The sequence below is a fragment of the Pseudomonas sp. IT-P258 genome (assembly GCF_949767825.1).
Lineage (GTDB): Bacteria > Pseudomonadota > Gammaproteobacteria > Pseudomonadales > Pseudomonadaceae > Aquipseudomonas > Aquipseudomonas monachiensis.
In genome coordinates, this window is record NZ_CATKPU010000098.1 from 1 (window position 1) to 55,784 (window position 55,784).

Sequence of the window (55,784 nt, forward strand, 5' to 3'; positions counted from 1 at the left end):
CAAAAAAAGCCACCTCTCGGTGGCTTTTGTGATTTCGCTGATCAGTCGTAGATCACTTTCTTCTTCCAGTCCGCATCAGCCTCGACGTCCTTGAGGCCTTCGGTCAATTGGTTGACCTCGCCTTCGACCGGTGCGATGCGATCCATGACCTGGTCGTTGGCGCGGGCCAGGAGTTTTTCCAGGTACCCCAGTTGCTCGGCGTAGACCTGTGGGTCCTGTTGTTTGCGCAGGTATTGCACGCCGCGCTCGAATGCCAGGCGAGCCTGTCCGGGCTGGTTCTGTTGCAGGGAGTGCTGGCCGAGGTTGTTAAAGAACTCGATGTGCAGCAGTACCAGGATGTGGCGCACTTCACGAATCCAGCGCTTGGCTTCGTTGGGGGGCAGGAAACCGTCCTGTGCCGCACGGGTAATCTGGCCGTGCAGGGCTTCGAGCAGGAAGCGTACATCCTTGGCCTTGGCTTCCGTCTGGATCGGTGCTGGCGGATTGTTGACCGGGATGGATTCACCCTGGCCGACAAGGGCCTCCAGTTCGGCGATCCGCGCCTTGAGGTTGGCGCTGGATTTTTCCAGGTTGAGCAGGCGCTGGCAGACGTTCAGTTCCAGACGGGCCAACAGTAGCTTGAGGGCCGGGGTCATCAGCTGGCCGGGGAATGTCTCGGTGATCTCGCCGCAGCGTCGCAGGCGATCGTTGAGCTCGATCTTGGTACGGGCCTTTTCCAGCTTGTTGTTTTCCACCACATGGTTCATGTAGCCAATGGCGATCAACAGTGCGATCCCGACTACAACTAGCAGGGTGATCATGAGTGGCGTCACCGGTAAGACCTCTTTATAGGTTACGCATGGGAGTCTGGTGGCTTGGCAATTGAGCGCCCAGGCCCGCACGACGGGTTGGATCGGACATGCTTGTACTTATATCGGCCGGAGCCCCGTTTCTATAAATGATGGCACTCGATATACAGATTGCCATCACCCCGTGGACTATAACGTCTTGGCGGGTGCCAGAATATAGGCGTCAAACGCCGGGCAGCGGAAAAACCGCAACGGCTCCCAAAAGCAGGTCGAAGTCATTGATTTAAATAAATTTATATCAGGGGGTTGACGACCTCTCAATCCATCCATAGAATGCGCGCCACTTGCAGCGTAAAGCACACAGCGAAACGAAGCAGGGAGTGAATGTTGTACGTGTGTCCCCTTCGTCTAGTGGCCTAGGACACCGCCCTTTCACGGCGGTAACAGGGGTTCGAGTCCCCTAGGGGACGCCAATGCGGGAATAGCTCAGTTGGTAGAGCACGACCTTGCCAAGGTCGGGGTCGCGAGTTCGAGTCTCGTTTCCCGCTCCAATTTTAAACAGCGTTGCTTTCGGGCAGGGCTGAGTGAAACCAGAACCAAGTCTTCGGATGCGGCTCTGGACACCGAAACACACACCATGTGTTCCGGGTAGCGTGTCCCCTTCGTCTAGTGGCCTAGGACACCGCCCTTTCACGGCGGTAACAGGGGTTCGAGTCCCCTAGGGGACGCCATTTGCGGGAATAGCTCAGTTGGTAGAGCACGACCTTGCCAAGGTCGGGGTCGCGAGTTCGAGTCTCGTTTCCCGCTCCATATTTAACGAAAACGCCGCTCATTGAGCGGCGTTTTTGTTTGCGCGTAAAAAACAGGATCAACCGCTGAGGGTTTGTACCAGGCTTTCGAGCGCTTCAGTGGTTTTCTCATCCTGCACCTGTTGCGCAGCTGCAGCCGCTTTGAGTTGGCGTGCCAGGCGGTATTCGCTGGGCGTACAGTTGGCGAACTGCTTGAAGGCACGGGCGAAGTAGGAAGGATCCTTGAAGCCGGCTTCATAGCCGATGCTGGTAATCGGCATCTGGCTGTTGTCGAGCAGGTCTTTGGCGAAGTTCATGCGCTTGTCCAGGATGTAATCCGTGAAGCCCTGCCCATTGGCTTCCTTGAACAGGCGGCTGAAGCGAAATGTCGTCATGCCGCAGCGCTGCGCCAGGTCCCTCTGATCGATGCTGTCACGAAAGTGCTGTTCGATGTACAGCATGACATTGCTCAACGCCTGGTGTTTTTGGTGTCCTGAGGTCAGCCGGATGCTGTCCGGCAGAGTCGGGGAGTGGTCGATCTGCGATGACTTGCCCTGGCCGTGGGCATTTCGGCGCAGCTCGCAGAGCTGCAGCACTGCCGTCAGGTAACGCTTCCTCTCGGTGGTCGAGAGCGGAAGCACCATGTATTCCCAGACGCTGGAGCGCATGGCCCATACAGCCAGTTCCTCTGAGTGCTGCACGGTGAACATGGTGATCGGGATGGTGGGGGTTGTGCGTTTGATCTCCAGCAATAGCTTCAAACCTGGAGTGTCGGGGCGATCGAAATGGACGCAGATCATGTCTGCGTGTTCCCTGATGGGCAACACGGAGTTTTTCGCCAGATTGCACTCGCAGGCGTCCTCGAACTGCGTGACGAGTTCTTTCGTGGACCGATCATGAGTCAGATCGAACCACAGGAGCGATGGCCTTTTGGTCAAATTGGACGTCATGTCTCTACTCGGTGGTTCTAGTGACTCTCTTCGCCAGTATTGCCAATGTGCTATCACTTTGCAGATTTAATCCCGATAGAAAAGACGGTTTTTAGTTCCATTCGCTCTATGGGTTGCCTGGAAGGCTGTCCAGGGCGAGTGTTTGCTCGTGAGTCTTCGAAAAAACCGGGTTGAACCGCCTGTCGCTTGTGAGTCAGTGGCAATTGCCTTTGCGTTTCAATGCCTTGTTTACCCCTCCTGTTACTGCTGCGAAGGCCAATGCTGCGTATTTGGCCACCCCGCAAAAAAGTCCTAGCGATGCGCAAAATCTTCCTAACGCCCAAGCCTTGCTCCTGACTAGTGTTGCACTCAGGCAGCGCAGAAAGTACTGCCTCAGAAAAAACAACATTCGAGTGAGGTGGGCAAAATGATCATGCAAACAATCAAGGCTTCGGTAGTGAAGTTCGTCAAAGACGAAGACGGCCTGACCATTGTGGAGTATGCGGTGGCAGGTGGGTTGGTTACGGCACTTGTTGCCTTCGCGTTCACCGATCTCGGAACGAACGTGCACACCCGAATCACTGCGATTTGCAATGCCGTTGGTGGTGCTACCTGCCGGTAACGGTAATTTCCGAGAGTGGGGGTGATGTGATGTCCATCGAGCAGCTGGTGGCTACTGGTTTGCTGATAGGGCTGCTGGGCGTAGCGGTGGTGAGTGATATTCGTCGCCACCGCATTCCCAACCTGTTGATCCTCGTAGGCCTGGCCTTGGGATTAGCCAGTCAGGCTTACTCAGGTGGGATAAGCGGGGTGGGTGACGGCCTGTTGGGCATCCTGGTCTGTTTTGCGCTGTTTCTGCCCATGTATGCCGTGGGTGGCATGGCCGCCGGCGACGTCAAGTTGATGGCCATGGTCGGCAGCTTCCTGCCGGTTCACTACGCAGTATGGGCCGCGATATACAGCCTGGTGTTCGGTTGCCTGTGCGGTTTTCTGATTGTGCTGGTGCACGGTCAGTTGTTGCATACCCTGGGGCGTTATTGGTTGATTCTGAGGGCTCGGGCCTACCTGGCGCCGAGTGCGGACGAGGCGGCCGGCAAGCCCTTCCCTTACGCTGTTGCAATTTTGCTCGGCACGCTGGGCAGCATCTACTGGCAACTCGTTGCCAGTGGGTTGGGAGATTAGTCATGCACGTCATGGTTGATACTGGTGCCTTCCCCAATGAGCGGGAAGCAGTGCAACGACTGGCTCCTCAGCCGTGCACAATCCGCGAAACCGGTCTGACCGACAGTTTTCTCGGCGAGTTGGTGTGCAAGCATCTGTTTGATGCCGGTGTGCTGGACATGTCGCGGCTGGTGGACCGCCTGGCGCTGACCGGCGCGGTGCTTGAAGAGGTCCTGGCGTTTCTGCGCAAGGATGGCCGTGTCGAAGTACTCGGCCAAGTAAGTCAAACGGGCGGGCAGATGTTGCGTTATGGCCTGACCGAGCGTGGTCGCAGTGTTGCCCGCGATGCCTTGTCGCGCAGTGGTTATATCGGCGCGGCACCCTTCCCGGTGAGTACCTACCGGTCCCTGATCAAACTGCAGACCATTCACCATGGTCGCATCAACGCCAACGATATGCGCAATGCCCTTGCTGGCGTAGTGCTCACGGAGGAGATGCTCGATCAGTTGGGTGTGGCGATGAACTCCGGGCGCGCGATCATGATTTATGGCCCCGCGGGTACTGGCAAGACGTATGTCAGCAGTCGGCTGATCCGTCTGTTCGCCGAGGCCATCTGGGTCCCCCATGCCATCGTCATCAACGAGTCGGTGATCGAGATCTATGACCCGCAGGTGCATCAGCGGCTCGATGATAACGCTCAACAGAACACTTTGATGCTCAACGAAGGCATCGACCGTCGACTGCTGTGCTGCAAACGCCCGATCGTCATCACTGGCGGCGAGTTGAGCATGGAACAGCTGGACGTTCGCTATGACCCTTTCACCCGTCAATACCAGGCTGCCTTGCAGCTCAAGGCCAGCAATGGCCTGTTCATCATTGACGACATGGGGCGCCAGCGCATGGCTCCCGCCGAGCTGCTCAATCGCTGGATCGTCCCGATGGAAGAGAAGCGCGACTTCCTCAACCTGGGCGGTGGTCGGCATTGTGAGTTGCCGTTCGATCTGATCCTGGTGTTTTCCACCAACCTCAATCCCCTGGAGCTGGCCGATGAGGCCTTCCTTCGCCGGATTGGCTACAAGCTGCAATTCGGTTACCTGAAGCCTGAGGAGTACGAAAAGATCTGGCGTCAGGAAAGCGAACGTCTGGGCATTTCCTATGACCCGCTGCTGCTGCGATATGTGCTGCAAAGGCTTTATGCAAGTGAAGGCATGCCCCTGGTGCCTTGCCATCCCCGAGATCTCCTGAACATGGCACTCGATCGCCAGCGCTACATGGGCGGTTCCGGACCACTGTCACCGAAAGAGTTGGAATGGGCCTGGCACAACTACTTCGTCCAGCTCAACTTTCTTTGATACGGAGATACTGACATGAGCTCTCGTACGCTTACCCTGATAGGCGCTTCCCTGGTCATGGGCCTTGGGGCTGCATGGATGGCCGACTCCTGGTTGAGCGCGCGGCTCAATGCCAGCCCGGATGACCACCTTCGAAACGTGGTGGTTGCCACGGTGGAGATTCCATTCGGGCAGATGGTCGAGGCCCAGCAGGTCACGACCGTACGCATGCCCATGGATACGATCCCGGACGATGCCTTCGATGCCAGTGAAAAAGCCGTGGGCAAGATCGCAACCTTCGACATTCTGCGGGGCGACATCGTGCGCGGTGCACGGCTGAGCGAACACCTGGGGGGCAGCACCCTGGCTTCCTTGATTGCGCCTGATAAACGCGCCATTTCGGTACGGGTTGACGATGTGGTCGGCGTCGGTGGATTCCTGTTGCCGGGTAACCGGGTCGATGTACTGGCGACCAAAACCACCAATGCCGGCAGTAACAGCGCCACGTCCAGGACCATCCTCGAGAACTTGCGGGTGCTGGCGGTGGATCAGACCGCGGGCACCGACAAGACCCAACCGGTAGTGGTGCGTGCAGTGACCCTAGAAATGTCGGCCGCTGAAGCGGAAACCCTGGTCACGGCGCAGACGGAAGGCAAGTTGCAACTGGCGCTGCGCAACCCGCTGAACCTCGAGAAGAAAGCCGCGGTCGTTGCGCCTGCCTCGCCTGCCTCGCCTGTTGCACCTGTTGCCCCGGCCATGGCTGTGGCCACCGCCGAGGCGCCAAAACGCGTGGTACAGCGCAGCAGTGGCGAGGGCGCGGGTATCACCGTTATCCGCGGGACCGAAGCCAAAGTAATCAACATTCGCTGACAGTGTGCAACAGGTACCTGGGCACCAGGGGCATGGCGGAGCCGATCCGGATCAGTATCGGCAATCGAGGGCTTGATGATGAATCTTCGTATTCAGCGGCCGTTCACTTCGACGCCAAGGCGCCAGGAAGGATCGGTGAGTGCATTGATGGTGATTGCGTTGGCAGCGATGGCCATGATGGCGGCGTTGGCTCTGGATGGCGGGCATATGATGCTGAACAAGACGCGCCTGCAGAATGCGGTGGACGCCGCTGCCCTGAGTGGCGCTAAAACCCTGAGCCAGGTTGAGGGGGGCATCAACAGTGCCAGCACGACGCGCACCGCTGCGCTCAATACGCTGGTACAGAATGCCAACGCTGCGGGCAACAACGAACTGGCCACGGCTGTGGGCGGTAACGCCGGTGCATTTGCAGTGGTGGAACTGGCAAGCAGCGTTTATGGACCGTTCTCCTATCCCGGGCCGACGGATGCCAAGTACGTTCGGGTCTCGGTACCGAGCTATAGCCTGACGGGTTTTTTCTGGAACTTCGCCCAGGTCTTCGGCCCTGGTGGCCTGGGAGCCAAAGCGGTGGCGGCGATCGCCACCGCCGGACCCAGCCCCACCAACCCATGTGATGTCGCACCGTTGATGATCTGTGGCGACTCGACTCAATACAACCCGGCCGCCGGCATGTTCTGGGGCTTCCAGTTTGGTGATTTGCAGGTGTTGAAGTCAGCTGCCAACAATTCCTCCGCCATTGGCCCTGGCAACTTCCAATTGCTCGATTTCGGTTCGGGCGGCAGTTCGGTCAGAGAAGACCTGGCCGGTGGCGGTTCGGTTTGCCGCAATGTGGGGGAGACTGTCCAGACCTCGCCCGGCAACACGGTCGGCCCTGCGTCTCAAGGCTTGAATACGCGCTTCGGCATCTACAACGGCCCGGTCAGTGCCTCGAACTATCCGCCAGACATGGTGACGTCGTCGAGCAATCCCGCGATCACTTACAACGACTCGGTTACCCCGGCGCAGACGCTGTACCAGGGGCAACCCGTCATCTCGAGTGGTGGCAATCTCACTGCGGGCAGCAACGCGATACTGGACTACAACGACTGGAAGGCAAGTGTTGCCGCCTGTGTAGCGGGGTCCGGCAGTGGTTGTCAGGGCGGTGGGGTATTCGAGCGCCGGATGCTGAAAATCGTCGTTGGTGACTGCACCGGCAAACAGGGCGGTTCAACCACGATCCCTGTCCTGGGCTTTGGCTGCTATTTCGTGGTGCAGCCCATGGATGGCGGCGGCACGCAAGCGCAGATCTTCGGCCAGTTTGTGCGCGAGTGCGAAGGCGACAATGTAGCCGGTCCCTCGCCGTCGACCGATTCCGGCCCGCAGATCATCCAACTCTACAAAACCTATATCAACGGCAGCGGTACTCCGAGCACTGACTCGTAGGAGGTGTCATGAGACTTCACGGATATAAGCATCCGCAGCGCCAGCAAGGCCTGGCCATAGTCGAGTTCACCCTCGTCCTGCCGGTATTACTGTTGCTGATGCTGGCCTTCGGTGAGTTCGGCCGCATGCTCTACCAGTACAACGTATTGCTGCAGGCCAGTCGCGACGCCGACCGATTTGTCGCCAGTCAGGCCTGGAACTCAACGCTTGGCATGGTTGCCCTGAGCAGTACGCTGCAGACCCAGACAAAAAATGTAGCGGTGTATGGCGTACCCAGCCAGACAGGCACGCCTGTGGTGTCTGGGTTAACGGCCGCAAACGTAGTGGTTGCAGCAGTGGGTACTGACCATGTGCGGGTCACCATCACTTACACGTTCTGCCCGGTAATTGGCGCTGGCAACTGCACCGGATCGCTTCCCGGTTTTTTTGGTAATCAGATTGCACTGAGCATTCCGCTGGTCGCCACTACCGTAATGAGGGCGCTGTGATGAACAGAAAACACATGCGCGGCACCTATACCGTGGAGTTCGCCTTCATTGGTCTGCTGATGTTCATGCTGTTGTTCGGTGTAGTGGAAATAGGCCGTCTGTACTTTACAGTCAATGCGCTGGATGAAGCCGTGCGTCGTGGTACGCGTCTGGCAGCGGTGTGCAATATCAGCGATCCGGTGGTGTTGCGGCGGGCGATCTTCAACGCGGCGAGCGATGCAGGTAATAGCCAGATGATCGGCGATCTGGCCACCACCAACCTGACATTGACCTATCTGGACACAAACGGTGCCTTGGTGGCCAACCCCGCTGACACAGTCAGCGCCAACGGCTTTCGTGCCATCCGCTATGTCCGGTTGAGTCTGCAAAACTTCGTTTTCAATCTGTTCATTCCCGGGATCGGCGTGCCCATTACCCTGCCTGTATTCAGGGCAACCTTGCCACGCGAAAGCCTCGGGCGTCATTCCGATTCCGGGGAGATCACGCCATGCTGAACACCAAAGACACTCCACTCTCTGCCTCGACCGGCAAAGCCGGGCTACGGTTGCTGATCAGCAGCCGTGATGCCACGTCGTTGCGCGACCTGCAAAGCGTCTGCCAACGCATGCCCAGCCTTGAGGTCAGCACTCGCCTGGTGAGCAATGGGCATGTCGACCCGCTCTATGGCCTGGACCGGATGCCCGATCTGTTGCTGTTGCGCGTCAGCCACCTGTGGCGTGATGAATTGGCAGCCTTGTTACAGCGCCCGGCCCATGAGCGTCCACCGATGCTGGTGTGCGGATTGCTAAGCGAACAGGAAGGCATGCGCCTGGCGATGCAGGCCGGCGCCCGTGACGTGCTGCCCGAGCCAGTAGCCGAGACAGAACTGGTCGCCGCCTTGAATCGTCTGGTCATGGAGGTTCGCAACGGCAGTGGGACTGAAGGCAAATTGATCGCCGTGACCAGCTCCAAGGGCGGATCCGGCGGCACCATGCTGGCCTGCAACCTGGCTCAGCAGCTCAGCATGAAGGGTGGCAGTGCCCTGTTGCTGGATATGGACCTGCAATTTGGCAGCGTGACGCATTACCTGGATGTGGCGCAAACCCACAGCCATCTTGAGGTGTTGCATCAGATCGACGGCATGGACAGTGTCGCGCTACGGGGTTTTTGCAGCCACTTCAGCCCGACCTTGCATGTGCTGGGTGGCCGGGCCGGTGAGCTGTGTCTGCCGCAGGATGCCCAACCCGAGCAACTTGACACCTTGTTGCAGTTGGCCCGCGCCAGCTATGACTGGGTAGTGATCGATCTGCCACGGCAGATCGACCACCTCACCGGCTCCGTTCTGGAACAGGCGGACCGGGTGTATGTGGTGGTGCAGCAGAGCGTCAGCCATCTGCGCGATGCCAGCTCCCTGGTGCGGATTCTTCGCGAAGACCTGGGCGTGCGTGGGGATCAATTGCAGATAGTGGTCAACCGCTATGACAAGTCGGCAGCGGTCAGTCTCAAGGATATCGGCGAGGCGCTGCGCTGCACGAACCTATCGAAATTACCCAATGACTTCAACCTAGTCAGCCAGAGCCAGAACACTGGCGTGCCGTTGGGGCTGCATGCGCCAAAGGCAGCGATCACTGCTGCACTGCGCGACATGACCGAGAACCTGATCGGTCAACAGGCTGCCGAGAACAAAAGCTTACTCAAACGCGCCTTCAACCGTTTTTTCGGGGGATGACCCATGATCAGCGACTTTCGTAACCGCTTGCGCAAACAGTCCGGTAAAACCGCCTCATCGTCGGTGACCCCGTTGGACGGTGACCAGCCGGATCCGGCAGATGAATTGATGGCTTGGGAGCACGCAATCCCGGATGTCATGTACGAAACCAGAACACAGGTCACCCCGGTGGAAGCCGAGTGGCGAGAAAAGATCTACCAGCAGTTGCTCAAGGTCATGGACCTGTCCCTGCTGGACTCCCTTGAACAGGCTGAGGCCACGCGGCAGATTCGCGATATTTGCCAGCGCCTGCTCGATGAGTATTCGGCGCCGGTGAGTACTTCCAGCCGCCAGTTGATCATCAAGCAGATCACCGACGAGGTGCTCGGCCTTGGCCCCCTGGAACCGTTGCTGGCTGATCACAGCGTGTCCGACATCCTGGTCAACGGCTTTTCCTCGGTCTATGTCGAGCGCTTCGGCAAACTGCAACGCACCGATGTGCGCTTTCGCGATGATCAGCATTTGCTGAACATCATTGACCGTATCGTTTCCAGCCTGGGGCGGCGTATCGACGAGTCTTCGCCCTTGGTGGACGCCCGGCTCAAGGATGGTTCGCGGGTCAACGCGATTATCCCGCCACTGGCCATCGACGGCCCGAGCATGTCGATTCGGCGCTTTGCGGTGGACCTGCTCAATACCGACAGCCTGATCCAGGTAGGGACGTTGACCCCGGCCATTGCCCTGCTGCTCAAGGCGATTGTCCGTGGGCGCTTGAACGTGCTGATTTCCGGCGGTACCGGCAGCGGCAAGACCACCATGCTCAATGTCCTGTCCAGTTTCATTCCGCACAACGAGCGGATCGTTACCATCGAGGACTCGGCCGAACTGCAACTGCAGCAGCCCCATGTGGTGCGCCTGGAAACCCGGCCTTCGAATATCGAAGGGCGCGGCGAGGTGAGCCAGCGGGAGTTGGTGCGCAACAGCCTGCGGATGCGCCCGGACCGCATCGTGATCGGCGAAGTGCGCGGCGTCGAGGCGCTGGACATGCTGACCGCGATGAACACCGGCCACGACGGCTCGTTGACCACGATCCATGCCAACACCGCGCGCGATGCGTTGGGGCGGGTCGAGAACATGGTGTCGATGACCGGGGCAACCTTCCCGATCAAGGCCATGCGTCAACAGATTGCTTCGGCCATCGATGTGGTCATCCAGTTGGAACGCCAGGAGGACGGTAAACGTCGCTTGGTCAGCGTGCAGGAAATCAACGGCATGGAGGGCGAGATCATCACCATGACCGAAATCTTCTCCTTCGCGCGCCATGGCTTGGGCGAAAACGGCGAAGTGCTGGGTGATTACCGGCCCAGCGGCATGATCCCCGCCTTCCGCGATGTGCTTGCCAAGCGCGGCATCGAGTTGCCGCTTACGATGTTCAGGCCTGAATGGATGGAGGGGCGGCAGTCATGAACCAGGTTCCCGGTGAATTCATTCTGATGTTCCTTGGCATGGTGTTTATCGCCGTCTTCCTCCTGTCCCAGGGCGTGGCGGTGCCGGTATTCGGCGAGGCCGGCAAGATGCGCAAGCGCATCCGCAGCCGCTTGCATGTAATGGAGAAAGCCAACCATCTACCCAACATGCAAACGGTATTGAGGCAGAAATACCTGACGCGCTTGTCGCCACTGGAGGCCAGGCTTGAGCAGTTGCCCTTCATGGAAACATTGACGCAGATGATTGAGCAGTCCGGGCACGAGTACCGAGCCTATCGGGTATTGTTGCTCGGGCTGGTACTGGGGGGCTGGGTGGGTATCCTGGTCTGGATGGTTTCGTCAGTCTGGTGGATGGCGCTGGTGGCGGGTTTCGCGGTTTTCTGGTTACCCATGCTGAAAATATCTCGTGACCGTAGCAAGCGTTTCGCTGAGTTCGAGGAAGGCCTGCCGGATGCGCTGGATGCCATGTGCCGCGCTCTGCGCGCCGGGCACCCCTTCAACGAAACCTTGCGCCTGGTGGCCGAGGAGCACAAAGGGCCAGTGGCTCATGAGTTCGGCCTGACCTTTTCCGATATCAACTATGGCAACGATGTGCGCCGGGCCATGCTCGGCCTGCTGGAGAGGATGCCAAGCATGACGGTGATGATGTTGGTGACCTCGATCCTCATCCATCGCGAGACCGGCGGTAATCTCACCGAGGTGCTGGAACGTCTGAGTAGCCTGATTCGCGGGCGTTTCCGTTTCCAACGCAAGATTAAAACCTTGTCGGCCGAAGGACGTATATCGGCTTGGGTGCTGGTGGCCATTCCCTTCGTGCTCGCTGCGGCGATTCTGGTTACAACCCCCAGCTACTTGCCTGTGCTGATCAATGATCCTACAGGTCAAAAGCTGATCATCGGGGCTTTCGGCGCCATGTTGCTCGGGATTCTCTGGATCCGCAAAATCATCCGGATACAGGTTTGAGTGGAATTCGTTTCGTGGAGGTGCAGGTCATGGACTATTTGCTCGGGTTGTTCAGTCAGGTGGTGGGCAATACGCAGCTGGCGCGTATGTTGTTCGTCGGTGCCATCGGATTGAGTACGGTACTCGCGGCCGTTACCGTGATGTTGCTGGTATTGGGGCTACAGGATCCGGTACAGCGTCGTCTGGCACTTATCAAACGCGGTTATTCAGGGAATGTCGCCGGGCAGGACTCGCCAGGTAATCTGCAGTTATTACTGGAACGGGTCGGTCAACGCTTTGGCTCGACTGAGGCGGCTCGGGCATCTGCCACCCAAATCCTGTTGATGCACGCCGGTTTCCGCTCGCGCTCGGCGGTACAGATGTACTGGGCGGTGCGCTTGCTGCTACCACTGATTTCGGTTGGCCTTGCGCTGTTGTTGCTGCCGATGTTCTCCGGGCTTTCTCTGAACATGGGGTTGTTGCTGGTGTCAATGATTGCTGCTGCCGGGTGGTTGTTGCCCGCGATGTATGTCGATAAGCGCAAGAAGACCAGGCAGGGCAGCCTGCGTGCCGCCTTTCCAGATGCCTTGGACCTGATGGTGGTGTGCGTGGAGTCGGGTCTGGCATTGCCGCAGACCATCGAGCGGGTGGCAGAGGAAATGTCGGTCAGTCAGGTTGAACTGGCTGAAGAGCTGGCACTGGTCAACGCGCAAATCCGTGCCGGCATTCCCAGTACCGAAGCGCTCAAGCAACTGGCTGTGCGCACCGGGCTGGATGATGTGCAAGGGTTGGTCAGCCTGTTGGCGCAAAGTATCCGCTTCGGCACCAGCGTGGCCGATACCCTGCGTATCTATGCCGATGAATTTCGTGACCGGCGTACGCAAGCCGCCGAAGAGATGGGAGCGAAAGTCGGTACGAAGCTGGTATTTCCGTTGATTTTCTGCCTGTGGCCGAGCTTCTTCCTGGTAGCCATAGGTCCTCCCCTGATCGGGGTAATCAGAGCATTCGGATAAGGTCCAACGGCGGGAGGCTGTCGAGTGCGATGGCCTTGCCACCCGAGCCTGATCTGCACTTTTCTGACAAGGATCTACACATCTGTTTCAGGCTAATCCGGCCAGAGTCGACTATGTGTAGATACTTCTGACTTCCTGCACACGACGTCAAGCCCGGCTTTGCAGCCAGGCCACTCTGGACTACGTCAGAGGCTGATCACCCATCGATATGCCTCAGTTGCCGCCGCTGACGCTTAAATCTCCCGCTGCATCCTGGTCATAAAATTCCGGAATCGGAAAGTTGAAACTGTTCAGCCAGCGCTGCATGGCCAGGTCACGTTCGGTGGCCGAGGCGGTTTGCAGGTGCGGGGAGGCAACCACACCGCGAATCTGCAGCTGCAACCACTGCTCGGTGCCTTGTTGATACGGCGAGGAGGGCCCCGGCCCAATGGCCCAGGCACTGGTGGACAGGCAAGCCATGCACACGATCAACAGCCTTTTGGTATTCATCTCGACTCCTCGTACGTTCTACTTGTTCGCACTGGAAGAGGCATCGGCTACCTCAGTCTTGCGATTCCCCTCGGAGGCCACCACTTTTTTGGCGGAGGTCTTGAGTTTTTCCGCGCGGGTTTGAGCCTCTACGACTTGCTTGGGGCTCAAGTCGGCGCGGGTCACGAGTTCGGCTGCCGCCTTCCAGTTATCCTGATAGATCAGCAACGTCACCATATTGAGTGCCGCCAGTGTGTTTGCCTGCTTGAGCTCCATGGCGGTCATGAACTCAATGCGTGCTTCGGGGATCCGTCGTTGATTGAGGTAGACGACCCCCAGGTCATTTCGCATCCTGTCGTCGGTGGGGGCCATCCACACCGCACGCTCAAGGTGAGTGGTAGCGGTGGCGTTATCATTTCTGGCGGCGGCCAACTGGCCCAGGCCATGTTCCCCTTCAGCCGCCAGACAGGTGCCGAGCAAGCTTTGATACAACGGCTCCGCCTCCGAGTTACGCCCCATCAAGCGCAGCACCCGAGCCTTGCGCAGGCGAACCTGGACCACGCTATCGGGCAAACCTTCCAGATTCGCCAGGCTGGCATACAAGCGGCCTTCGCTGGCCATGTTGTCGGCAAGGTTCAGGGTCAGTTCCTGGTCTGAAGCGGGCTTGGCACAGCTACCCGGTCGCGAAGACAGGCCATTGCTGGCACAACCTGCGAGCATCAATGTCGCCGCTATTGCAATGACTGCTTTCATTGAATGTCCCCTGGCTACAACACGTTGAACGCCTGGCCAATGGCAGCACAGCTGGCCCGGCAAGCGTTCAAAGTCACCGTTACGAGTGAGGGCGAGGTCAGTGCGGTTCAGGCTTCGTTTCATTGCGAGAGCCCGCTGAGACTGTCGAAGTCGCCATTTTCCAGGAAAAACATGCGATAGAAGTTCGGGTCGTAATTGCGCAGCTGCTCGCCAGGCAATGACGGTAGTGGTGCATCGGCAGCCAATGGCTGGACCAGATGCGGGGTGACGATCATCAGCAGTTCGCGCTCTTCACGGTTGATGGTGTTGTCGCGGAAAAACGCGCCCAGAATCGGGATATCGCCCAACCCCGGAAACTTGTTCACCTGGGAGTCGTTGTGGGTGCTGATCAGGCCGCTGATGACGAAGCTTTCGCCGTCGGCCAGGGAGATGCTGGTATCGGTACGGCGCACGGTCAGGGCCGGGACTATCGTGCCGGCGATGCTTACGGCGTTGGTGAAGTCCAGTTCACTGACTTCCGGCGCCACCTTCAGTGCGATACGGTTTTTCCCGACGATGGTCGGCGTCAGGGTCAGGCGTATACCGAATTCCTTGTACTCGATGGACACGTTATCGCTGCCTGAACTGGGCACTGGAATCGGTACTTCACCGCCGGCCAGAAAGCTCGCACTCTGCCCGCTGAGCGCAACCAGGCTTGGTCGCGCCAGGGTGTAGGCGAAACCGCTGCCTTCCAGCGCGTTGATCGCCACCAAGGTACTGCCGGTAGCAAACGTGAGGTTGAACTGGTCGTTTCTCACCGGTATCGCCGGCGTGACTATGCCGCCGATGGTGGGCAAGGTTCTCGGCGAGCCGAACAGCCAGTTGCCCCGGACGCCGAAAATCGAGGCGGAGGCTTCCTTGAGCTTGGTCCGGCTGACTTCAACGAAGCGGACATCAGTCTGCACCTGGCTCGGCAGCAGCGGGTCGTCGGAAGGCACCGACGGCACGCTGGTCAGCGCCGACGTGGCCTTGCCCTTGACGAACACCATGCTTTGGCGCGGCGTTTTCGAACAGGCGGTCCAGACCATCAGGCTGGTGGTTCCCGGTGCAATGCCCGTGAGAATGAACGCGTTGTTGCCGCTGGGTTGCACGTCGGCAATTTTCGGGTCACCCACCGCCAGTTGCGTTACCGGAACGGGGCTGCGCAGTTCATTCTGCAGTCCCTGACCGACCTCGTACGTTGTCGGCCAATTGTCCAGCTGCGGGCAATTGGCTGGCGCGGCCTGAGCCGCATCCACGCTGAGGCCCATCCAGAACAGGCCATGGATAATTCGCTTGAAAGCGGGCTCGGTACGAAAGCTCATCAAGTACATCCTCGCTGGATAGGCCATCTTTAGGCTGACAGAGTTGTCTCGGATCACTTCATGGGGATCGGACTATCCCCCCCAATGCGCCAGACCACTCATCCATGGCCCAGGCGTTATTCCTTGCGTGCTACACACGAGCGGGCGCCATTCGCTGATCTGGCTGGATAGCGAGCGACCTTTGCTGAAACGGTTTTCAGTGATTCGGTAACCTGGACTGCGCGCCAGAGCGATACCCGCGCCTGGGGATGGCACTGTCTGCTGTCCTGGTTTCCCCTGAAACAAATCGGCAATACAGGAACAGAGCCGGAAAACGCTTGCCAGGATCATGGTGAGGTAACTCCTTTTGCCAATCCGCTATCTGATCACTGAAGCTAACGTGGAAACTCGAGCCGTTATGACTTCTTGTAGTTTGAAGGTAGTTCAATCAAACCAAAGTGCCATGAATTTAAACAAAACCCTTGATGCAAAGGCTGGATTCAGGCAGGCGGGTGAGGGGGGCGGGCAAGGTCGCAGCACGGTGCGGTTGCCTGAAACTGGCGGGTTACGCTCAAGGCAATAAAAAAGGCCCGCATACTCAAGCATGCGGGCCTTTGGCATCAATGATCTTCAATCAGTGCTTGCTGTCCTGGTTCGACAGCGCCAGCAGTTGCTTTTCCTGGTTCCAGTCGAAAGGTTCGTCGTTCTGTTCAGCTTCGAAGCGGCGTTCTTCCAGTGCCTGATACAGGTCGATTTCTTCATCGGACAAGTAGTGCAGGCAGTCACCAGCGAAATACCACAGTAGATCCCGTGGAATCAGGTGGGCGATTTGCGGATAACGGGAAATGACTTGAGTCAGGATGTCCTGGCCCAGGTATTGGCTTTCGATCGGCTCGATCGGCAGTGACGCCAGCAGTTCGTCGAAGCGCTCAAGGAACAAGGCATGGCTTTCTTCGGGAACCTGCTCGGCCTCACCTACGGCGACCAGGATGCTGCGCAGGTGGTCGAGTAAAACGAGATGATCGGCAACGATGTTGGACACGAGATAAGTCCTCAAGAGCAAAACGGGCGCGGGAGTATAAAGCGCCCGCGCCCGTTTTTACATGCTTGACGGGATCAGCGGACTTTTCCCTCGGCCAGTGCCAAGGCCTCTTGGTCAAAGTCATCGACATCGATCACCTTGCGCCGGGCCGCCTCGGCTTCACGCAGGGTTTGGGCCTCCACCGACTGCAATACACCCGCCTCGAGGGCGGCATCGATCACCGATTCGCCGGCCACCGCTTTGACCTGGCCACTCTTGAGTGCCACATGCAACTTCTTCTGCAACGGCTGTGCGGCGCTCAACAGATTGCAGGCGTGTTGCAATGCACCGACCGGATCGTCGCTCGCTTGCGGGCGGTAGCAACCCAGGAGCACTTCCTCCAGTGCCGGGTCGCCCTTGGCGCGGCCAATTACCCCGGCAACTTCGGCACCGAGTTTGTCCGATGGCCCTTTGTGTCGGCGACCGAACGGGAACACGATCACTCGCAACAGGCAGCCTGCGACTTTGTTCGGGAAGTTGCTCAGCAGTTCATCCATGGCCCGTTCCGCCTGGCCCAGGCTTTCTTCCATGGCCCAGCTCAGCAGTGGTGTCATGTACTGCGGTGAGTCGAGATCGTTGTAGCGCTTGAGTGCGGCGGACGCCAGGTAAAGGTTGCTCAGTACGTCGCCTAGCCGTGCGGACAGGCGTTCGCGACGTTTCAGTGCGCCGCCCAGCAACATCATGCTGAGGTCGGCGAGCAGGGCGAATGCAGCGGCCTGACGGTTGAGGGCACGGAAATAACCCTGGCTGAGCTTGTCGCCCGGGGTGTGTTCCAGGTGCCCGAAACCGAGATTGAGCACCAGTGTACTGGCGGCGTTGCCCACTGCAAAACCGATGTGCTTGAGCAGCAGGTCGTCGAATTCCTTGAGTGCCTGATCCTTGTCTTCGCGGCCGGCGAGGGCCATTTCCTTGAGCACGAAGGGATGGCAGCGAATCGCTCCCTGGCCGAAGATCATCAGGTTGCGCGAAAGAATGTTCGCACCTTCGACGGTGATGAAAATCGGCGCGCCGTTCCATTTGCGACCGAGGTAATTGTTCGGCCCCATGATGATCGCCTTGCCGCCGTGCACATCCATGGCATCGCTGATGCAGTCGCGGCCGCGCTCGGTCAGGTGATACTTGAGAATCGCCGACAGCACCGACGGTTTCTCGCCCAGATCGACCGCATTGGCGGTCAGCATGCGGGCGGCGTCCATCATCCAGGCATTGCCACCAATGCGGGCCATGGCTTCCTGGATGCCTTCGAACGAAGCAATCGGCACATTGAACTGCTCGCGAACCTGGGCGTATTGGCCCGTGACCAGACTGGTGAACTTGGCCATGCCGGAGCCCACCGCCGGCAGGGAAATCGAACGCCCGACCGACAGGCAGTTCATCAGCATCATCCAGCCTTTGCCGAGCATCTCCTGGCCGCCGATGAGGAACTCCAGGGGGACGAACACGTCCTTGCCCGAGTTCGGGCCGTTCATGAAAGCCGCGCCCAACGGCAGATGCCGACGGCCGATGTCGACACCGGCGGTGTCGGTCGGAATCAGCGCCAGGCTGATGCCCAGGTCTTCCTTGTCGCCCAGCAGGTGATCCGGATCGTAGGCCTTGAAGGCCAGGCCGAGGAGGGTGGCCACCGGGCCGAGGGTGATGTAGCGCTTCTCCCAATTCAGGCGCAGGCCGAGGACTTCCTGGCCTTCCCATTGACCTTTGCAGATCACCCCGGAGTCCGGCATGCCGCCGGCGTCGGAGCCGGCCAGCGGACCGGTCAGGGCAAAACACGGGATGTCGTCGCCGCGCGCCAGGCGGGGCAGGTAATGATTGCGTTGTTCGTCGGTGCCGTAATGCAGCAACAGTTCGGCCGGGCCGAGGGAGTTGGGGACCATCACGGTGGAGGCGAGGTCGCCGCTGTGGCTCGCCAGTTTCATCGCCACTTGCGAGTGGGCATAGGCGGAGAAGCCTTTGCCGCCAAACTCCTTGGGGATGATCAGGGCGAAAAAGCCGTTGTCCTTGATGAAGGTCCAGGCTTGCGGCGGCAGGTCCATGGTTTGACCGAGCTGCCATTCACTGACCATGGCGCAGAGTGTTTCGGTCGGCCCGTCGATGAAGGCCTGTTCCTCTTCATTCAATTGCGCCTTGGGATAGGACAGCAGTTTGTTCCAGTCCGGACGACCACTGAACAGTTCGCCGTCCCACCAGACCGTACCGGCGTCGATGGCATCGCGTTCGGTTTGCGACATCGGCGGCAGGGTTTTCTGGAACCAGTTGAACATCGGCGCGCTGAACAATTTGCGGCGCAGGTCGGGCAGCAACAGGGGGGCTGCGACGGCGGCGATCAACACCCAGAAAACCAACAGCAACCAGCCCGGCGCGCGGCTGAAAGCGCCCATGGCCACGACATAGACGGCCACGATGATTAGGGCGGGCATCGGGGCGATGCGGCGGTGAGCCAAATAGGCAATTGCGACCAGCAGAACCAGTATCCACAACAACAGCATATTCATTCCTCCGTGAAACCAGGGCGAACCAGCCCACAGAGCTTAGACGGCATCCGCGAAACAGGCTGGTTGGAGCGATGTGATTGGAATCGTGGGAAAAGCGTTCATCGAGCAAGCGGCAAAGCGCCCATGTTTGGCCGAAACGTCGTTATCTCTGTGCTGAAGCCCTCGTTAGACTCAAGGCTTCCCCAGGAGATTATTCTGATGCACGAGTATCTGAGTCCCGGCCGCTTCATCGATAGTGACCATCCGTCCGTCGTGGAGTTCGCCGAACAACACCGTGGCGTCAGTCGCGATCCGCTGGAGCAGGCGATCAGTCTCTATTACGCCGTGCGCGAAGCGGTGCGCTACAACCCGTACACGTTCAGTCGCGATCCGCAGACCTTGCGCGGCAGTTATGCGCTGGCGACCGGTGAGAGTTACTGCGTGCCCAAGGCCACGCTGCTGGCAGGTGCGGCGCGGCATTGCGGGATTCCCGCACGGATCGGCCTGGCGGATGTGCGCAATCATCTGTCGACGCCACGGCTGCTCGAATTGCTCAAGAGCGACATGTTCGCCATGCATGGCTACACCGAATTCTATTTGCAGGATCGCTGGGTCAAGGCGACACCAGCGTTCAACCGCAAACTCTGCGACCTGTTCAATGTGGCGCCGCTGGAATTCGACGGGGTCAACGACAGCGTTTTCCATCCCTTCAACCGCGATGGCGCGAAGCTGATGGAGTACCTCGTCGATCACGGCCAGTTCGCCGACGTACCTGAAACGTTCTTTTTCGAACACCTGGAAAAGTGCTATCCGCACCTGTTCGGTGAGCAACAGCAACCGCTGCTGGGCGACATGCAGAGCGATTTGAGTCGCGCCTGATCCGGCGTATGCTGCCTGCCCACTTACCGAAAAAGAGGCGGTCATGCTGAAGATCTGGGGTCGGAAAAACTCGTCGAATGTCAGAAAGCCATTGTGGGCCGCCGAAGAACTGGGACTGGCCTACGAGGCTATCGATGCCGGTGGCGCCTTTGGTGTCGTCGATACGCCCGAGTACCGCGCCATGAATCCCAATGGTCGCGTGCCTGTCATTGAAGACGGCGGTTTTGTGTTGTGGGAATCCAACGCCATCGTGCGTTACCTGATGGCCTTGCATGCTGACGACACGGCCTGGTACCCGAAAAATCCAAAGGCCCGCGCCACTGCCGACAAGTGGATGGACTGGACCACCTCGAGCTTTGCCGGCCCGTTCCGTACTGTGTTCTGGGGTGTGCTGCGTACCCCGGCAGACCAGCAGGACTGGCCCGCCATCAAGGCGGCGATCAAGGAATGCGACACGTTGCTGGCGATGGCCGATCAGGCGCTGGCCGCCACACCCTACCTGTCCGGAGACGAGATCGGCATGGGTGACATTCCCCTGGGCAGTTTCATTTATGCCTGGTTCGAAATGCCGATCGAGCGTGCACCGCAACCTCATCTGGAGGCCTGGTACGCGCGGTTGAAACAGCGTCCGGCGTATCAAAAGGCGGTCATGACCGCGTTGACTTAATACTCACTATCGACACGCTTGACTGTACTTGTGTGGCGGCGACAAGCACCATTGTGCCAGTTCGCTGCGGTTGTATTGTTCGCCGCCGCCCATACTTATTCCTTTCTTCCCTTCTTGGTGCGTAAATCAGATATGAGTTCCGCTCTGTCCATCCGGCAGCTAACCAAAACCTACGGCAACGGTTTCCAGGCCCTGAGTGGTATCGATCTGGATGTCGCCGAAGGTGACTTCTTCGCCTTGCTCGGCCCCAACGGCGCCGGCAAATCCACGACCATCGGCATTCTCTCGACCCTGGTGAACAAGACCAGCGGCACGGTGAATATCTTCGGTCACGACCTGGACAGGAATCCCGCGCAGCTCAAGCGCTCCATCGGCGTGGTGCCTCAGGAATTCAACTTCAACCAGTTCGAAAAGACCTTCGACATCGTCGTGACCCAGGCCGGCTACTACGGCATCCCGGCGAAAATCGCCAAGGAACGCGCCGAACAGTACCTGACCCAGCTCGGCCTGTGGGACAAGAAGGACGTGCCGTCACGCTCGCTGTCCGGCGGCATGAAGCGTCGCCTGATGATCGCCCGCGCGCTGGTTCATGAACCGCGCCTGCTGATCCTCGACGAACCGACCGCCGGGGTGGACATCGAACTGCGTCGTTCGATGTGGAGCTTCCTCACCGAGCTGAACCAGAAAGGCATCACCATCATCCTCACCACCCACTACCTGGAAGAGGCTGAACAGCTGTGCCGCAACATCGGCATCATCGACCACGGCACCATCGTCGAGAACACCAGCATGAAGCAGTTGCTCAGCCAATTGCATGTAGAAACCTTCCTGCTGGATATGAAGAACACGTTGCAAGTGGCGCCGCAGTTGCTCGGCTACCCGTCCCGGTTGATCGACAGCCACACCCTGGAAGTCCAGGTGGACAAGTCCATGGGCATCACCGCGCTGTTCACCCAGTTGGCGCAGCAGAACATCGAAGTACAGAGCCTGCGTAACAAAACCAATCGCCTCGAGGAGTTGTTCGTGTCCCTGGTGGAGAAAAATCTGTCGAAGGTGGCAGTATGAGTTCCGAGCTGCGCCCCAACCTCGTTGCCCTCAACACCATCGTTTACCGTGAAGTCCGGCGTTTCACCCGGATCTGGCCGCAGACCCTGCTGCCACCCGCGATCACCATGGTTTTGTACTTCGTGATCTTCGGTAATCTGATCGGTCGGCAGATCGGCGACATGGGTGGCTTCACCTATATGGAGTACATCGTGCCGGGACTGATCATGATGTCGGTGATCACCAACTCCTACGGCAACGTGGTGTCGAGTTTCTTCGGCAGCAAGTTCCAGCGGTCCATTGAAGAACTGATGGTCTCACCGCTGTCGCCGCACACGATTCTGATCGGCTACACCCTGGGCGGTGTGCTGCGCGGGTTGATGGTGGGGATCATCGTGACTCTGCTGTCGCTATTTTTCACCCATTTGCAGGTGCATCACCTGGGCGTGACCATTCTGGTGGTAGTGCTGACCGCGACGATCTTCTCGCTGCTGGGCTTCATCAACGCCGTGTTTGCGCGCAACTTCGATGACATTTCTATCATTCCGACTTTCGTGCTGACGCCACTGACCTACCTGGGCGGGGTCTTCTACTCGATCACCTTGCTGCCGCCGTTCTGGCAGACCGTGTCCATGGCCAACCCGGTGCTGCACATGGTCAACGCGTTCCGTTACGGCATCCTTGGCGTTTCGGATATCCGCATCAGCGTGGCCATCGCCTTCATGCTGGTTGCGACCGTGGTGCTGTATCTCGGTAGTGCGCGGTTGCTGGTGAGTGGACGCGGGATGCGTACCTGACCCGCAGCAAACCCTTGTAGGAGCTGGCTTGCCAGCGATGGCGTCAGCCCAGCCACCGCAAAAAAACGGCCTCCCAAAGTGGAGGCCGTTTTGCATTCTCACATCCGGCTTTTCTTGCGCCGCTTCCACTGCCTGGCCACCCACCAGCGCCAATACATCATCACCAGGAAGTAGGCCAGTGCACCCAGTACCAGCCCCGTCACTACCGAGCCCAGCAGGAACGGTTGCCACAGGGTCGAGATTTCGCCCCTGATCCATTCCCAGGTCAGTGAGTCCGGCAACTGCCGGGCGGGAACGTCCATTAGCCAGGCGCCGGTCTGGTAGGTGCAGAAGAACACCGCGGGCATGGTGATCGGGTTGGTCAGCCAGACCAGACTCACGGCTATCGGCATGTTGCCGCGCACGATGATGGCGAGGATTGCCGCCAGCAGCATCTGCAGCGGGATCGGCAGGAACGCGGCGAACAGGCCCACCGCCATGGCGCGGGCAACGGAGTGGCGGTTGAGGTGCCACAGGTTCGGGTCATGCAGCAGCGTGCCGAGAAAGCGTAAGGATTTGTGTTCCCTGATACTCATCGGGTCTGGCATGTAACGTTTGAATAAACGCCGGGGCATAAGGCTTCTCGGTCGGTCAAGGCGGCAAGTATGTCTGGATTCCATGAACTACCCATTCAGACTTTGTGACAATTAATAACGGCGCTGGCGCGATGGGCGGGCTAAGCCTTGGAGGGGACTTTCAAGGACGGGCTTATGCGCACAGGGATGATGGCGCTGGCGCTGGGTCTGTTGACCTTGCGTTTTTTACCGGTATTACCGCCGGTCTGGTTGTGGCTGGCGATGCCGGTGGCGGGTCTGATGTTGCTGCCGTTCAGGACCTATCCGGTGGCGTTTTACCTGTTCGGCTTGAGTTGGGCCTGCGCGAATGCGCAGTGGGCGCTGGATGACCGGTTGCCGCCGGCGCTGGATGGAGAAACCCGCTGGGTCGAAGGCCGGGTCACGGGCTTGCCCCGGCATGACGACGGTGTCGTGCGATTCGAATTGACCGACATCCAGTCCCGACGGACCCGGCTGCCACGGCAAATGCGCCTGGCCTGGTATGGCGGACCGCCGGTGAGCGGTGGCGAGCGCTGGCGGCTGGCCGTCAAGTTGAAGCGCCCGGTCGGGCTCCTCAATCCGCAGGCCTTCGACTATCAGGCCTGGTTGTTGGCGCAACGCATCGGGGCCACCGGGACGATCAAGCAGGGCGAACGCCTTGCGCCAGCCCGATGGGCCTGGCGCGATGCCATCCGCCAGCGTTTGCTGGCGGTGGATGCCCAAGGGCGAAGCGGCGCGTTGACGGCATTGGTACTCGGGGACGGCGCCGGGCTGAGCCGCGAAGACTGGCAGGTATTGCAGGACACCGGCACGGTGCATCTGTTGGTGATTTCCGGGCAGCACATCGGATTGCTGGCGGGCGTGGTGTATCTGTTGATCGCCGGCCTGGCCCGCTTCGGGTTATGGCCGAACCGTCTGCCATGGTTGCCCTGGGCGTGTGGCCTGGCATTCGCCGCTGCGCTCGGTTACGGGATGCTGGCCGGTTTCGAGGTGCCGGTGCGGCGGGCCTGCCTGATGATTGCAATGGTGTTGTTGTGGCGTCTGCGGTTCCGTCATCTCGGTGCATGGTGGCCACTGTTGCTGGCACTCGACGGCATATTGCTGCTGGAACCGCTGTCGAGTCTCCAGCCTGGTTTCTGGCTGTCTTTCGCGGCCGTGGCAGTCTTGATATTGACCTTCGGCGGACGTTTGGGGCCTTGGCGCTGGTGGCAGACCTGGACCCGTGCCCAGTGGCTGATTGCAATCGGTCTGTGTCCGTTGTTACTGGCGCTGGGGTTGCCAATCAGTCTCAGCGGGCCGCTGGCCAATTTATTTGCGGTGCCCTGGATCAGTCTGGTGGTCCTGCCGCCGGCGTTGCTCGGGACACTGTTGCTGCCGGTGCCTTACGTGGGTGAGAAGTTGCTGTGGCTGGCCGGTGGCCTGATCGATGGCTGGTTCAGGGCGTTGGGGCTCGTCTCCGGCCAGGTTCCCGCGTGGGTGCCCGCGGCAGTCCCGCCATGGGCTTGGGTAATCGGTGCCATTGGCGCCTTTTTGCTATTGCTGCCGCGAGGCTTGCCGATGCGCCCGTTAGGTTGGCCCATGCTGTTGATGCTGGTTTTTTCGCCCAGGCCGATGTTGCAGGAGGGCATGGCCGAAGTCTGGCAACTGGATGTGGGGCAGGGCTTGTCAATCCTGGTGCGCACTCGGCATCACACGTTGCTGTACGACGCCGGCCCGCGTTTCGGTGAACTCGACCAAGGGGAGCGGGTGGTGCTGCCGGCATTGCGCAAACTGGGGGTGAAGGGGCTCGACATGATGCTGATCAGCCACGCCCATGCCGATCATGCCGGCGGTGCCCCGGCGATTGCCAGGGGCTTGCCGGTGAAACAGGTGGTCAGTGGTGAACCGTCAGACTTGCCTGCGCAATTGCAAGCGGGGAGCTGTGAGAGCGGTCGGCAATGGACCTGGGATGAAGTCGATTTCCAGCTCTGGCACTGGCCATTGGCCGGCGACAGCAACCAGAACTCCTGTGTCTTGTTGATCGAAGCCAATGGTGAACGGTTGCTGTTGAGTGGCGACATTGATGCCGCCGCCGAAAGAGCCCTGCTGGACAGCGCGTTGGCCCGGCCCACCGATTGGCTGCAGGCGCCACACCACGGCAGTCGCAGTTCGTCGTCCAATGTCCTGTTGGATGTCCTGCGACCCAAAGGGGGGCTGATCTCTCGCGGGCAAGGCAATTCGTTTGGCCATCCGCATCCTACGGTCATCGCGCGTTATCAAAAACGTGGAGTGGCGATCTACGACAGCGTCGAACAGGGTGCCATTCGTCTGCAACTGGGACGCTTCGAGTCGCCGTGGTCAATGCGCCAGGAACGGCGTTTCTGGCGCGATCCGCCGCCCTTGAATCCATAAACGAGCATTATAAAGGCACGACCGGATGCGACATCACGGTCTTCGGTGCTTGCACCCCCTATGTTAGAGTGGCGCACTTTTTCGAGGGGGCTGTCACTGTGTGGGAATTGGTCAAATCCGGCGGCTGGATGATGCTGCCGATCATTTTGAGTTCCATCGCGGCCATGGCGATCGTTGCCGAGCGTCTGTGGACCCTGCGGGCCAGCCGCGTGACCCCGGAGCACTTGCTCGGGCAGGTCTGGGTCTGGATCAAGGACAAGAAACTCAACAAAGACAGACTCAAGGAACTGCGCGCCAACTCGCCGCTGGGTGAGATCCTCGCCGCGGGCCTTGCCAACTCCAAGCATGGTCGCGAGATCATGAAAGAGTGCATCGAAGAGGCTGCTGCGCGGGTCATCCACGATCTGGAACGTTACATCAACGCCCTCGGCACTATTGCTGCCATGGCCCCGTTGCTGGGCTTGCTTGGTACCGTGCTGGGCATGATCGATATTTTCAGCGCGTTTACCGGCAGTGGCATGACCACCAACGCTTCGGTGCTGGCCGGTGGTATTTCCAAGGCCCTGATCACCACGGCCGCCGGTTTGATGGTCGGTATCCCGGCGGTATTCTTCCATCGATTCCTGCAACGCCGGATCGATGAGCTGGTGGTAGGGATGGAGCAGGAAGCGATCAAACTGGTCGAGGTAGTGCAGGGCGACCGCGACGTGGACCTGGCCGAGGGCAAAGCGTGAAATTCCGCCGCAAACCACGGGAAACGGTGGACATCAACCTCGCGTCGCTGATCGACGTGGTGTTCATCCTGCTGTTGTTTTTTGTCGTGACCACCACCTTCACCCGTGAAACCCAGCTACGCGTCGATCTGCCGGAAGCCGTCAGCGGCGCGCCGGCCGACGATCAGGACAAGTCATTGGACATCGCCATCAGCGCCGACGGCGTGTTCTCGGTGAACAACCGGATTTTGCCGAAAAGCGACCTGGCTTCGCTGATGGACGCGCTGCAAAAAGAAGCCAATGGCGACACCAGCCGACCGCTGTCCATCAGCGCTGACGGCAAGACTGCGCATCAGTCCGTGGTGACAGCCATGGATGCAGCCGGCAAGCTCGGCTTCAGTCATTTGCGCATGACCACCATCGAGGCGGCGCCCCCGGCGCCCTGATGGCCATGTCCGATCGATTGCTCGCCGCGTGGTACGCAGGTCATCCGGCCCTGAAACTGCTGCAGCCGCTGGAATGGTTGTACCGGCGCGTGGTCATGAACAAGCGCAAGCGCTTTCTGGCGGGTGAGGGCGAGATCTATCAGCCGCCGGTGCCGCTGATCGTGGTCGGCAACATCACCGTGGGTGGCACCGGCAAGACGCCGCTGATTCTGTGGATGATCGACCACTGCCAGCGCAGCGGCCTGCGGGTCGGCGTGGTCAGCCGGGGCTACGGCGCCAAACCGCCGCAATTGCCATGGCGGGTCGAGGCCGAGCACAGCGCCGACGTCGCCGGTGACGAGCCGTTGCTGATCGTCCAGCGCACAGGCGTGCCGCTGATGATCGACCCCAATCGCAGCAATGCCGTCAAAGCCTTGCTGGCCAGCGAACCGCTGGACCTGATCCTGTCCGACGACGGCATGCAGCACTACCGCCTGGCCCGTGACCTGGAACTGGTGCTGATCGATGCCGCCCGCGGCCTGGGCAACCGCCGTTGCCTGCCTGCCGGGCCATTGCGTGAGCCGGTCGAGCGTCTGCAAAGCGTCGACGCGGTGCTCTACAATGGTGCCGCATCTGACCGAGATGATGGATTTGCCTTCCAGTTGCAACCCACCGCGCTGGTCAACCTGCGCAGCGGCGAACGACGTCCCCTTGACTACTTCCCCAGCGGCCAGGCCCTGCACGCGGTGGCCGGCATCGGCAATCCGCAACGTTTCTTCAAGACCCTCGAAACGCTACACTGGCAGCCGGTTCCACATGCGTTTGCCGACCACGCCGAATACAGCGTGCAGGCGTTGAATTTCACGCCGTCATTGCCGTTGGTGATGACGGAAAAGGACGCGGTGAAATGCCGTGCCTTTGCCGCCGCCGACTGGTGGTACCTGGCGGTCGATGCCGTGCCGTCGCCGGCCTTCGTGGCCTGGTTCGACACACAGTTGATGCGCCTGCTGCCGGCTCGTTTGTTGCCTTAACTCCGTTTTTTCCAGGGAATGCTCATGGACACCAAATTGCTCGATATCCTCGCTTGCCCGGTCTGCAAAGGCCCGCTCAAGCTCAGCGCCGACAAGACCGAGCTGATCAGCAAGGGTGCAGGCCTGGCCTACCCGATTCGCGACGGCATCCCGGTGATGCTCGAATCCGAAGCGCGCACCCTGACCACCGACGAGCGCCTGGATAAATGACCACAGCCTTTACCGTCGTCATTCCATCGCGTTACGCCTCCACCCGCCTGCCGGGCAAGCCGCTGCTGCTGATCGCCGGCAAGCCGATGATCCAGCACGTCTGGGAACAGGCGAGTAAAAGCAGCGCCGGGCGTGTGGTGGTGGCCACCGACGACGCGCGCATCGTCGAGGCCTGCAAAGGCTTTGGTGCCGAAGTGGTACTGACCCGTGAAGACCACAACTCCGGCACTGATCGCCTGGCCGAAGTCGCGATGAAGCTGGGCCTGGCGCCCGACGCCATCGTGGTCAACGTCCAGGGCGACGAGCCGCTGATCCCGCCGAGCGTGATCGATCAGGTCGCCGCCAATCTGGCGGCCCACGCCGAAGCGCGCATGGCCACCCTGGCCGAGCCGATCGAAGACGCGGACACCCTGTTCAATCCCAACGTGGTCAAGGTCGTCAGCGACCTCAATGGCCTGGCGCTGACGTTCAGTCGTTCCACTTTGCCTTGGGCGCGGGATGCATTCGCCGTGAACCCTGAGCAGTTGCCCGAAGGTGTGCCGTATCGCCGTCATATCGGTATCTATGCCTACCGCGCCGGTTTCCTCCAGGATTTCGTCAACTGGGGCCCATGCTGGCTGGAAAACACCGAGTGCCTGGAACAGCTGCGTGCCTTGTGGCACGGCGTGCGGATCCACGTGGCCGACGCACTGATCGCACCGCCGGCCGGCGTCGATACCGTTGAAGACCTTGAGCGCGTTCGTCGCCTGCTGGAGGCGTGATGCGGGTTCTGTTTGTCTGCCTGGGCAACATCTGCCGTTCCCCCACGGCCGAAGGCGTGCTGCGGCATAAACTGCGCGAGGCCGGCCTGGCCGATCAAGTTGAAGTGGCCTCCGCCGGCACCGGTGACTGGCATGTCGGCAAGGCGCCGGACAAGCGCAGTCAGGCAGCGGCGAAGCTGCGCGGTTATGACTTGTCCGCCCAGCGCGCCCGGCAAGTCAGCCGTGCCGATTTCGCCACCTATGACCTGATCCTGGCGATGGACAATAGCAACCTGCGCAACCTCAAGGCCTTGCAGCCGGCCAAGGGCAAGGCCGAACTCGACCTGTTCCTGCGTCGCTACCAGTCGCCGGTCGATGAAGTGCCGGATCCGTACTATGACGGCGACCAGGGCTTCGAGCAGGTGCTGGACCTGATCGAACGCGCCAGTGATTTGCTGGTGATCGAATTGAAGGGACGGTTATGAGTTTGCAGGTTCAATCGCAGGTTTCGCTCAAGCCGTTCAACAGCTTTGGCGTGGATGTCCAGGCCCGGTTCTTTGCCGAGGCCCATAGCGACGCCGATGTGCGCGAAGCCTTGGCCTACGGGCTGGAGCGCAAGGTCCCGGTGCTGGTGATCGGCGGCGGCAGCAACCTGCTGCTGACGGCGGATATCGATTCACTGGTGCTGCGCATGGCCACCCGCGGGAGTCGCGTGCTGAGCGATGAGGGCGGTAAAGTGGTGGTCGAGGCCGAGGCGGGCGAGCCCTGGCATCCTTTTGTGCAACACACACTGTCCATGGGTTTGTCCGGTCTGGAAAACCTCAGCCTGATTCCCGGCACTGTCGGTGCGGCACCAATGCAGAACATTGGCGCTTATGGGGTCGAGATCAAGGACGTCTTCGCCGGCCTCACTGCCCTTGATCGGCTGAGCGGCGAACTGCGCGACTTCAGCCTGGCGGAGTGCAATTTCGCTTACCGCGACAGCCTGTTCAAACAGGAGCCGGGACGCTGGTTGATCCTGCGCGTACGTTTCGCCCTCGACCGCGCCGCGCATCTGCACCTGGAGTACGGCCCGGTGCGTCAGCGCCTGACCGAACAGGGCATCGAGCATCCGACCGCCAGCGATGTCAGCCAGGCCATTTGCAGCATCCGTAACGAAAAACTTCCGGACCCGGCCGTACTCGGCAATGCCGGCAGCTTCTTCAAGAACCCTTTGGTGTCGGCGGCGCTGGCTGCACGACTCAAGGGCGAATACCCCGACCTGGTGGCCTATGCGCAACCCGACGGGCAGATGAAGCTGGCCGCCGGTTGGCTGATCGAGCGGGCAGGGTGGAAGGGGTTCCGTGAGGCTGATGCTGGCGTGCATAAATTGCAGGCGCTGGTGCTGGTCAATTATGGCGGCGCGACGGGCCTGCAACTGCTGAACCTGGCGCAGCGCATCCAGAAAGACATTTCCGAGCGTTTCCATGTCGATCTGGAAATGGAGCCAAACCGCTATTGAGAACGCCCCCTAAGCTTCCAGGACAGATCAAAAAGCCCTGCACAATGTTTATTGTGCAGGGCTTTTTTGTTAATGCTCGGTTAACTTAGTCAGCTAACGATGCACACTCTTGCTCCACCAAAGGCCCGGTGCAGACCGTTTTCGTCTGTACAAGAGAGCCCATTAGCCTGAGTCGATCTGCGTGCGACCCACCGAGATCCAGCGGCAGATTGCTCGACCCCATCACTCAAGATCTATGCGGGCGTGCCCATGATTACCCTGAAACTCAATGGTCAAGACCATCAACTCGACGTCACCGAGGACATGCCGTTGCTCTGGGCGATCCGCGACGTGGCCGGTTACAACGGCACCAAATTCGGTTGCGGCATGGGCCTGTGCGGCGCCTGCACCATTCATATCGAAGGGGCTCCGGCACGCAGTTGCATCACCCCCATCGGTTCAGTCGCCGGGCAGAATGTCAGCACCATCGACAACCTGCACGCCGACCCGATCGGCAAAGTCGTGCAGCAAGCCTGGCTCGACACGGCAGTGGCCCAATGTGGCTTCTGCCAGGGCGGGCAAATCATGTCGGCGACAGCGCTGCTCAAGACCCATCCGAACCCGAGCGACGAGCAGATCGAGGAAGCCATGGTCGGCAACATCTGCCGCTGCGGCACCTACAATCGCATCAAGACCGCGATCCGCCAGGCCTCCACTCACCTGAAGGAGGCCAAGGCATGAGCCGGTTACCGAATGATTTCGCCCTGAGCAACCTTAGTCGCCGTGGTTTTCTGAAAGGCGTGGGCGCCACCAGCGCGCTGGTTTTGGCGGCGAGCTGGGGCTGGCAAGACGCTTTTGCCGAGGACAAAGAGAAAAAGTTCGGTGCCGACGGCATGCCTCACGGTTGGGTCGACGATCCGAAAGTCTATGTGAGCATCGCCGCCGATGGCACGGTGACCGTGATCTGCAATCGCTCGGAGATGGGCCAGGGCGTGCGCACCAGCCTGACCATGGTGGTGGCCGATGAACTGGAGGCCGATTGGGCAAGGGTCAAAGTACAGCAGGCCCCCGGCGATGAAGTACGTTTCGGCAACCAGGACACCGACGGCTCGCGCAGCATGCGTCACTGGTACGAGCCGATGCGTCGCTGCGGTGCTGCTGCGCGGGCCATGCTGGAACAGGCTGCCGCCGACCAGTGGAAAGTGTCCGTCGGCGAGTGCCATGCGCAACTTCATAAAGTCATCCATAAACCGTCGGGTCGTGAGCTGGGCTATGGAGCCCTGGCCGCCGCTGCTGGCGCTTTGGCCGTGCCGGCGCGCGACAGCCTGAGACTCAAGCAACCTTCGGAATTTCGATATATCGGCAAGGAAGGCACCAAGGCCATCGACGGTGAAGACATCGTCAACGGTCGTGCGGTGTACGGCGCCGACGTGCATGTCGACGGCATGCTGTACGCGACCATTGCGCGGCCGACGGTGTATGGCGGCAAGGTCAAAAGCTTCGATGGCAGCGCGGCGATGAAAGTCCCCGGCGTGGTCAAGGTGCTGCAGATCGAAAGCCGTCCGTTGCCTTCGGAGTTCCAACCCTTGGGCGGCATTGCCGTGGTGGCGAGCAATACCTGGGCGGCGATCAAGGGCCGCGAGGCACTGAAAATCGAGTGGGACGACGGCCCCAACGCCAGCTACGACTCGATTGCTTACCGCAAGGAGCTCGAAGCTGCCTCGCTCAAGCCGGGCAAGGTGGTGCGTAATGCCGGCAACATCGAAGAGGCCATGGCCAGCGCCGATAGCACCCTGGAAGCCTCCTACTACTTGCCGCATCTGTCACAGTCGCCGATGGAGCCGATGGTCGCCATTGCGCGGTTCAAGGACGGTGCGTGCGAAGCCTGGGGGCCGAGCCAGGCGCCGCAGGTCACCCGGGAGCGGATCGGCGAGCGCCTGGGCCTGTCGTTCGACAAAGTCACGTTCAACGTGACCCTGCTCGGGGGCGGATTCGGGCGCAAGTCCAAGCCTGACTTCATCATCGAAGCCGCCATCCTCGCCAAGGAGTTCCCCGGCAAAGCGGTGCGGGTGCAATGGACTCGTGAAGACGACATCCACTGTTCCTACTTCCACACCGTGTCGGCCGAATATCTCAAGGCCAGCCTGAACAAGGATGGCCTGCCGTCCGGCTGGTTGCACCGTACCGTGGCGCCGAGCATCACTGCGTTGTTTGCGCCGGGCATGAACCATGAGGCGGCGTTCGAGTTGGGCATGGGGTTCACCAACATGGCGTATGCGATTCCCAACATTCGCCTGGAGAACCCCGAGGCAACGGTGCATACCCGGGTGGGTTGGTATCGCTCGGTGTCGAACATTCCCCATGGCTTCGCGATCCAGAGTTTTATCGATGAACTGGCGCACAAGGCCGGGCAGGATCCGCTGAAGTACCAGATCAGATTGCTCGGCCCGGACCGTCAGATCGATCCGCGCACCTTGAGTGAAGAGTGGAACTACGGCGAGTCCCCCGAGCGTTATCCGATCGACACCGCGCGCCTGCGCACGGTATTGGAGACCGCCGCCAAAGCCGCCGGTTGGGGGCGTGAGTTGCCCAAGGGGCGCGGCCTTGGCCTGGCGGTGCATTACAGCTTCGTGACCTATGTGGCGGCGGTGATCGAAGTCGAAGTCAAAGACGACGGCACCTTGGTCGTGCACAAGGCGGATATTGCGGTGGATTGCGGTCCGCAGATCAACCCCGAACGGATTCGCTCGCAGTTCGAGGGCGCCTGCGTCATGGGTCTGGGTAATGCCGTGCTGGGAGAGATCAGCTTCAAGGACGGCAAGGTCCAGCAGGATAACTTCCATATGTACGAAGTGGCGCGCATGTCCCTGGCGCCGAAGGAAGTGGCGGTGCATCTGGTGACGCCGCCGGGCAACGTGCCGTTGGGCGGTGTGGGTGAACCGGGTGTGCCACCGATTGCGCCGGCCCTGTGCAATGCGATCTTTGCTGCCACTGGCAAACGCATTCGCAATCTGCCGGTTCGTTATCAGCTGTCGGGTTGGCAGAAGGCCGACGCCTGATGGACAGCGCCGATCTGAACGTCCTGCGCAGCGTGTTGCAATGGCATCGCGCCGGTCAGCGGGTGGTGCTGTACAGCGTGGTCGAAACCTGGGGCACAGCGCCCCGGGCACCCGGCGCCATGCTGGCCTTGCGCGAAGACGGCATGGTGATTGGTTCGGTCTCGGGTGGGTGTGTCGAAGATGACTTGATTGCCCGGCTGCACGACGGGCGCCTCGGGCTTGACGGGCCGCCGGTGCAATTGATCACCTACGGCGTGACCCGCGAGGAAGCCGCACGTTTCGGCTTGCCCTGCGGTGGCACCTTGCGCTTGACCGAGGAGCGTATCGACGATGGGGATTGGGTCGAACAATTACTTGCTCGATGCGAGGCCCATGAAATCGTTGCCCGTGAACTGAATCTGACCACCGGCAAAGTGATTTTGCAGCCGGCCGGTAAAGCTGACGTGTTGATGTTCGACGGGCAGACGTTGCGAGCGATCTATGGTCCGCGCTGGCGCTTGCTGCTGATCGGCGCGGGGCAGCTGTCGCGCTATGTGGCGGAAATGGCCCGGCTGCTGGATTTCGAGGTGCTGATTTGCGATCCGCGTAGCGAGTTCGTCTACGGCTGGGAGGAGCAGCACGGACGATTCGTTTCGGGCATGCCGGATGAGGCGGTATTGAACATCCAGACCGATGAGCGCACGGCCATCGTGGCCTTGACCCATGATCCGCGTCTGGACGACATGGCGCTGCTCACAGCCCTGGATTCCAGGGCTTTCTACGTCGGGGCGCTGGGATCGCGGGTCAACAGCCAGAAGCGCCGGGAAAACCTGGCTCAACTGGGGTTGTCGCAATCGGCGATTGACCGCTTGCATGGTCCGATCGGTTTGCACATCGGCAGTCATAATCCGGCGGAAATTGCCTTGTCGCTCATGGCGGAAATCGTGGCGGTCAAAAACGGCATCGAACTGAAGCAGAAGAAAACCCTGCGGGAGGATGTATGAGCAAGTCCATTGGCGTCATCGTGTTGGCGGCGGGGCAGGGCAGTCGATTTCGCCAGGTGGCGGGTGCCGAAAAGGATAAATTGGTGGCCGATTGCACCGGGCGTGACGGCGTGGTGCGGTCCGTCATCGAGCACACGTTGGTCAACCTGCCGGCGGTGCTGGACAAGCGCGTGCTGGTGACCACTGCTGACCGCCCGCAAGTGATTCGCATGGCCCAGGCCTATGGCTGCGAGATTGTACTGATCGAATCGACGGGAATGGGCGACAGCATTGCCGCGGGAGTCGCTGCCTGCAAGCAGCTCGATGGCTGGTTGATGGTGCTGGGAGATATGCCGTTCATTCTGCCATCCAGTATCGAGCAGGTGGTGACAGGTATTGGCGATGACTGTATCAGTGTGCCCGTGCAGGACGGCGAATACGGGCATCCGGTCGGCTTCGGACGGGACTTCGCGGCGGGGTTGATGGCGCTATCGGGGGATCGCGGCGCCAAGCCGTTGTTCGCCCAGGGGCGGGTGGTTGAGGTTGCGGTGAATGATCCCGGGGTTTTGTGGGATGTGGATGTGCCGCAGAAATTGGTTTTTGAGTGAAGTCATAAAGATCGCAGCCTTCGGCAGCTCCTACGTCGTTCATCTGTAGGAGCTGCCGAAGGCTGCGATCTTTTGATCTTTACTGAAATAAAAAGCCCCGCCTGGATCACCAGGCGGGGCTTTTCATTGGCCGATGGAATCAGACGAGAGGTTTAGGCTCGTGTTCTTTTTCCTCGGCTTGCTCGTGTTGCTCTACCGCTTCCTGAACGGAGCGCGGTGCTTCGTGGATCACCGACTCAACCGGCTCGGCAGTCACTTCGGCGGCCGGTGCAGGTTCGGCAGCGACAGCCGCTTCAGCAGGAGCCGCAGCGGCAGCCAGTTCAGCTTCCTTCTGCAGACGCTCGGCTTCACGCTTGCGACGACGCACTTCACGCGGGTCGTTAGGCGCACGGCCACTTGGCGTCAGGGAGCTGGCAGGCGCGGCTTCGACTACCGGAGCGGGTGCTTCGGCAACGACCGGCGCTTCAACGACTGGCGCTTCAATCACCGGCGCTGGAGCCGGTTCCGCGGCGGCAACCACCGGCTCGGAAACCATGGCTTCAGCCACTTGGGTCTCAGCGGCTGGTGCAGCGGCTTCAGCGACGGCTGGCTCGGCAACCCAGTTGAATGCGGTTTGCTCTTCGCGAACTTCACGCACGGTTTCAGTCACGGTTTCAACAACCGCGTCTGCAACCTGGGCAGGAGCTTCTACCACTGGCGCTGGCTCGGCAGCCGCTTCAACAGCTGGCTGAGCTTCCGGCGCTGGCGCTACTTCGATTTCCGGCGAGGCGGTGACTTCGACCGGAGTGGTCGCTTCAACGACTGGCGCTTCAACCGGAGCTGCTTCGAGCGTCGCGGCAGTGGCGCGTTCGGCTTGCACATTGGCTTCAGCTTCGGCTGGAGCGCTGATCACGCTGCTGGCAACGGCTGCGGTGACAGCCAGGCCGGCGGCCAGGTCAGCAGTGCTTGGCGCTTCAGCGTTTTCGCCGGATTCGGACTCTTCCGAACCTTCGATCACGTTGCCGTTGGCGTCACGCTGACGCTCGCGACGGTTGCTGCGACGACGCTGGCCACGGGAGCGGCGGCGTGGACGATCGCCCTCGGCGCCTTCCTGACCGTCTTCCGGCAGTTGCTCTTCGTTGGTGACCAGTTCTTCTTCAGTTGTGGCTGCGGCAGCTTGTTCGGCACGTGGCTGGCGTTCTTCACGCGGTGGGCGTGGAGCGCGTTCTTCACGTGGCTGGCGAGCTGGACGCTCTTCAGCGGTAGCAGCCGTAGCAGCTGTAGCGGCGGCCGGAGCAGCCGGAGTGGCATCCAGGGGCTCACGCAGTTCACGAACGCGTTCTTCACGCTCGCCACGCGGCTTGCGATCTTCACGCGGAGCGCGCGGTGCACGTTCTTCACGAGGCGCGCGTGGTGCGCGTTCTTCGCGGGCTACTGCTGGCGTTTCTTCGCGGGTCTCGCGAGGTTCACGCACTTCACGTGGCTGACGTTCTTCACGCGGCTCACGTGGTGCGCGCTCTTCACGCGGTGCACGTTCTTCACGAGGCTTGCGCTCTTCATCGCGGCGACCGTTACGGTTGCGGCTCTGCTGGCGACCGTTGCGGCGCTCTTCGTTGCGGGCTGGACGCTCGGTGGTCGCAGGCTTTTCAACCACGGCCGGAGCAACAGGCTCTTCCTTGGTGGCGAACAGGCTCACCAGCGACTTCACCAGGCCTTTGAACAGGCTTGGCTCAGGCACTGCAACCGGAGCAGGGGCTGGAGCGGCCACTTCGGTCGGAACCGGAGCGTTGGCGCGGGCCGGGGCCGTCTTGACCGCGGCTTCCTGGCGAACCAGGGTGCGGGTCGCAGCGGCTGGCTGGACTTCTTCGACTTCGGCAGCGGCAGCGGCGATTTCGTAGCTGGACTGGTTGGTCGCGGCTTCCGGGCTGTCATCACGCAGGCGCTGCACTTCGAAATGCGGCGTTTCGAGGTGATCGTTCGGCAGGATGACGATACGGGCACGGGTGCGCAGTTCGATCTTGGTGATCGAGTTGCGTTTTTCGTTGAGCAGGAACGCGGCCACCGGGATCGGCACTTGTGCACGAACTTCGGCGGTACGGTCTTTCAGGGCTTCTTCTTCGATCAGGCGCAGGATCGCCAGGGACAGCGATTCAACGTCACGGATGATGCCGGTGCCGTTGCAGCGCGGGCAGACGATGCCGCTGCTTTCGCCCAGGGACGGACGCAGGCGCTGACGGGACATTTCCAGCAGGCCGAAGCGCGAGATGCGACCGACTTGCACGCGAGCGCGGTCGGCTTCCAGGCATTCGCGGACTTTCTCTTCCACGGCGCGCTGGTTCTTGGCAGGGGTCATGTCGATGAAGTCGATGACGATCAGGCCACCGATGTCGCGCAGGCGCAACTGACGGGCGATTTCCTCGGCCGCTTCAAGGTTGGTTTGCAGTGCGGTTTCTTCGATGTCGCTGCCTTTGGTGGCGCGCGCCGAGTTGATGTCGATGGACACCAGGGCTTCGGTCGGATCGATAACGATGGAACCGCCGGAAGGCAGTTCGACAACGCGCTGGAAAGCGGTTTCGATCTGGCTTTCGATCTGGAAACGGTTGAACAGCGGAACGCTGTCTTCGTACAGCTTGATCTTGCTGGCGTACTGCGGCATCACCTGGCGGATGAAGGTCAGGGCTTCGTCCTGGGCTTCAACGCTGTCGATCAGCACTTCGCCGATGTCCTGGCGCAGGTAGTCGCGGATCGCGCGGATGATCACGTTGCTTTCCTGGTAGATCAGGAACGGCGCGGCGCGGTCCAGCGAAGCTTCCTTGATGGCGGTCCAGAGTTGCAGCAGGTAGTCGAGGTCCCACTGCATTTCTTCGCTGCTGCGGCCCAGGCCGGCAGTGCGCACGATCAGGCCCATGTCGGCCGGGGCAACCAGGCCGTTCAGGGCTTCACGCAGTTCGTTGCGCTCTTCGCCTTCGATGCGACGGGAGATACCGCCGGCACGCGGGTTGTTCGGCATCAGCACCAGGTAACGACCGGCCAGGCTGATGAAGGTGGTCAGGGCGGCGCCCTTGTTGCCACGCTCTTCTTTTTCGACCTGAACGATGACTTCCTGGCCTTCGCTCAGGACGTCCTTGATGTTGACGCGACCTTCAGGGGCTTTCTTGAAGTATTCGCGGGAGATTTCTTTGAGGGGCAGGAAGCCGTGGCGCTCAGAGCCGAAATCGACAAAGGCAGCCTCGAGGCTTGGTTCGATGCGAGTAATCCGGCCTTTATAGATGTTGGCCTTCTTCTGCTCGCGTGCACCGGATTCGATGTCCAGGTCGTAGAGGCGCTGGCCATCTACCAGTGCAACACGCAACTCTTCGGGTTGAGTTGCGTTAATCAGCATTCTTTTCATGTAGTACCGTCGGTTTCCGGGCTGCCGGAAACGGCGTTCGGCACACACGACTTCTCACGGTCGGTGTCAGGTGCGTCGGGAGTGGTTGGCCATTTCCCGTGTCCAGCGAAGTCCGGCCAATGTGGGCCTTCATCGCGACGTACGCGTCCTGCTTGCTGTGGCTACTTAAGCACTCAGTCAGGAGGAGGAATCAACCAGCGGCTGTGGACGAGATGAAGCGTCTTGAGAAAGCCTGTTGCTACACAGTCCGGCGGTTGTGCATCTCCACCCTACACGTATCCCTGATAATTCGGGTGCTGCCGCGCGCAGAATCCGCAGCGGGTTGGCATTTACCGTGAGCTCCGAAAGGGGAGGTCACGCATCATGGCTAATTTAGGCGTTGTTTCCGATGCCTTCGCTCGGGGTCATTCGCAGCTGACTGCACTTTGTGAACTGGCCGTGAATATGGCTCGCAAAACGAGTGGAAAACTCTGCTTTGTGGCGTGATTCAGGCCTCATGTCACCTGCGCTCGTTACACCTGCAAACTCCACCGTTACGTAGCGAAAGCCCCGTAGGACGGCCTCGCGTCCTGGTGAATTGCGTTGGTCAGGGCCGGTTTTTGACCGTTGGTCCGCTGTCCAGGCCGCTTTTGGCGGCGTTCGCGACTATAGCAGCAATGATTAAGTGCTTCAATTCCATAAAAAATTGTTATCATCCGCGCCATGACGACGACTACCCCCCCGACTCCAGGCGTACAACTGCTTGAGGTCTCGCCGGAATATGCCGGCCAGCGCATTGATAATTTCCTTCTCGCCCGACTCAAAGGCGTGCCCAAGACCTTGATTTACCGCATTTTGCGCAAGGGCGAAGTGCGCGTGAACAAGGGTCGGATCAAGCCCGAGTACAAGCTGCAGGCGGGCGATATCGTGCGCGTGCCGCCGGTTCGCGTGCCCGAGCGCGACGAGCCGGTACCGCTGGCACAAGGCCTGCTGCAGCGGCTCGAAGCCTCGATTGTCTTCGAAGACAAGGCGCTGATCGTGATCAACAAGCCTTGCGGCATCGCCGTTCACGGCGGCAGCGGCTTGAATTACGGTGTCATCGAAGCCTTTCGTCAGTTGCGTCCCGATTGCAAGGAGCTCGAACTGGTTCATCGTCTTGACCGCGACACCTCCGGCTTGCTGATGATCGCCAAGAAACGCAGCATGCTGCGTCACCTGCACACAGCCTTGCGCGGTGATGGCGTTGATAAGCGCTATATGGCGCTGGTTCGCGGTAACTGGGCGTCCTCGATCAAGCAAGTCCGAGCGGCGCTCGGCAAGAGCAATCTGCGCTCCGGTGAGCGTATGGTCGAGGTCGACGAGGAGGAGGGCAAGGAGTCTGTGACCGTGTTCAAGGTCCTGCGTCGCTTTGGCGACTTTGCCACCCTGGTTGAAGCCAGGCCGATCACCGGCCGCACTCACCAGATCCGTGTCCACACGTTGCACGCCGGGCACTGCATTGCCGGCGACACCAAGTATGGCGATGACGATTTCAGTAAGGAAATCCGTGATCTGGGCGGCAAGCGCCTGTTCCTGCACGCCTACATGCTGACCGTGCCGCTCCCCGATGGCGGTGAACTGAAGCTGCAAGCGCCGGTTGACGATATGTGGGCCAAAACCGTGGAGCGATTGAGTGCGCCCATCTGATTACAAGCTGCTGATCTTTGATTGGGACGGCACCCTGGCCGACTCCATTGGCCGAATTGTCGAGGCGATGCACGTTGCCTCCCGGCGTTCCGGTTTTGAGCTGCGCGATGATCTGGCCGTCAAGGGGATCATCGGCCTGGGCTTGCCGGAAGCGATCCGCACCCTGTACCCCGAAATCGACGATGCCGGGCTGATCGCGTTCCGCGAGCACTATGCCGAGCATTACATTGCGTCGGAGGCTGTGCCTTCGCCGCTGTTCGAGGGTGTGGTCGAATCGCTCGAGGAGTTTCGTGCCGAGGGCTATCATCTGGCCGTGGCGACCGGCAAGGCCCGTCGCGGGCTGGATCGGGTGTTGAAGTCCCATGGTTGGGAGAATTACTTCGATATCACTCGCGCCGCCGACGAGACCGCCAGCAAGCCCCATCCGCTGATGCTCGAGCAGATCCTCGCCCATTGCGAGGTTCGCCCGGAGCAGGCGTTGATGGTCGGTGATTCGTCCTTCGATTTGCAGATGGCACGCAACGCCGGCATGGGTTCGGTGGCCGTCAGTTATGGTGCTCAATCGATCGATGCGTTGAAGTTGTATGAGCCGCGACTGGCCATCGACCGTTTTTCAGAATTGCATGCCTGGCTGAGTCAGCGGGCTTAACCGGTTGTTTTTGGGGTGGATGGCATGGCCGACGAATGGAAGGCGCCCGCCAAGGCGAGCGCAGAGAGCGGTGACGACAAGAGCTGGAAGCTGCTGGAAAAAACGCTGCTGGCTGGCGTGCAGGAGCAGCGCCGGTCCCGTCGCTGGGGGATATTCTTCAAATTACTGACTTTTGTGTATCTGTTCGGCGCAATTGCCCTGTTTTCGCCACTGATGGATATGGAGAAGGCCGCTACCCTCAGTGCCAATTACACGGCGCTGATCGATGTGACGGGCATGATTGCCGACAAGGAATCGGCCAGCGCAGACAATATCGTTGGCAGCCTGCGCGCGGCTTTCGAGGACAAGAAAGTCAAGGGCGTCATCCTGCGCATCAACAGCCCGGGCGGCAGTCCGGTGCAGTCGGGTTATGTCTATGACGAGATCCGTCGTCTGCGTGGCCTGCACCCGGATATCAAGCTCTATGCGGTCATTTCCGATCTGGGGGCTTCCGGCGCTTACTACATCGCCAGCGCGGCAGATCAGATCTACGCCGACAAGGCGAGCCTGGTCGGCTCCATCGGTGTGACGGCAGCCGGTTATGGTTTTGTCGGCACCATGGAGAAGCTGGGCGTCGAGCGGCGCACCTACACCTCTGGCGAGCACAAGTCGTTCCTCGATCCGTTCCAGCCGCAGAAGCCGGAAGAAACCGTTTTCTGGCAGGGCGTGCTCGATACGACCCACAAGCAGTTCATCAGCAGCGTCAAGCAGGGGCGTGGCGATCGCCTGAAGGACAAGGAGCATCCGGAGCTGTTCTCCGGCCTGGTCTGGTCCGGTGAGCAAGCGCTGCCGCTGGGGTTGATCGATGGGTTGGGCAATGCCAGTTCGGTTGCACGGGATGTGATCGGCGAGAAAGAGCTGGTGGACTTCACCGTTCAGGAGTCGCCATTCGATCGCTTCTCGAAAAAACTCGGTGCCAGCGTGGCTGAGCATTTGGCGATGTGGATGGGCTTTAACGGTCCGTCGTTGCGCTGATCCGGCCTTGGGTCAAAAGATCGCAGCCCGCGGCAGCTCCTACGCTAATTCGTGTGGGGGCTGCCGCAAGCTGCGATCTTTTGCTTTCAGGGGATTTGCACGCCTTCGGCCAGCAACATGTCGATCAGGCGAATCAGTGGCAGGCCGATCAGGCTGGTGGCGTCAGGGCCCTCGGTGCTGCGAAACAGGCTGACCCCCAGGCCTTCGGCCTTGAAGCTGCCTGCGCAGTCGTAGGGTTGCTCTGCGTGCAGGTAGCGTTCGATGCGGGTTGCGTCGAGTGTGCGCATGTGTACGGTGAACGGCACGCAATCGACCTGGCAGTACCCGGTCTGGCTGTTGAGCAGGGCCAGGCCGGTCAGGAACGTCACGCTGGCACCGCTGGCGGCCAGCAGTTGTTCGCTGGCCTTTTCGAAGGTGTGGGGCTTGCCGATAATCCGCTCACCCAGCACAGCGACCTGGTCGGAGCCGATTATCAGATGAGCGGTATGGCTGTCGGCCAGGGCGCGCGCTTTCTCTTCGGCGAGGCGCTTGACCAGCTCGATGGCGGACTCGCCCGGGCGATGGCTTTCATCGATATCCGGCGAGCTGCAAGTGAAAGGCAGCTGCAGGCGGGTCAGCAATTCCCGGCGATAGGCCGAGCTGGAAGCGAGTAATAAAGGCAGCATGCGCAACTCCATAAGGCGTGTGCGAATTCTAGCGAGGCTTCCAAGTGACGGACAGGGCTGAATTTCCTTTGACATGGGCGGGGGCATCCCTATAATGCTGCGCCTATGTTGAATGACCCGATTCCACCTCACGTTGACCCGCGCAAATTGGCTGATCGTGGCACCACCCTTCAAGGTGAAATGCTGCTGGCCGATTTGGAGAGACTCTGCGACCCGCTTTCCGACAATGTCGGTACGGTGCAGGCTAAATTCGTTTTTGAACGAGATGAACGTAAATCTGTGGTCATCCACAGCTTTATCGACACTGAGGTCAAAATGGTTTGCCAGCGTTGTCTTGAGCTGGTCACCCTGCCGATCCACAGCGAATGCAGTTACGCTGTGGTGAAGGAGGGTGCGAATACCCAGTCGTTGCCGAAAGGTTATGACGTGCTGGAACTGGGCGAAGATCCTTTGGATCTGCAGTCACTGATCGAGGAGGAGCTTCTGCTCGCCTTGCCCATTGTGCCTGCTCATCATCCGGAAGAATGCCAGCAGCCGGCGGGTCTCGATGAGCCCGAACCGAGCGAGGACGAGGTAACGCGGTCCAACCCGTTCAGTGTATTGGCGCAGTTAAAGCGTGACCCAAACGTTTAGGAGTTAATCAATTATGGCTGTTCAGCAGAACAAAAAATCCCGCTCTGCCCGTGACATGCGCCGTTCGCACGACGCTCTCGAGGCTAGCACCCTGTCTGTAGAAAAAACCACCGGTGAAGTTCACCTGCGTCACCACGTATCGCCAGAAGGCGTATACCGTGGCCGTAAAGTGATCGACAAGGGCGCTGACGAGTAATCACTTGTCCGCTCAAGTCATCGCGATTGACGCAATGGGCGGGGACTTCGGTCCCCGCAGCATTGTCCAGGCCAGCCTTGCTTGCCTGTCTGCTACGCCCTCGCTGCACCTGACCCTCGTCGGTCAACCCTCCCTTCTTGAAGAATTGATCGCTGGCCATCCGGCTGTGGATCGCGCGCGCCTGTCGATTGCCCCGGCGAGCGAAGTCATCACAATGGACGAGAAGCCGGCCCAGGCCCTGCGTGGCAAACCCGACTCGTCGATGCGCGTGGCGCTTGAGTTGTTGCGTGACGGCAAGGTCCAGGCCTGTGTCAGTGCCGGCAATACCGGTGCGCTGATGGCGTTGTCGCGGTTCGTGCTCAAGACCCTGCCGGGCATTGACCGCCCGGCTATGGTGGCGGCGATTCCGACACAAAAGGGTTACTGCCAATTGCTCGACCTGGGCGCCAACGTCGATTGCAGTGCCGAGCATCTGCTGCAGTTTGCGGTCATGGGCTCGGTTGCGGCTGAGACCCTGGGTATCGCGCGTCCTCGGGTGGCGTTGCTGAACATCGGCACCGAAGACATCAAGGGCAATCAACAGGTCAAGTTGGCAGCGACTTTGTTGCAAGGCGCCCGTGGCATCAATTACATCGGCTTTATCGAGGGCGACGGTTTGTACCGTGGCGAAGCGGATGTGGTGGTGTGTGACGGTTTTGTCGGCAACATCCTGCTCAAGTCCAGCGAAGGTCTGGCGACCATGATTGCCGGGCGCATCGAGGCGTTGTTCAGGAAGAACGTGGCCTCTCGCGTGATTGGCGCACTGGCGCTGCCCTTGATGAAGCGCCTGCAGGCCGATCTGGCGCCTGCCCGACACAACGGCGCGAGCTTTCTCGGCTTGCAGGGTATTGTGGTGAAAAGCCACGGTTCTGCAGGGGTCCAGGGGTTTCAGAGTGCCATTGAGCGCGCCTTGATCGAGATTCAGGAGAATCTTCCCGAGCGCCTGCACGGTCGTCTGGAGGATTTGTTGCTTTAGGCGTTTTCGTCGGACAATGCTTAAATGTGACCGCTTGGTTCGATGGGCCATCCAACTGTCAGTTTCTTGCGTCCCCGAAGTGGGGCGCCAACTCTCCGACGACAAGATCATTAGGGGCTTGTTACATGTCTGCTTCCCTCGCATTCGTCTTTCCAGGACAGGGTTCGCAGTCCCTCGGCATGCTGGCCGAGCTGGGCGCGCAACATCCGGTTGTCCTTGAAACATTCAAAGAAGCTTCCGATGCACTGGGTTACGACCTGTGGGCACTGACCCAGCAAGGGCCGGAAGAGCAACTCAATCAAACCGATAAAACCCAGCCGGCCATTCTGACCGCCTCTATCGCCTTGTGGCGTCTGTGGCTGGCTGAAGGTGGCGCACGCCCGGCCTACGTTGCCGGGCACAGCCTGGGTGAATACAGCGCGCTGGTCGCGGCAGGCAGCCTGAGCCTGGGCGATGCGGTGAAACTCGTCGAGCGTCGTGGCCAGTTGATGCAGGAAGCCGTTCCGGCCGGGCAGGGCGGCATGGCCGCTATCCTGGGCCTGGACGATGCCGACGTACTGGCAGCCTGTGCCGAAGCGGCGCAAGGCGAAGTGGTCAGCGCGGTCAATTTCAACTCGCCGGGCCAGGTGGTCATCGCCGGTGCCAAGGCTGCCGTCGAGCGCGCCATCGAAGGCTGCAAGGCGCGTGGTGCCAAGCGCGCCATGCCGCTGCCGGTCAGTGTGCCGTCGCACTGCGAGCTGATGCGTCCGGCTGCCGAACGTTTCGCCGAATCGATCGCTGCGATCGACTGGCAGGCGCCGCAGATTCCCGTGGTACAGAACGTCAGTGCCCAGGTGCCGGCCGATCTGGAAACCCTCAAGCGCGATCTGCTCGAACAACTGTACAAGCCAGTACGCTGGGTTGAATCGGTCCAGGCGCTGGCCGCCAAAGGCGCGACCAACCTGGTCGAGTGTGGCCCGGGCAAAGTGCTCGCCGGTCTGAACAAACGTTGCGCCGAAGGCGTGTCGACATCCAACCTCAATACCCCAGACGCTTTCGCTGCCGCCCGTGCAGCGTTGGCCTGAATCAGGAGAAGCTTGCATGAGTCTGCAAGGTAAAGTTGCACTGGTCACCGGTGCAAGCCGTGGCATAGGCCAGGCCATCGCCCTGGAGCTGGGGCGTCAGGGCGCTATCGTTGTGGGTACCGCGACCTCCGCGTCGGGTGCTGAGCGCATCGCCGCGACCCTGAAGGAAAACGGTATCCAGGGCACAGGCCTGGAACTCAATGTCACCAGCGACGAGTCCGTGGCAAGTGTTCTGGCGAGCATTCAGGAGCAGTTCGGTGCGCCGGCAATTCTGGTCAATAATGCCGGTATCACCCGCGATAACCTGATGATGCGCATGAAAGACGACGAGTGGCACGACGTTGTCGATACCAATCTGAACAGTCTGTTCCGCCTGTCCAAGGGCGTTTTGCGCGGCATGACCAAAGCTCGTTGGGGCCGAATTATCAGTATTGGCTCGGTTGTGGGTGCCATGGGCAACGCAGGCCAAGTAAACTACGCTGCCGCCAAGGCCGGCCTGGAAGGTTTCAGCCGTGCTCTGGCGCGTGAAGTCGGTTCGCGTTCGATTACGGTAAACTCGGTGGCCCCTGGGTTCATCGATACCGATATGACCCGTGAACTGCCCGAGGCACAGCGTGAAGCCTTGCAGACGCAGATTCCGCTGGGTCGTCTGGGGCAGGCTCAAGAGATCGCGTCCGTGGTCGCTTTTCTTGCGTCGGACGGTGCGGCTTACGTTACCGGAGCTACAATCCCGGTGAACGGCGGGATGTACATGTAATTCAAATGTGACGGATTGCTTCAAAAAAATGTCATACGAGCTGTCTAAAATCCGTTATAAAGCTGCAATCTATTTATAGGCAGAGGGTCACCGGGTACGAGGAGTGAAGCTTTCAGTTGAAAAGCTGAAAAGTCTTTCTATACACTTACCCACTGGCCAGCTGCCTGAATTTGTCCATTAGGAGTGAAAACAAGGTATGAGCACCATCGAAGAGCGCGTCAAGAAAATCGTTGCTGAGCAACTGGGCGTTAAAGAAGAAGAAGTGGTCAACACTGCTTCCTTCGTTGAAGACCTGGGTGCCGACTCCCTTGACACCGTTGAGCTGGTGATGGCTCTGGAAGAGGAATTCGAGACCGAAATCCCTGACGAAGAAGCCGAGAAGATCACTACTGTACAAGCTGCAATCGACTACGTTACTAGCCACCAGGCGTAATAGTTTGTAATCGTTGCTCGCTGTCATGGAAAAACCGCACTGCCATCAAGGCGTGCGGTTTTTTCTTTAGGCCTGATGCAAAGTCGTCATTTGAAAAAAGGAGAGTGCTGTGTCGCGTAGACGCGTCGTAGTCACCGGTATGGGTATGTTGTCGCCACTGGGCACGGATGTGCCGAGCAGCTGGCAGGGCATTCTGGCTGGCCGTAGTGGCATTGGTCTGATCGAACACGCCGACCTTTCTGCCTATTCCACCCGTTTTGGCGGCTCGGTAAAGGACTTCAATGTCGAGGAATACCTCTCGGTCAAGGAAGCCCGCAAGCTCGACCTGTTCATTCAGTACGGTCTGGCCGCAGGTTTTCAGGCGGTACGCAATTCCGGTCTGGAAGTCACCGACGCCAACCGTGAGCGTATCGGCGTGGCCATGGGCTCGGGTATTGGCGGTCTGACCAATATCGAAGAAACCGCCCGCACGCTGCACGAGACCGGCCCGCGACGGATCTCTCCGTTCTTCGTGCCAGGCTCGATCATCAATATGATTTCCGGTTTCCTGTCCATCCACCTCGGTGCACAGGGACCCAACTACGCCATCGCCACGGCCTGTACCACCGGTACCCACTGCATTGGCATGGCGGCCCGCAACATCATGTACGACGAAGCCGACGTGATGATTGCCGGCGGCGCCGAGATGGCGGCCTGCGGTCTGGGCATGGGCGGCTTCGGTGCCTCCCGCGCGCTGTCGACCCGCAACGATGAGCCGACCCGCGCCAGCCGTCCATGGGACAAGGGCCGCGATGGCTTTGTATTGTCCAATGGTGCCGGCGCGCTGGTATTGGAAGAACTCGAGCACGCCAAGGCCCGCGGCGCGACCATCTATGCCGAGCTGATCGGCTTCGGCACCAGTGGCGACGCTTACCACATGACCTCGCCGCCAGCTGATGGCGCGGGTGCTGCGCGCTGCATCACCAACGCACTGCGCGATGCCAAAATCAATGGCGATCAAGTGCAGTACATCAACGCCCACGGCACCTCGACTCCGGCAGGCGACCTGGCCGAAGTCAATGCGATCAAGTCGGTGTTCGGCGAGCACGCCTACAAGCTGGCCGTCAGTTCCACCAAGTCCATGACCGGCCACCTGCTGGGTGCGGCGGGCGCGGTCGAGGCGATCTTCAGCGTGCTGGCGATCAACGGCCAGGTGGCGCCGCCGACCATTAACCTCGATGAGCCGGATGAAGGCTGCGACCTCGATTTCGTGCCGCACACGGCGCGCAACATGGATATCGATGTGGTCGTTTCCAACTCCTTCGGTTTTGGTGGCACCAACGGCTCGCTGGTGTTCCGCCGGTTCGCAGGCTGATGGACAGCTGGGTCGACGGTCAGCCGGCTGACGCTTTGTCGCTGAAGGATCGCGGCCTGGCTTATGGCGATGGTCTGTTCGAGACCATCGCCGTGCGCAGTGGTCGGCCCGTGTTGCTGGACCGGCATCTGTCGCGTCTGGCGGATGGCTGCTCACGCCTGGCGATAACCGCCGAGCATGAGCTGATCCGCAGCGAACTGTTGGCCTACGCCGCGGCACTGGGTGATGGGGTGCTCAAGCTCATTCTCACCCGTGGCGACGGACTGCGCGGTTACGCCCCGGATCCTTCGGCCCAGGCCCGACGCATTCTGCAAGGCAATCCACCGGCGGCTTACCCTGGGGTCCACGGTGAGCAGGGTGTTCGTCTGTTTCCCTGCGTCACGCGATTGTCCAGGCAGCCATTACTGGCCGGCCTCAAGCACCTGAATCGTCTTGAGCAAGTCCTCGCCCGTGCCGAATGGCAGGACAGCGAGCATGCCGAAGGCTTGATGCTCGATCAGGCCGGGCGCGTGATTGAAGGCGTGTTCAGCAACTTGTTCCTGGTGCGTGATGGCGTGCTCATCACTGCCGACCTCAAGCGCTGCGGCGTGGCAGGCGTGATGCGTGCCGAAATATTGTTTCAGGCCAAGTCGCTGGGAATCCCCACGCAAATCACCGATATCCCCCTCGAGCAGCTGCAATGGGCTGACGAAGTCTTTGTCTGCAACAGCGTGTATGGTATCTGGCCGGTGCGCGCCTATGCTGCTCTTCACTGGCCGGTTGGGCCGCTCACCCGTAAACTCCAAACCATTGCCCGTGTGCTACTGGATGCTTGATACGTGAGACGTAAACTCTTGCTGCTGCTGGAAACCGGAGTGGTTCTGGCGGGGCTGCTGATGGGTGCTTCTGCCTGGAAGATTCATTCGGCGCTGGTACAGCCGCTGAACATTGCCCAGGAACAATTGCTGGATGTGCCCAAGGGCACCACGCCGACCCGCACCTTCTACCGACTCGAAGCCAATGGCGTCATCAAGGACGCATTCTGGCTGCGGGTGTATTGGCGCTTCAACCTGGCCAAACAACCTCTGCACAGCGGGGAATACCGCATTCAACCTGGCATGACCGTCGAAGGCCTGATCGATCTGTGGAAACGCGGGGAAATGGTTCAATACAGCCTGACCCTGGTCGAAGGCTGGAATTTCCGTCAGGTCCGCGCAGCGCTGGCCAAGGAAGAAAAACTTGATCATAGCCTCGACGGTTTGAGCGATAGCCAGGTCATGGACAAGCTCGGCCACACCGGGATTTTTCCGGAAGGGCGCTTCTTCCCTGACACTTATCGTTACGTAAGGGGCATGTCCGATGTCGAGGTGCTGAAAACCGCTTACGACCGCCTCGATGAAGTGCTCGCCAAGGAGTGGGAGAAGCGCGCTGCAGATACGCCGTACACCGAACCCTACCAGGCGCTGATCATGGCTTCGCTGGTGGAAAAGGAAACCGGTGTGCCACAGGAACGCGGACAGATTGCCGGCGTGTTTGTGCGCCGCATGGCGATAGGCATGCTGCTGCAGACCGATCCGACAGTGATCTACGGCCTCGGCGACCGCTACAGCGGCAAGCTGACCCGGGCTCACCTCAAGGAATCGACGCCCTATAACACCTACATGAATGCGGGCCTGCCGCCGACCCCGATTTCCATGGTCGGTCGCGAAGCCATCCATGCGGCACTCAATCCGGTGGAGGGCAACAGCCTTTACTTCGTGGCGCGTGGTGATGGCACTCACGTGTTCTCCGACGACCTGGATGCCCACAACAATGCCGTGAAGGAGTTCCAGATCAAGCGTCGCGCCGATTACCGCTCCAGCCCGGCACCCACTGCCACGCCAGAGACATCGCCGACCGATACTGAACAAAACGGTACGCAGGAGGCCAAGGCTTCGCAGGAACAAACACCGATTCCGGCCGCTTCACCGAATACGGCTCCCGAGGCGCTGCCGCAAGTGCCGGCGCAAGAACCTGCGCCAGCCCCCGAAACGCCCGAACTCGATGCCAACGCACCGAAAAGCTCGCAATGACTCTGACTAAGGACTGCCTGTGACCGGCTTGTTTATTACTCTGGAAGGCCCCGAAGGCGCCGGCAAGAGCACCAATCGCGAATACCTGGCCGAGCGCCTGCGCGCCGCCGGCATCGAGGTGGTGCTGACCCGCGAGCCGGGTGGTACGCCGTTGGCCGAGCGCATCCGTGACGTGCTGCTGGCTCCGGTCGATGAAGTCATGAACCCGGACACCGAGCTGCTGCTGGTGTTCGCCGCGCGTGCCCAGCACCTGGCCGAGGTGATTCGCCCGGCGCTGGCTCGCGGTGCCGTGGTCTTGTGTGATCGTTTCACCGATTCGACATACGCCTACCAGGGTGGCGGTCGGGGCTTGTCGCTGGAACGCATCGCGACCCTGGAAGCCTTCGTCCAGGGCGATCTGCGCCCGGACCTGACACTGATTTTCGATCTGCCTGTCGAGGTCGGCCTGGCCCGCGCCAGCGCTCGTGGTCGTCTGGATCGCTTCGAGCTTGAAGGCCGGACCTTTTTCGATGCCGTGCGCAGTGCCTTTCTCGAGCGCGCCAAGGCGGATCCGGCGCGTTATGTGCTGGTCGATGCTGCCCAGCCGTTGGCAAAGGTCCAGCAATCGCTGGATGCCTTGCTGCCGCGCCTGCTGGAGTTGAACCGTGGCTGAGGCCTACCCGTGGCAGGAAGCCCTCTGGCAGCAACTGGCCGGTCGCGCCCAGCATGCGCACGCCTACCTGCTGCATGGCCCGGCCGGGATCGGCAAGCGGGCACTGGCCGAGCGCTTGATGGCCAGCTTGCTGTGCCAGCGCCCGAACGCGCTGGAGGCCTGTGGCGAATGCAAATCATGCCTGTTGCTCAAGGCTGGCAGCCACCCGGATAATTACATCCTGGAGCCCGAAGAAGCCGACAAGGCGATCAAGGTCGACCAGGTTCGCGACCTGGTCGGTTTCGTGGTGCAGACCGCGCAGTTGGGCGGGCGCAAGGTGGTGCTGATCGAGCCGGTCGAGTCGATGAACATCAACGCCGCCAACGCCTTGCTCAAAAGCCTTGAAGAACCGTCCGGCGATACCGTCCTGTTGCTGGTCAGCCATCAGCCGAGCCGCTTGTTGCCAACCATCAAGAGTCGCTGCGTGCAGCAGGCCTGTCCGCTACCGGGCGAGGCCATGAGTTTGAAATGGCTGGCCCAGGCGCTGCCGGAGTGTTCCGAAGACGAGCGCGTCGAACTGCTCACGCTGGCCGCCGGTTCGCCGCTGGCGGCGGTCAACCTCCAGGGGCAGGGCGTGCGTGAACAGCGCGCGCACGTGGTGGAAGGGGTGAAAAAACTCCTCAAGCAACAGCAGTCGCCGACGCAACTGGCCGAAGAATGGAAAAACATTCCGATGTTGCGCCTGTTCGACTGGTTCTGCGATTGGTCGAGCCTGATCCTGCGCTATCAGTTGACCCAGGACGAAGCTGGCCTCGGCCTTGCCGACATGCGCAAGGTCGTGCAATACCTGGCGCAGAAAAGCGCCCAGGGCAAAGTCCTCGATATCCAGGACTGGATCCTCGCCCAGCGACAGAAAGTCCTGAGCAAGGCCAACCTCAATCCGGCCTTGCTGCTGGAGGCATTGCTGGTGCAATGGGCGTCGTTGCCTGCCCAGCGATGACCGTCTGCGCCTAAACTCTGAGTATCGGTACATCCGACCGTCCCACCCATTCGATACAAGTTGCAGCCCCTTATGCTCGTAGATTCCCATTGTCACCTTGATCGCCTCGACCTGACCGCCCACGACGGCTCCCTGGATGCTGCCCTTGATGCAGCCCGGCAGCGCGGGGTAGGGCACTTTCTGTGTATCGGTGTCAGCGCGGACAACGCGGCCGACGTCAAGGCCCTGGCCGAACGTTATAACGACGTCGACTGCTCGGTGGGCGTACACCCTCTGGATGTGCAGCCGGGTGCCGCGCCGGCGCTGGACTGGCTGTTGCGGGAGCTCAATCACCCGCGGGTGGTGGCGATTGGCGAAACCGGCCTGGACTATCACTACGAACCGGAAGCAGCAGAGTTGCAGCAGGAGTCCTTCCGACTGCATCTGCAAGCGGCGCAACAGACCGGCAAACCGGTGATCATCCACACCCGTGGCGCCCGCTCCGATACCCTGGACTTGCTGCGTGAAGCAGCGCTGCCCCAGGCGGGCGTATTGCATTGCTTTACCGAAGACTGGGAGATGGCGAAAGCCGCGCTGGACATGGGCTATTACATTTCCCTGTCCGGGATTGTCACTTTTCGCAATGCCGATGCGTTGCGCGATGTGGCCAGCAAGGTGCCGGCCGACCGATTGCTGGTGGAAACCGACTCGCCGTACCTGGCGCCGATTCCCTATCGCGGCAAGCCAAACCTGCCGCAGTACGTGCGTGAAGTTGCGGAATTTCTGGCAATGTTGCGTGGTGAGCCCTACGAGCGGTTTGCCGAGCAAACCACGGCGAATTTCAAGCGACTGTTCCCGCTGGCACACGTAAAAGGTTAAATCGCAGGCAAAAAAAACCCGGGTTCTGGGGGGTGAATCCGGGTTAAGACCATTAGGAGTAAAACAATGGCACGCGGTCCGTTGGTACCAATATCGGCGTGACACTTGGGGGAGATGCCCCGCCGACAGTTCAAGTATTGATCAGGATTGCGCCTCGTCCAGTTTAGCGGCACGGGTTTTTAAACAAATTTGGAATACGTGCGCTTCGGAAGAGTTCTCATCACCTTGTAAACGTACGCGGAATGACCAGAAAGCGCAGATATGGTCGGATGATCCGTGCATTTTTGCGCAAGTTAGGCATAATACGCGGCTTCGAATTTTGACCCCGACAGACCTTTTCTTATGCATAAAGAACCTCGTAAGGTCCGTGAATTCCGTCGCCGCGAGCAGGAAATTCTCGATACCGCGCTCAAGCTGTTCCTCGAACAAGGTGAAGACAGTGTCACCGTCGAGATGATTGCTGATGCCGTCGGTATCGGTAAAGGCACGATCTACAAGCACTTCAAATCCAAGGCGGAAATCTATCTGCGCCTGATGCTCGACTACGAGCGCGATTTGAACGCTCTGCTGCATTCGGCCGATGTCGACAAGGACAAGGAAGCCCTGTCCCGGGCCTACTTCGAATTCCGCATGCGCGATCCACAACGCTATCGCCTGTTCGACCGCCTCGAAGAGAAAGTGGTCAAGGGCAACCAGGTGCCGGAGATGATCGAGGAGTTGCACAAGATCCGTGCCTCGAACTTCGAACGCCTGACCCTGCTGATCAAGGGGCGGATCAGCGAAGGCAAGCTGGAAGACGTGCCGCCTTACTTCCACTACTGCGCGTCCTGGGCGCTGGTGCACGGTGCCGTCGCGCTGTATCACTCGCCGTTCTGGAGCAATGTGCTGGAAGATCAGGAAGGTTTCTTCCAGTTCCTGATGGACATCGGCGTGCGCATGGGCAACAAGCGCAAGCGTGACACCGACACTTCCGGCAGCTGAGCCATTCAGTTGCCTTATTGCGCCATGATTTCGCTACATGGCGCAGTACCGCAGGAATATACTCAGGTAGAGGACTTGCTAAAACTTGATTTCTGAGTCAAGTTTTAGTGGCCCGATATTCTTCCGCCGGAGTGACCATGATCGTTGACCGTCAAGGCAGGCGTTTTCGCAACTTGCGAATCAGTCTGACCTCAGCCTGCAATTACGCTTGTACCTACTGCGTGCCCAACGGCAAGCGGCTGGTGGCTGCGCAGGATGAATTGTCGGCCGAAGCCATGGCGCGCGGCGTGGCTTATCTGATTGAAGCAGCGGGCATCGAGCGTCTGCGCATTACCGGCGGCGAGCCGCTGGTCAGCCCGAAACTCGAAGCGTTCATGACGGCGGTCGGGCAGATGGGCCTGGAAGACATCAGCCTGACCACCAATGGCCAGTTGCTGGCGAAGAAACTGCCGCTGCTGGTGAACGCCGGCATTCGGCGCCTCAACGTTTCCCTCGATACCCTCGACGCCAGTGCGTTCCGCGGCATTGCCCGGGGCGGCGACCTGGCCACCGTGCTCGACGGCATGAACGAGGCCAGTGCGGCCGGCATGAAGATCAAGGTCAACATGGTGCCGCTGCGCGGACAAAACCTCGATCAAGTGATGCCGCTGCTCGACTATTGCCTGGAGCGCGGTTATGAACTGCGCTTTATCGAGTTGATGCGCATGGGCCATCTGGCCAACGACTCCAATGCCTTTTTGCAACAGTTCGTCAGCCTCCAGCAATTGCTGAGCCTGATCGGCGAGCGCTACGAATATCTGCAAGCCGACGCGCCCGTCGATGCGACAGCGGTGCGCTATGAAATTCCGGGGCGAGGCCATTTCGGCGTGATCGCCAACGAAAGTGTGCCGTTCTGCCGTACTTGCTCGCGCCTTCGTTTATCTTCCACCGGGTGGCTGCATGGCTGCCTGTCGTCGAGCAATCGCCATTACATCGGCGATCTGCTGGACAAGCCGCGCCATCAGGCGCTGCCGGCCTTGCAGCGGCTGCTGGTGAAAGCCTTGGGGGACAAGCAGGAAGTGGCGTTCTCCGGTGGTGCGACTGTCATGAAGATTATCGGCGGTTGATCCTTCGCAATCGCGAGCAAGCTCGCTCCCACAGGGGATCGCATATCATCTGTGGGAGCGAGCTTGCTCGCGATTCGGTCTGTCAGATGCTGATGTGAATGAGCTGGCGCAAAAGCTGCATCCTACGGCCATTCGCCGGTTTTCCGACACCGGCCTCTGGAGGATAGGATGCGTAGCCTGGTTTTGCTGCTGGCCGTTTTGGCACTTGGTGGCTGCATGAACGTCAGCGATATGGCCGAAGGGACTCGTTACCATATGAGCGATGCGGGGTTGCTCGACCACAGTGACAGCCGTCGTGTAAACAACCTGCGCATTCAGCCGGACTCGTTCGTCTACATCGCCCAGGGCGCTTTCATGCCGCCAGGCAGCGCCGTTTATCCGCGGCCCAACGTGATTGCCGAAGTCGCGTTCGATGGCTTCGTCGAATACTTCCCGATGGTCCGCCGTGCCCGCACGCCGGAAGGCCTCGACCAGGCCATGGGCGAGGCCCGTGCCGCCGGTGCGCACTATCTGCTTTACACCCGGTTTGCCCAGTCTGACGACCGTATCGGCAACTCGGACGAGTGGCTGGACCAGGAAGCCCTCGATCGTCTCGGTATCGACAGCGGTATGATTCAGATCATGTTGATCGAGACCAGCACCCAGTATTTGATTGATACTGCAACCATCAAGAGTCGTGGCGGTTTACTGACGTTCCACGATAAAAAACCCGAAGACCTGATGGGCCCGCCGCTGGAGCAATACGCGCGCAGCCTGCTGGGGCTCAGTGACCAGTAATCCCGAGGAGAACGCCATGAGTGGCCCGCAAAAAGCCAACGACCTGCTGGGGCAAATCCCCAAGACCAAAGGCTTGCCGCCGGTGCACCTGTGGAATCCCGATTTCTGCGGCGACATCGACATGCGCATCGCCCGGGACGGCACCTGGTATTACCTGGGCACGCCGATCGGGCGCAAGCCGATGGTCAAACTGTTCTCCACCATCATTCGCCGCGACGGCGATGATTATTTCCTGATCACTCCGGTGGAAAAGGTCGGCATCAAGGTCGACGATGCGCCGTTCGTGGCGATTGCAGTGGACGTGGAAGGCGAGGGCGAGGCGCAGCTGTTGCGCTTTACCACCAACGTCGATGAAACCACCGAGGCCGGCGCCGATCATCCGATGCGTGTGGTCATCGACCCGGTAACGCAAGAGCCGGCCCCTTACGTGCATGTGCGCAGCAATCTTGAAGCCTTGATCCATCGCAACGTGTTCTATCAATTGGTGGAGCTGGCGGTGAGTCGCGATATCGACGGCCAGCGCTGGCTCGGTGTATGGAGTGGCGGCGAGTTCTTCCCCATCGGGCTTGAGCCTTGAAAAGATCGCAGCCTGCGGCAGCTCCTACAGGGGAATGTGGACTCCTGTAGGAGCTGCCGCAGGCTGCGATCTTTTTTATTTGACATCCAATCGTATGATGATTAGCGTGAGCCTCCATCACGTACGGCTTTGAGGTGTCCATGTCCAGCAGCTTTCATGCATCGACGGTTGACTGGCTGGGCTGCTGGCTCGCCACGGGGCAGGTCAAGCCGGGTGAGTCACTCAAGGTCGAAGCCGACCTCGGCGAACAACTCGGCGTGAGCCGCACGGTCATCCGTGAAGCCATCAAGACCCTGGTTGCCAAAGGCATGCTCGAGGTCGGGCCGAAAGTCGGCACGCGGGTTTTGCCGGTGCGGCGCTGGAACCTCTTCGATCCACAAGTCGTCGGCTG

57 protein-coding genes and 4 tRNA genes (1 of these 61 running past the window's edge) are annotated in these 55,784 nt (G+C 60.1%); 51 read left to right on the forward strand and 10 right to left on the reverse strand.

Going from position 1 to position 55,784, the window contains the following annotated elements; translation table 11 throughout:
* Positions 1-41: 41 nt before the first annotated feature.
* The gene (locus ACM6G4_RS25975; protein ID WP_056727275.1) at positions 42-800 is read right to left on the reverse strand and encodes a hypothetical protein; all 759 of its coding nucleotides are present in this window, start codon (positions 798-800) and stop codon (positions 42-44) included.
* A gap of 385 nt (positions 801-1,185) precedes the next feature.
* On the opposite strand from ACM6G4_RS25975, the gene ACM6G4_RS25980 reads away from it, so the two are divergent.
* The 4 genes from ACM6G4_RS25980 to ACM6G4_RS25995 all read left to right on the forward strand — a co-directional run bounded on the left by ACM6G4_RS25980 (position 1,186) and on the right by ACM6G4_RS25995 (position 1,598).
* Positions 1,186-1,261: transfer RNA gene (locus ACM6G4_RS25980), tRNA-Glu, on the forward strand.
* Positions 1,262-1,263: 2 nt separating this feature from the next.
* Positions 1,264-1,339 (forward strand) — tRNA-Gly (locus tag ACM6G4_RS25985).
* A 104-nt stretch (positions 1,340-1,443) separates the two neighbouring features.
* Positions 1,444-1,519: transfer RNA gene (locus ACM6G4_RS25990), tRNA-Glu, on the forward strand.
* A gap of 3 nt (positions 1,520-1,522) precedes the next feature.
* A tRNA-Gly gene (locus ACM6G4_RS25995) sits at positions 1,523-1,598 on the forward strand.
* A 58-nt stretch (positions 1,599-1,656) separates the two neighbouring features.
* Here the strand turns inward: ACM6G4_RS25995 and ACM6G4_RS26000 are convergent.
* Positions 1,657-2,526, reverse strand: a complete 870-nt coding sequence (locus ACM6G4_RS26000; protein ID WP_056727272.1) for an AraC family transcriptional regulator — start codon at positions 2,524-2,526, stop codon at positions 1,657-1,659.
* A gap of 406 nt (positions 2,527-2,932) precedes the next feature.
* Here ACM6G4_RS26000 and ACM6G4_RS26005 point away from each other — a divergent pair, with 406 nt between their 5' ends.
* The 11 genes from ACM6G4_RS26005 (at position 2,933) to ACM6G4_RS26055 (ending at position 12,906) form a co-directional block, all read left to right on the forward strand.
* On the forward strand, positions 2,933-3,127 hold the full coding sequence (locus ACM6G4_RS26005; protein ID WP_414914893.1) for a Flp family type IVb pilin: 195 nt from the start codon (positions 2,933-2,935) through the stop codon (positions 3,125-3,127).
* 29 nt (positions 3,128-3,156) lie between these two features.
* Positions 3,157-3,687, forward strand: a complete 531-nt coding sequence (locus ACM6G4_RS26010; protein WP_414914894.1) for an A24 family peptidase — start codon at positions 3,157-3,159, stop codon at positions 3,685-3,687.
* A gap of 2 nt (positions 3,688-3,689) precedes the next feature.
* Complete coding sequence (locus ACM6G4_RS26015) at positions 3,690-5,018, forward strand: AAA family ATPase (protein WP_414914895.1); 1,329 nt, start codon at positions 3,690-3,692, stop codon at positions 5,016-5,018.
* Between the two features lie 15 nt (positions 5,019-5,033).
* Positions 5,034-5,867, forward strand: a complete 834-nt coding sequence (gene cpaB / locus ACM6G4_RS26020) for a Flp pilus assembly protein CpaB (protein WP_414914896.1) — start codon at positions 5,034-5,036, stop codon at positions 5,865-5,867.
* A 75-nt stretch (positions 5,868-5,942) separates the two neighbouring features.
* Positions 5,943-7,289: a Tad domain-containing protein gene (locus ACM6G4_RS26025; RefSeq protein WP_414914897.1), complete on the forward strand. Its 1,347-nt coding sequence runs from the start codon at positions 5,943-5,945 to the stop codon at positions 7,287-7,289.
* Positions 7,290-7,297: 8 nt separating this feature from the next.
* On the forward strand, positions 7,298-7,777 hold the full coding sequence (locus ACM6G4_RS26030; protein ID WP_414914898.1) for a TadE/TadG family type IV pilus assembly protein: 480 nt from the start codon (positions 7,298-7,300) through the stop codon (positions 7,775-7,777).
* Positions 7,777-8,271 carry a TadE/TadG family type IV pilus assembly protein gene (locus ACM6G4_RS26035; protein WP_414914899.1) on the forward strand — a complete coding sequence of 165 codons (495 nt, stop codon included), beginning with the start codon at positions 7,777-7,779 and terminating at the stop codon, positions 8,269-8,271. Before ACM6G4_RS26030 ends, ACM6G4_RS26035 begins: the two co-directional genes overlap by 1 nt.
* Positions 8,265-9,485: an AAA family ATPase gene (locus tag ACM6G4_RS26040; RefSeq protein ID WP_414914900.1), complete on the forward strand. Its 1,221-nt coding sequence runs from the start codon at positions 8,265-8,267 to the stop codon at positions 9,483-9,485. The genes ACM6G4_RS26035 and ACM6G4_RS26040 overlap by 7 nt, the downstream gene beginning before the upstream one ends.
* A 3-nt stretch (positions 9,486-9,488) precedes the next feature.
* Complete coding sequence (locus tag ACM6G4_RS26045; RefSeq protein WP_414914901.1) at positions 9,489-10,931, forward strand: CpaF family protein; 1,443 nt, start codon at positions 9,489-9,491, stop codon at positions 10,929-10,931.
* The gene (locus tag ACM6G4_RS26050) at positions 10,928-11,914 is read left to right on the forward strand and encodes a type II secretion system F family protein (protein ID WP_414914902.1); all 987 of its coding nucleotides are present in this window, start codon (positions 10,928-10,930) and stop codon (positions 11,912-11,914) included. The genes ACM6G4_RS26045 and ACM6G4_RS26050 overlap by 4 nt, the downstream gene beginning before the upstream one ends.
* A 29-nt stretch (positions 11,915-11,943) precedes the next feature.
* Positions 11,944-12,906, forward strand: coding sequence for a type II secretion system F family protein (locus ACM6G4_RS26055; RefSeq protein WP_414914903.1), 963 nt, complete (start codon positions 11,944-11,946; stop codon positions 12,904-12,906).
* Between the two features lie 213 nt (positions 12,907-13,119).
* On the opposite strand, the gene ACM6G4_RS26060 is transcribed toward ACM6G4_RS26055, so the two are convergent.
* From ACM6G4_RS26060 to ACM6G4_RS26080, 5 genes are all read right to left on the reverse strand, one after another.
* Positions 13,120-13,395, reverse strand: coding sequence for a DUF3613 domain-containing protein (locus ACM6G4_RS26060; RefSeq protein WP_414914904.1), 276 nt, complete (start codon positions 13,393-13,395; stop codon positions 13,120-13,122).
* A gap of 18 nt (positions 13,396-13,413) precedes the next feature.
* On the reverse strand, positions 13,414-14,127 hold the full coding sequence (locus ACM6G4_RS26065) for a hypothetical protein (protein WP_414914905.1): 714 nt from the start codon (positions 14,125-14,127) through the stop codon (positions 13,414-13,416).
* A 119-nt stretch (positions 14,128-14,246) separates the two neighbouring features.
* A complete protein-coding gene (locus ACM6G4_RS26070) occupies positions 14,247-15,470 on the reverse strand; it encodes a type II and III secretion system protein family protein (RefSeq protein ID WP_056727244.1) in 1,224 nt (407 codons plus the stop codon).
* 613 nt (positions 15,471-16,083) lie between these two features.
* Positions 16,084-16,491 carry a PA2817 family protein gene (locus ACM6G4_RS26075; protein ID WP_056727242.1) on the reverse strand — a complete coding sequence of 136 codons (408 nt, stop codon included), beginning with the start codon at positions 16,489-16,491 and terminating at the stop codon, positions 16,084-16,086.
* A 74-nt stretch (positions 16,492-16,565) separates the two neighbouring features.
* Positions 16,566-19,013 carry an acyl-CoA dehydrogenase gene (locus ACM6G4_RS26080; RefSeq protein WP_414914906.1) on the reverse strand — a complete coding sequence of 816 codons (2,448 nt, stop codon included), beginning with the start codon at positions 19,011-19,013 and terminating at the stop codon, positions 16,566-16,568.
* Between the two features lie 204 nt (positions 19,014-19,217).
* Between ACM6G4_RS26080 and ACM6G4_RS26085 the strand changes: the two genes are divergently transcribed.
* From ACM6G4_RS26085 to ACM6G4_RS26100, 4 genes are all read left to right on the forward strand, one after another.
* Positions 19,218-19,877, forward strand: coding sequence for a transglutaminase-like domain-containing protein (locus tag ACM6G4_RS26085; protein WP_056727240.1), 660 nt, complete (start codon positions 19,218-19,220; stop codon positions 19,875-19,877).
* Between the two features lie 43 nt (positions 19,878-19,920).
* A complete protein-coding gene (locus ACM6G4_RS26090) occupies positions 19,921-20,544 on the forward strand; it encodes a glutathione S-transferase family protein (protein WP_409078935.1) in 624 nt (207 codons plus the stop codon).
* Between the two features lie 132 nt (positions 20,545-20,676).
* Positions 20,677-21,609 carry an ABC transporter ATP-binding protein gene (locus ACM6G4_RS26095; RefSeq protein ID WP_056727238.1) on the forward strand — a complete coding sequence of 311 codons (933 nt, stop codon included), beginning with the start codon at positions 20,677-20,679 and terminating at the stop codon, positions 21,607-21,609.
* The gene (locus ACM6G4_RS26100) at positions 21,606-22,385 is read left to right on the forward strand and encodes an ABC transporter permease (RefSeq protein WP_414914907.1); all 780 of its coding nucleotides are present in this window, start codon (positions 21,606-21,608) and stop codon (positions 22,383-22,385) included. The genes ACM6G4_RS26095 and ACM6G4_RS26100 overlap by 4 nt, the downstream gene beginning before the upstream one ends.
* A 98-nt stretch (positions 22,386-22,483) precedes the next feature.
* Here the strand turns inward: ACM6G4_RS26100 and ACM6G4_RS26105 are convergent, their stop codons facing one another.
* Positions 22,484-22,999, reverse strand: a complete 516-nt coding sequence (locus ACM6G4_RS26105) for a DUF2062 domain-containing protein (RefSeq protein WP_056727237.1) — start codon at positions 22,997-22,999, stop codon at positions 22,484-22,486.
* Positions 23,000-23,134: 135 nt separating this feature from the next.
* Here ACM6G4_RS26105 and ACM6G4_RS26110 point away from each other — a divergent pair, with 135 nt between their 5' ends.
* From ACM6G4_RS26110 to ACM6G4_RS26165, 12 genes are all read left to right on the forward strand, one after another.
* Positions 23,135-25,369, forward strand: a complete 2,235-nt coding sequence (locus ACM6G4_RS26110; RefSeq protein ID WP_414914908.1) for a DNA internalization-related competence protein ComEC/Rec2 — start codon at positions 23,135-23,137, stop codon at positions 25,367-25,369.
* A 98-nt stretch (positions 25,370-25,467) separates the two neighbouring features.
* Entirely contained in the window at positions 25,468-26,103 is a 636-nt protein-coding gene (locus ACM6G4_RS26115; RefSeq protein ID WP_056727235.1) for a MotA/TolQ/ExbB proton channel family protein, read from the forward strand.
* On the forward strand, positions 26,100-26,528 hold the full coding sequence (locus ACM6G4_RS26120) for an ExbD/TolR family protein (protein WP_223541059.1): 429 nt from the start codon (positions 26,100-26,102) through the stop codon (positions 26,526-26,528). Before ACM6G4_RS26115 ends, ACM6G4_RS26120 begins: the two co-directional genes overlap by 4 nt.
* Entirely contained in the window at positions 26,528-27,538 is a 1,011-nt protein-coding gene (gene lpxK, locus ACM6G4_RS26125) for a tetraacyldisaccharide 4'-kinase (RefSeq protein ID WP_056727233.1), read from the forward strand. Before ACM6G4_RS26120 ends, lpxK begins: the two co-directional genes overlap by 1 nt.
* Positions 27,539-27,562: 24 nt before the next feature.
* Complete coding sequence (locus ACM6G4_RS26130) at positions 27,563-27,748, forward strand: Trm112 family protein (RefSeq protein WP_003179363.1); 186 nt, start codon at positions 27,563-27,565, stop codon at positions 27,746-27,748.
* Positions 27,745-28,509, forward strand: coding sequence for a 3-deoxy-manno-octulosonate cytidylyltransferase (kdsB, locus tag ACM6G4_RS26135; RefSeq protein ID WP_414914909.1), 765 nt, complete (start codon positions 27,745-27,747; stop codon positions 28,507-28,509). Before ACM6G4_RS26130 ends, kdsB begins: the two co-directional genes overlap by 4 nt.
* Positions 28,509-28,973 (forward strand): low molecular weight protein-tyrosine-phosphatase, encoded by a 465-nt coding sequence (locus tag ACM6G4_RS26140; protein ID WP_414914910.1) that lies wholly within the window; start codon positions 28,509-28,511, stop codon positions 28,971-28,973. The genes kdsB and ACM6G4_RS26140 overlap by 1 nt, the downstream gene beginning before the upstream one ends.
* Positions 28,970-29,989, forward strand: a complete 1,020-nt coding sequence (gene murB / locus ACM6G4_RS26145; RefSeq protein ID WP_414914911.1) for a UDP-N-acetylmuramate dehydrogenase — start codon at positions 28,970-28,972, stop codon at positions 29,987-29,989. The genes ACM6G4_RS26140 and murB overlap by 4 nt, the downstream gene beginning before the upstream one ends.
* 249 nt (positions 29,990-30,238) lie before the next feature.
* On the forward strand, positions 30,239-30,709 hold the full coding sequence (locus ACM6G4_RS26150; RefSeq protein WP_223541060.1) for a (2Fe-2S)-binding protein: 471 nt from the start codon (positions 30,239-30,241) through the stop codon (positions 30,707-30,709).
* Positions 30,706-33,027 carry a molybdopterin cofactor-binding domain-containing protein gene (locus ACM6G4_RS26155; RefSeq protein ID WP_414914912.1) on the forward strand — a complete coding sequence of 774 codons (2,322 nt, stop codon included), beginning with the start codon at positions 30,706-30,708 and terminating at the stop codon, positions 33,025-33,027. Before ACM6G4_RS26150 ends, ACM6G4_RS26155 begins: the two co-directional genes overlap by 4 nt.
* A complete protein-coding gene (locus ACM6G4_RS26160) occupies positions 33,027-34,010 on the forward strand; it encodes an XdhC family protein (protein ID WP_414914913.1) in 984 nt (327 codons plus the stop codon). Before ACM6G4_RS26155 ends, ACM6G4_RS26160 begins: the two co-directional genes overlap by 1 nt.
* The gene (locus ACM6G4_RS26165; protein ID WP_056727227.1) at positions 34,007-34,597 is read left to right on the forward strand and encodes an NTP transferase domain-containing protein; all 591 of its coding nucleotides are present in this window, start codon (positions 34,007-34,009) and stop codon (positions 34,595-34,597) included. Before ACM6G4_RS26160 ends, ACM6G4_RS26165 begins: the two co-directional genes overlap by 4 nt.
* Positions 34,598-34,736: 139 nt before the next feature.
* Here ACM6G4_RS26165 and rne read toward each other — a convergent pair whose 3' ends face one another.
* Positions 34,737-37,967, reverse strand: a complete 3,231-nt coding sequence (gene rne, locus ACM6G4_RS26170; RefSeq protein WP_056727226.1) for a ribonuclease E — start codon at positions 37,965-37,967, stop codon at positions 34,737-34,739.
* Between the two features lie 702 nt (positions 37,968-38,669).
* On the opposite strand from rne, the gene rluC reads away from it, so the two are divergent.
* From rluC to ACM6G4_RS26185, 3 genes are read left to right on the forward strand one after another with little or no spacing between them, the layout of a single operon-like run.
* Positions 38,670-39,632, forward strand: coding sequence for a 23S rRNA pseudouridine(955/2504/2580) synthase RluC (gene rluC, locus ACM6G4_RS26175; protein ID WP_056727225.1), 963 nt, complete (start codon positions 38,670-38,672; stop codon positions 39,630-39,632).
* Complete coding sequence (locus tag ACM6G4_RS26180; RefSeq protein ID WP_414914914.1) at positions 39,619-40,281, forward strand: HAD-IA family hydrolase; 663 nt, start codon at positions 39,619-39,621, stop codon at positions 40,279-40,281. The genes rluC and ACM6G4_RS26180 overlap by 14 nt, the downstream gene beginning before the upstream one ends.
* Before the next feature lie 24 nt (positions 40,282-40,305).
* Entirely contained in the window at positions 40,306-41,295 is a 990-nt protein-coding gene (locus tag ACM6G4_RS26185) for a S49 family peptidase (RefSeq protein WP_223541064.1), read from the forward strand.
* A gap of 86 nt (positions 41,296-41,381) precedes the next feature.
* Here ACM6G4_RS26185 and ACM6G4_RS26190 read toward each other — a convergent pair whose 3' ends face one another.
* A complete protein-coding gene (locus ACM6G4_RS26190) occupies positions 41,382-41,960 on the reverse strand; it encodes a Maf family protein (protein ID WP_056727222.1) in 579 nt (192 codons plus the stop codon).
* 105 nt (positions 41,961-42,065) lie between these two features.
* On the opposite strand from ACM6G4_RS26190, the gene ACM6G4_RS26195 reads away from it, so the two are divergent.
* From ACM6G4_RS26195 to ACM6G4_RS26275, 17 genes are all read left to right on the forward strand, one after another.
* Positions 42,066-42,593 (forward strand): YceD family protein, encoded by a 528-nt coding sequence (locus ACM6G4_RS26195; protein WP_008050439.1) that lies wholly within the window; start codon positions 42,066-42,068, stop codon positions 42,591-42,593.
* A gap of 13 nt (positions 42,594-42,606) precedes the next feature.
* Positions 42,607-42,789: a 50S ribosomal protein L32 gene (rpmF, locus tag ACM6G4_RS26200; RefSeq protein WP_003179396.1), complete on the forward strand. Its 183-nt coding sequence runs from the start codon at positions 42,607-42,609 to the stop codon at positions 42,787-42,789.
* A 4-nt stretch (positions 42,790-42,793) separates the two neighbouring features.
* Positions 42,794-43,804 carry a phosphate acyltransferase PlsX gene (gene plsX / locus ACM6G4_RS26205; protein WP_414914915.1) on the forward strand — a complete coding sequence of 337 codons (1,011 nt, stop codon included), beginning with the start codon at positions 42,794-42,796 and terminating at the stop codon, positions 43,802-43,804.
* 125 nt (positions 43,805-43,929) lie between these two features.
* Complete coding sequence (gene fabD / locus ACM6G4_RS26210; protein WP_008050436.1) at positions 43,930-44,868, forward strand: ACP S-malonyltransferase; 939 nt, start codon at positions 43,930-43,932, stop codon at positions 44,866-44,868.
* Positions 44,869-44,884: 16 nt separating this feature from the next.
* Positions 44,885-45,625: a 3-oxoacyl-ACP reductase FabG gene (gene fabG / locus ACM6G4_RS26215; RefSeq protein ID WP_007987168.1), complete on the forward strand. Its 741-nt coding sequence runs from the start codon at positions 44,885-44,887 to the stop codon at positions 45,623-45,625.
* Between the two features lie 196 nt (positions 45,626-45,821).
* The gene (gene acpP / locus ACM6G4_RS26220; protein ID WP_003175607.1) at positions 45,822-46,058 is read left to right on the forward strand and encodes an acyl carrier protein; all 237 of its coding nucleotides are present in this window, start codon (positions 45,822-45,824) and stop codon (positions 46,056-46,058) included.
* Between the two features lie 109 nt (positions 46,059-46,167).
* Positions 46,168-47,412 carry a beta-ketoacyl-ACP synthase II gene (fabF, locus tag ACM6G4_RS26225; protein ID WP_056727219.1) on the forward strand — a complete coding sequence of 415 codons (1,245 nt, stop codon included), beginning with the start codon at positions 46,168-46,170 and terminating at the stop codon, positions 47,410-47,412.
* Positions 47,412-48,227, forward strand: coding sequence for an aminodeoxychorismate lyase (gene pabC, locus ACM6G4_RS26230; RefSeq protein WP_056727218.1), 816 nt, complete (start codon positions 47,412-47,414; stop codon positions 48,225-48,227). The genes fabF and pabC overlap by 1 nt, the downstream gene beginning before the upstream one ends.
* A 3-nt stretch (positions 48,228-48,230) precedes the next feature.
* On the forward strand, positions 48,231-49,463 hold the full coding sequence (gene mltG, locus ACM6G4_RS26235) for an endolytic transglycosylase MltG (protein WP_414914916.1): 1,233 nt from the start codon (positions 48,231-48,233) through the stop codon (positions 49,461-49,463).
* A 19-nt stretch (positions 49,464-49,482) separates the two neighbouring features.
* Positions 49,483-50,115: a dTMP kinase gene (tmk, locus tag ACM6G4_RS26240; protein WP_056727216.1), complete on the forward strand. Its 633-nt coding sequence runs from the start codon at positions 49,483-49,485 to the stop codon at positions 50,113-50,115.
* Entirely contained in the window at positions 50,108-51,094 is a 987-nt protein-coding gene (locus tag ACM6G4_RS26245; RefSeq protein ID WP_223541067.1) for a DNA polymerase III subunit delta', read from the forward strand. The genes tmk and ACM6G4_RS26245 overlap by 8 nt, the downstream gene beginning before the upstream one ends.
* Positions 51,095-51,166: 72 nt before the next feature.
* Entirely contained in the window at positions 51,167-51,952 is a 786-nt protein-coding gene (locus ACM6G4_RS26250) for a TatD family hydrolase (RefSeq protein WP_414914917.1), read from the forward strand.
* A gap of 342 nt (positions 51,953-52,294) precedes the next feature.
* On the forward strand, positions 52,295-52,933 hold the full coding sequence (locus ACM6G4_RS26255; protein ID WP_007977040.1) for a TetR/AcrR family transcriptional regulator: 639 nt from the start codon (positions 52,295-52,297) through the stop codon (positions 52,931-52,933).
* A 137-nt stretch (positions 52,934-53,070) separates the two neighbouring features.
* On the forward strand, positions 53,071-54,039 hold the full coding sequence (locus ACM6G4_RS26260; RefSeq protein WP_414914918.1) for a GTP 3',8-cyclase MoaA: 969 nt from the start codon (positions 53,071-53,073) through the stop codon (positions 54,037-54,039).
* A gap of 168 nt (positions 54,040-54,207) precedes the next feature.
* A complete protein-coding gene (locus ACM6G4_RS26265) occupies positions 54,208-54,816 on the forward strand; it encodes a DUF4823 domain-containing protein (protein ID WP_409078926.1) in 609 nt (202 codons plus the stop codon).
* Between the two features lie 16 nt (positions 54,817-54,832).
* Positions 54,833-55,393 carry a DUF1285 domain-containing protein gene (locus ACM6G4_RS26270; RefSeq protein ID WP_414914919.1) on the forward strand — a complete coding sequence of 187 codons (561 nt, stop codon included), beginning with the start codon at positions 54,833-54,835 and terminating at the stop codon, positions 55,391-55,393.
* Between the two features lie 140 nt (positions 55,394-55,533).
* On the forward strand, positions 55,534-55,784 hold the 5' portion of the coding sequence (locus ACM6G4_RS26275; RefSeq protein WP_056727210.1) for a FadR/GntR family transcriptional regulator. 466 nt of this gene lie beyond the right edge of the window; 251 of the gene's 717 nt are visible here — the first part of the coding sequence; its start codon is at positions 55,534-55,536; the stop codon falls past the right edge of the window.

Bases quoted from the DNA above. Each gene is read 5' to 3' on its own strand.
- ACM6G4_RS26270 (WP_414914919.1), top strand. From the start codon at position 54,833: ATGAGTGGCCCGCAAAAAGCCAACGACCTGCTGGGGCAAATCCCCAAG.
- ACM6G4_RS26015 (WP_414914895.1), top strand. From the start codon at position 3,690: ATGCACGTCATGGTTGATACTGGTGCCTTCCCCAATGAGCGGGAAGCA.
- ACM6G4_RS26005 (WP_414914893.1), top strand. From the start codon at position 2,933: ATGATCATGCAAACAATCAAGGCTTCGGTAGTGAAGTTCGTCAAAGAC.
- ACM6G4_RS26140 (WP_414914910.1), top strand. From the start codon at position 28,509: ATGCGGGTTCTGTTTGTCTGCCTGGGCAACATCTGCCGTTCCCCCACG.
- ACM6G4_RS26060 (WP_414914904.1), bottom strand. From the start codon at position 13,395: ATGAATACCAAAAGGCTGTTGATCGTGTGCATGGCTTGCCTGTCCACC.
- cpaB (WP_414914896.1), top strand. From the start codon at position 5,034: ATGAGCTCTCGTACGCTTACCCTGATAGGCGCTTCCCTGGTCATGGGC.
- ACM6G4_RS26055 (WP_414914903.1), top strand. From the start codon at position 11,944: ATGGACTATTTGCTCGGGTTGTTCAGTCAGGTGGTGGGCAATACGCAG.
- ACM6G4_RS26070 (WP_056727244.1), bottom strand. From the start codon at position 15,470: ATGAGCTTTCGTACCGAGCCCGCTTTCAAGCGAATTATCCATGGCCTG.
- ACM6G4_RS26100 (WP_414914907.1), top strand. From the start codon at position 21,606: ATGAGTTCCGAGCTGCGCCCCAACCTCGTTGCCCTCAACACCATCGTT.
- ACM6G4_RS26185 (WP_223541064.1), top strand. From the start codon at position 40,306: ATGGCCGACGAATGGAAGGCGCCCGCCAAGGCGAGCGCAGAGAGCGGT.
- ACM6G4_RS26190 (WP_056727222.1), bottom strand. From the start codon at position 41,960: ATGCTGCCTTTATTACTCGCTTCCAGCTCGGCCTATCGCCGGGAATTG.
- acpP (WP_003175607.1), top strand. From the start codon at position 45,822: ATGAGCACCATCGAAGAGCGCGTCAAGAAAATCGTTGCTGAGCAACTG.
- ACM6G4_RS26160 (WP_414914913.1), top strand. From the start codon at position 33,027: ATGGACAGCGCCGATCTGAACGTCCTGCGCAGCGTGTTGCAATGGCAT.
- ACM6G4_RS26250 (WP_414914917.1), top strand. From the start codon at position 51,167: ATGCTCGTAGATTCCCATTGTCACCTTGATCGCCTCGACCTGACCGCC.
- pabC (WP_056727218.1), top strand. From the start codon at position 47,412: ATGGACAGCTGGGTCGACGGTCAGCCGGCTGACGCTTTGTCGCTGAAG.
- ACM6G4_RS26080 (WP_414914906.1), bottom strand. From the start codon at position 19,013: ATGCTGTTGTTGTGGATACTGGTTCTGCTGGTCGCAATTGCCTATTTG.
- rluC (WP_056727225.1), top strand. From the start codon at position 38,670: ATGACGACGACTACCCCCCCGACTCCAGGCGTACAACTGCTTGAGGTC.
- kdsB (WP_414914909.1), top strand. From the start codon at position 27,745: ATGACCACAGCCTTTACCGTCGTCATTCCATCGCGTTACGCCTCCACC.
- ACM6G4_RS26025 (WP_414914897.1), top strand. From the start codon at position 5,943: ATGATGAATCTTCGTATTCAGCGGCCGTTCACTTCGACGCCAAGGCGC.
- lpxK (WP_056727233.1), top strand. From the start codon at position 26,528: ATGGCCATGTCCGATCGATTGCTCGCCGCGTGGTACGCAGGTCATCCG.
- ACM6G4_RS26155 (WP_414914912.1), top strand. From the start codon at position 30,706: ATGAGCCGGTTACCGAATGATTTCGCCCTGAGCAACCTTAGTCGCCGT.
- ACM6G4_RS26065 (WP_414914905.1), bottom strand. From the start codon at position 14,127: ATGAAAGCAGTCATTGCAATAGCGGCGACATTGATGCTCGCAGGTTGT.
- ACM6G4_RS26040 (WP_414914900.1), top strand. From the start codon at position 8,265: ATGCTGAACACCAAAGACACTCCACTCTCTGCCTCGACCGGCAAAGCC.
- ACM6G4_RS26255 (WP_007977040.1), top strand. From the start codon at position 52,295: ATGCATAAAGAACCTCGTAAGGTCCGTGAATTCCGTCGCCGCGAGCAG.
- rpmF (WP_003179396.1), top strand. From the start codon at position 42,607: ATGGCTGTTCAGCAGAACAAAAAATCCCGCTCTGCCCGTGACATGCGC.
- ACM6G4_RS26030 (WP_414914898.1), top strand. From the start codon at position 7,298: ATGAGACTTCACGGATATAAGCATCCGCAGCGCCAGCAAGGCCTGGCC.
- fabG (WP_007987168.1), top strand. From the start codon at position 44,885: ATGAGTCTGCAAGGTAAAGTTGCACTGGTCACCGGTGCAAGCCGTGGC.
- ACM6G4_RS26260 (WP_414914918.1), top strand. From the start codon at position 53,071: ATGATCGTTGACCGTCAAGGCAGGCGTTTTCGCAACTTGCGAATCAGT.
- ACM6G4_RS26035 (WP_414914899.1), top strand. From the start codon at position 7,777: ATGAACAGAAAACACATGCGCGGCACCTATACCGTGGAGTTCGCCTTC.
- ACM6G4_RS26010 (WP_414914894.1), top strand. From the start codon at position 3,157: ATGTCCATCGAGCAGCTGGTGGCTACTGGTTTGCTGATAGGGCTGCTG.
- ACM6G4_RS26050 (WP_414914902.1), top strand. From the start codon at position 10,928: ATGAACCAGGTTCCCGGTGAATTCATTCTGATGTTCCTTGGCATGGTG.
- ACM6G4_RS26265 (WP_409078926.1), top strand. From the start codon at position 54,208: ATGCGTAGCCTGGTTTTGCTGCTGGCCGTTTTGGCACTTGGTGGCTGC.
- ACM6G4_RS26150 (WP_223541060.1), top strand. From the start codon at position 30,239: ATGATTACCCTGAAACTCAATGGTCAAGACCATCAACTCGACGTCACC.
- ACM6G4_RS26085 (WP_056727240.1), top strand. From the start codon at position 19,218: ATGCACGAGTATCTGAGTCCCGGCCGCTTCATCGATAGTGACCATCCG.
- murB (WP_414914911.1), top strand. From the start codon at position 28,970: ATGAGTTTGCAGGTTCAATCGCAGGTTTCGCTCAAGCCGTTCAACAGC.
- ACM6G4_RS26045 (WP_414914901.1), top strand. From the start codon at position 9,489: ATGATCAGCGACTTTCGTAACCGCTTGCGCAAACAGTCCGGTAAAACC.
- ACM6G4_RS26165 (WP_056727227.1), top strand. From the start codon at position 34,007: ATGAGCAAGTCCATTGGCGTCATCGTGTTGGCGGCGGGGCAGGGCAGT.
- ACM6G4_RS25975 (WP_056727275.1), bottom strand. From the start codon at position 800: ATGATCACCCTGCTAGTTGTAGTCGGGATCGCACTGTTGATCGCCATT.
- ACM6G4_RS26195 (WP_008050439.1), top strand. From the start codon at position 42,066: ATGTTGAATGACCCGATTCCACCTCACGTTGACCCGCGCAAATTGGCT.
- ACM6G4_RS26130 (WP_003179363.1), top strand. From the start codon at position 27,563: ATGGACACCAAATTGCTCGATATCCTCGCTTGCCCGGTCTGCAAAGGC.
- ACM6G4_RS26095 (WP_056727238.1), top strand. From the start codon at position 20,677: ATGAGTTCCGCTCTGTCCATCCGGCAGCTAACCAAAACCTACGGCAAC.
- ACM6G4_RS26000 (WP_056727272.1), bottom strand. From the start codon at position 2,526: ATGACGTCCAATTTGACCAAAAGGCCATCGCTCCTGTGGTTCGATCTG.
- ACM6G4_RS26090 (WP_409078935.1), top strand. From the start codon at position 19,921: ATGCTGAAGATCTGGGGTCGGAAAAACTCGTCGAATGTCAGAAAGCCA.
- ACM6G4_RS26110 (WP_414914908.1), top strand. From the start codon at position 23,135: ATGCGCACAGGGATGATGGCGCTGGCGCTGGGTCTGTTGACCTTGCGT.
- ACM6G4_RS26105 (WP_056727237.1), bottom strand. From the start codon at position 22,999: ATGCCCCGGCGTTTATTCAAACGTTACATGCCAGACCCGATGAGTATC.
- rne (WP_056727226.1), bottom strand. From the start codon at position 37,967: ATGAAAAGAATGCTGATTAACGCAACTCAACCCGAAGAGTTGCGTGTT.
- fabD (WP_008050436.1), top strand. From the start codon at position 43,930: ATGTCTGCTTCCCTCGCATTCGTCTTTCCAGGACAGGGTTCGCAGTCC.